Annotated in this window: 59 protein-coding genes (2 of these 59 only partly in view); 27 read left to right on the top strand and 32 right to left on the bottom strand. The window is 59.9% G+C overall.

The features are described 5' to 3' along the window. Positions 1-105, bottom strand: the beginning of a protein-coding gene (locus AC1Q6Y_RS25260; RefSeq protein ID WP_218498448.1) for a hypothetical protein. 225 nt of this gene lie to the left of the window's left edge; only the first 105 of its 330 coding nucleotides appear in the window; the start codon lies at positions 103-105; its stop codon lies off the left edge, out of view. Positions 106-287: 182 nt separating this feature from the next. On the opposite strand from AC1Q6Y_RS25260, the gene potE reads away from it, so the two are divergent. The 6 genes from potE (at position 288) to AC1Q6Y_RS25230 (ending at position 7,460) form a co-directional block, all read left to right on the top strand. Beyond that, positions 288-1,673, top strand: coding sequence for a putrescine-ornithine antiporter (potE, locus tag AC1Q6Y_RS25255; RefSeq protein WP_057715429.1), 1,386 nt, complete (start codon positions 288-290; stop codon positions 1,671-1,673). A 16-nt stretch (positions 1,674-1,689) separates the two neighbouring features. Next, the gene (locus AC1Q6Y_RS25250; protein ID WP_057715430.1) at positions 1,690-3,975 is read left to right on the top strand and encodes an Orn/Lys/Arg family decarboxylase; all 2,286 of its coding nucleotides are present in this window, start codon (positions 1,690-1,692) and stop codon (positions 3,973-3,975) included. A gap of 173 nt (positions 3,976-4,148) precedes the next feature. Continuing rightward, positions 4,149-4,550 (top strand): hypothetical protein, encoded by a 402-nt coding sequence (locus AC1Q6Y_RS25245; protein WP_008050481.1) that lies wholly within the window; start codon positions 4,149-4,151, stop codon positions 4,548-4,550. Next, on the top strand, positions 4,550-5,089 hold the full coding sequence (locus tag AC1Q6Y_RS25240) for a hypothetical protein (protein ID WP_057715431.1): 540 nt from the start codon (positions 4,550-4,552) through the stop codon (positions 5,087-5,089). The genes AC1Q6Y_RS25245 and AC1Q6Y_RS25240 overlap by 1 nt, the downstream gene beginning before the upstream one ends. A gap of 377 nt (positions 5,090-5,466) precedes the next feature. Continuing rightward, positions 5,467-6,735, top strand: a complete 1,269-nt coding sequence (locus tag AC1Q6Y_RS25235) for an OmpP1/FadL family transporter (protein ID WP_492625393.1) — start codon at positions 5,467-5,469, stop codon at positions 6,733-6,735. A gap of 50 nt (positions 6,736-6,785) precedes the next feature. Then, entirely contained in the window at positions 6,786-7,460 is a 675-nt protein-coding gene (locus AC1Q6Y_RS25230; RefSeq protein WP_057715435.1) for a DUF3313 domain-containing protein, read from the top strand. 106 nt (positions 7,461-7,566) lie between these two features. On the opposite strand, the gene ligD is transcribed toward AC1Q6Y_RS25230, so the two are convergent. Next, the gene (gene ligD, locus AC1Q6Y_RS25225) at positions 7,567-9,597 is read right to left on the bottom strand and encodes a DNA ligase D (RefSeq protein ID WP_492625392.1); all 2,031 of its coding nucleotides are present in this window, start codon (positions 9,595-9,597) and stop codon (positions 7,567-7,569) included. A 787-nt stretch (positions 9,598-10,384) separates the two neighbouring features. Next, positions 10,385-11,113, bottom strand: a complete 729-nt coding sequence (locus AC1Q6Y_RS25220; RefSeq protein ID WP_492625391.1) for a tellurite resistance TerB family protein — start codon at positions 11,111-11,113, stop codon at positions 10,385-10,387. A gap of 257 nt (positions 11,114-11,370) precedes the next feature. On the opposite strand from AC1Q6Y_RS25220, the gene pcsA reads away from it, so the two are divergent. Continuing rightward, entirely contained in the window at positions 11,371-12,093 is a 723-nt protein-coding gene (pcsA, locus tag AC1Q6Y_RS25215; protein WP_492625390.1) for a phosphatidylcholine synthase, read from the top strand. Between the two features lie 2 nt (positions 12,094-12,095). Then, a complete protein-coding gene (locus AC1Q6Y_RS25210) occupies positions 12,096-12,482 on the top strand; it encodes a DUF488 domain-containing protein (RefSeq protein ID WP_429522043.1) in 387 nt (128 codons plus the stop codon). Positions 12,483-12,615: 133 nt separating this feature from the next. On the opposite strand, the gene AC1Q6Y_RS25205 is transcribed toward AC1Q6Y_RS25210, so the two are convergent. Together AC1Q6Y_RS25205 and AC1Q6Y_RS25200 are read right to left on the bottom strand one after the other, a co-directional pair. Next, entirely contained in the window at positions 12,616-13,428 is an 813-nt protein-coding gene (locus tag AC1Q6Y_RS25205; RefSeq protein WP_407516093.1) for a class I SAM-dependent methyltransferase, read from the bottom strand. A gap of 45 nt (positions 13,429-13,473) precedes the next feature. Next, positions 13,474-13,743 (bottom strand): DUF4242 domain-containing protein, encoded by a 270-nt coding sequence (locus tag AC1Q6Y_RS25200; RefSeq protein ID WP_057715442.1) that lies wholly within the window; start codon positions 13,741-13,743, stop codon positions 13,474-13,476. A gap of 177 nt (positions 13,744-13,920) precedes the next feature. Here AC1Q6Y_RS25200 and AC1Q6Y_RS25195 point away from each other — a divergent pair, with 177 nt between their 5' ends. Then, the gene (locus AC1Q6Y_RS25195; RefSeq protein WP_223503080.1) at positions 13,921-14,913 is read left to right on the top strand and encodes an AraC family transcriptional regulator; all 993 of its coding nucleotides are present in this window, start codon (positions 13,921-13,923) and stop codon (positions 14,911-14,913) included. A gap of 9 nt (positions 14,914-14,922) precedes the next feature. Here the strand turns inward: AC1Q6Y_RS25195 and AC1Q6Y_RS25190 are convergent, their stop codons facing one another. The 3 genes from AC1Q6Y_RS25190 to AC1Q6Y_RS25180 all read right to left on the bottom strand — a co-directional run bounded on the left by AC1Q6Y_RS25190 (position 14,923) and on the right by AC1Q6Y_RS25180 (position 16,852). Next, complete coding sequence (locus AC1Q6Y_RS25190; protein ID WP_340315577.1) at positions 14,923-16,140, bottom strand: cytochrome c biogenesis protein DipZ; 1,218 nt, start codon at positions 16,138-16,140, stop codon at positions 14,923-14,925. Positions 16,141-16,285: 145 nt separating this feature from the next. After that, positions 16,286-16,540 carry a hypothetical protein gene (locus AC1Q6Y_RS25185; RefSeq protein ID WP_340315575.1) on the bottom strand — a complete coding sequence of 85 codons (255 nt, stop codon included), beginning with the start codon at positions 16,538-16,540 and terminating at the stop codon, positions 16,286-16,288. Between the two features lie 48 nt (positions 16,541-16,588). Then, positions 16,589-16,852: a DUF2790 domain-containing protein gene (locus AC1Q6Y_RS25180; RefSeq protein WP_057715446.1), complete on the bottom strand. Its 264-nt coding sequence runs from the start codon at positions 16,850-16,852 to the stop codon at positions 16,589-16,591. Between the two features lie 306 nt (positions 16,853-17,158). Between AC1Q6Y_RS25180 and AC1Q6Y_RS25175 the strand changes: the two genes are divergently transcribed. Both AC1Q6Y_RS25175 and AC1Q6Y_RS25170 read left to right on the top strand, forming a co-directional pair. Beyond that, the gene (locus tag AC1Q6Y_RS25175) at positions 17,159-17,899 is read left to right on the top strand and encodes a response regulator (protein WP_008023822.1); all 741 of its coding nucleotides are present in this window, start codon (positions 17,159-17,161) and stop codon (positions 17,897-17,899) included. After that, complete coding sequence (locus tag AC1Q6Y_RS25170) at positions 17,896-19,227, top strand: ATP-binding protein (protein ID WP_090454763.1); 1,332 nt, start codon at positions 17,896-17,898, stop codon at positions 19,225-19,227. The genes AC1Q6Y_RS25175 and AC1Q6Y_RS25170 overlap by 4 nt, the downstream gene beginning before the upstream one ends. Before the next feature lie 81 nt (positions 19,228-19,308). Here AC1Q6Y_RS25170 and AC1Q6Y_RS25165 read toward each other — a convergent pair whose 3' ends face one another. Further along, positions 19,309-20,634, bottom strand: a complete 1,326-nt coding sequence (locus tag AC1Q6Y_RS25165) for an OprD family porin (protein WP_492625389.1) — start codon at positions 20,632-20,634, stop codon at positions 19,309-19,311. A gap of 330 nt (positions 20,635-20,964) precedes the next feature. Between AC1Q6Y_RS25165 and AC1Q6Y_RS25160 the strand changes: the two genes are divergently transcribed. Continuing rightward, positions 20,965-21,585, top strand: coding sequence for a glutathione S-transferase family protein (locus AC1Q6Y_RS25160; protein ID WP_154947548.1), 621 nt, complete (start codon positions 20,965-20,967; stop codon positions 21,583-21,585). A gap of 69 nt (positions 21,586-21,654) precedes the next feature. On the opposite strand, the gene AC1Q6Y_RS25155 is transcribed toward AC1Q6Y_RS25160, so the two are convergent. Further along, positions 21,655-23,061, bottom strand: coding sequence for a purine-cytosine permease family protein (locus AC1Q6Y_RS25155; RefSeq protein ID WP_492625388.1), 1,407 nt, complete (start codon positions 23,059-23,061; stop codon positions 21,655-21,657). A 323-nt stretch (positions 23,062-23,384) separates the two neighbouring features. On the opposite strand from AC1Q6Y_RS25155, the gene AC1Q6Y_RS25150 reads away from it, so the two are divergent. The 5 genes from AC1Q6Y_RS25150 (at position 23,385) to AC1Q6Y_RS25130 (ending at position 27,578) form a co-directional block, all read left to right on the top strand. Beyond that, complete coding sequence (locus tag AC1Q6Y_RS25150) at positions 23,385-23,870, top strand: flavin reductase family protein (RefSeq protein ID WP_008000480.1); 486 nt, start codon at positions 23,385-23,387, stop codon at positions 23,868-23,870. 210 nt (positions 23,871-24,080) lie between these two features. Then, complete coding sequence (locus AC1Q6Y_RS25145; RefSeq protein WP_046043514.1) at positions 24,081-25,124, top strand: LLM class flavin-dependent oxidoreductase; 1,044 nt, start codon at positions 24,081-24,083, stop codon at positions 25,122-25,124. 166 nt (positions 25,125-25,290) lie between these two features. Beyond that, positions 25,291-25,440 carry a hypothetical protein gene (locus tag AC1Q6Y_RS25140; protein WP_162130443.1) on the top strand — a complete coding sequence of 50 codons (150 nt, stop codon included), beginning with the start codon at positions 25,291-25,293 and terminating at the stop codon, positions 25,438-25,440. A 90-nt stretch (positions 25,441-25,530) separates the two neighbouring features. Next, the gene (locus AC1Q6Y_RS25135) at positions 25,531-26,208 is read left to right on the top strand and encodes a cysteine hydrolase family protein (protein ID WP_223503070.1); all 678 of its coding nucleotides are present in this window, start codon (positions 25,531-25,533) and stop codon (positions 26,206-26,208) included. 5 nt (positions 26,209-26,213) lie between these two features. After that, positions 26,214-27,578 carry a purine-cytosine permease family protein gene (locus AC1Q6Y_RS25130; protein ID WP_492625387.1) on the top strand — a complete coding sequence of 455 codons (1,365 nt, stop codon included), beginning with the start codon at positions 26,214-26,216 and terminating at the stop codon, positions 27,576-27,578. A gap of 183 nt (positions 27,579-27,761) precedes the next feature. On the opposite strand, the gene AC1Q6Y_RS25125 is transcribed toward AC1Q6Y_RS25130, so the two are convergent. From AC1Q6Y_RS25125 to AC1Q6Y_RS25110, 4 genes are all read right to left on the bottom strand, one after another. Then, complete coding sequence (locus AC1Q6Y_RS25125) at positions 27,762-29,108, bottom strand: glutamine synthetase family protein (RefSeq protein WP_154910976.1); 1,347 nt, start codon at positions 29,106-29,108, stop codon at positions 27,762-27,764. 20 nt (positions 29,109-29,128) lie between these two features. Then, positions 29,129-29,683 (bottom strand): helix-turn-helix domain-containing protein, encoded by a 555-nt coding sequence (locus tag AC1Q6Y_RS25120; RefSeq protein ID WP_008000492.1) that lies wholly within the window; start codon positions 29,681-29,683, stop codon positions 29,129-29,131. A gap of 25 nt (positions 29,684-29,708) precedes the next feature. Continuing rightward, the gene (locus tag AC1Q6Y_RS25115; RefSeq protein ID WP_492625386.1) at positions 29,709-30,998 is read right to left on the bottom strand and encodes an NAD(P)/FAD-dependent oxidoreductase; all 1,290 of its coding nucleotides are present in this window, start codon (positions 30,996-30,998) and stop codon (positions 29,709-29,711) included. A 138-nt stretch (positions 30,999-31,136) separates the two neighbouring features. Next, positions 31,137-32,339, bottom strand: a complete 1,203-nt coding sequence (locus AC1Q6Y_RS25110) for an NAD(P)/FAD-dependent oxidoreductase (RefSeq protein WP_492625385.1) — start codon at positions 32,337-32,339, stop codon at positions 31,137-31,139. Between the two features lie 314 nt (positions 32,340-32,653). On the opposite strand from AC1Q6Y_RS25110, the gene AC1Q6Y_RS25105 reads away from it, so the two are divergent. Then, complete coding sequence (locus tag AC1Q6Y_RS25105) at positions 32,654-33,214, top strand: RrF2 family transcriptional regulator (RefSeq protein WP_090454745.1); 561 nt, start codon at positions 32,654-32,656, stop codon at positions 33,212-33,214. Between the two features lie 95 nt (positions 33,215-33,309). Here the strand turns inward: AC1Q6Y_RS25105 and AC1Q6Y_RS25100 are convergent, their stop codons facing one another. Together AC1Q6Y_RS25100 and AC1Q6Y_RS25095 are read right to left on the bottom strand one after the other, a co-directional pair. Next, positions 33,310-33,645, bottom strand: coding sequence for a hypothetical protein (locus AC1Q6Y_RS25100; protein WP_057715459.1), 336 nt, complete (start codon positions 33,643-33,645; stop codon positions 33,310-33,312). A 99-nt stretch (positions 33,646-33,744) separates the two neighbouring features. Then, the gene (locus AC1Q6Y_RS25095; protein ID WP_090454743.1) at positions 33,745-33,930 is read right to left on the bottom strand and encodes a hypothetical protein; all 186 of its coding nucleotides are present in this window, start codon (positions 33,928-33,930) and stop codon (positions 33,745-33,747) included. A 165-nt stretch (positions 33,931-34,095) separates the two neighbouring features. Here AC1Q6Y_RS25095 and AC1Q6Y_RS25090 point away from each other — a divergent pair, with 165 nt between their 5' ends. Then, the gene (locus tag AC1Q6Y_RS25090; protein ID WP_057715461.1) at positions 34,096-34,335 is read left to right on the top strand and encodes a hypothetical protein; all 240 of its coding nucleotides are present in this window, start codon (positions 34,096-34,098) and stop codon (positions 34,333-34,335) included. 13 nt (positions 34,336-34,348) lie between these two features. Next, a complete protein-coding gene (osmE, locus tag AC1Q6Y_RS25085; RefSeq protein ID WP_349736075.1) occupies positions 34,349-34,699 on the top strand; it encodes an osmotically-inducible lipoprotein OsmE in 351 nt (116 codons plus the stop codon). 130 nt (positions 34,700-34,829) lie between these two features. Here the strand turns inward: osmE and AC1Q6Y_RS25080 are convergent, their stop codons facing one another. Continuing rightward, the gene (locus tag AC1Q6Y_RS25080) at positions 34,830-35,018 is read right to left on the bottom strand and encodes an SPOR domain-containing protein (RefSeq protein ID WP_150814965.1); all 189 of its coding nucleotides are present in this window, start codon (positions 35,016-35,018) and stop codon (positions 34,830-34,832) included. Positions 35,019-35,235: 217 nt separating this feature from the next. Between AC1Q6Y_RS25080 and AC1Q6Y_RS25075 the strand changes: the two genes are divergently transcribed. Continuing rightward, complete coding sequence (locus tag AC1Q6Y_RS25075; protein WP_407516104.1) at positions 35,236-35,598, top strand: NUDIX hydrolase; 363 nt, start codon at positions 35,236-35,238, stop codon at positions 35,596-35,598. Between the two features lie 3 nt (positions 35,599-35,601). On the opposite strand, the gene AC1Q6Y_RS25070 is transcribed toward AC1Q6Y_RS25075, so the two are convergent. From AC1Q6Y_RS25070 to AC1Q6Y_RS25030, 9 genes are all read right to left on the bottom strand, one after another. Beyond that, positions 35,602-36,300: an alpha/beta hydrolase gene (locus AC1Q6Y_RS25070; protein WP_218498326.1), complete on the bottom strand. Its 699-nt coding sequence runs from the start codon at positions 36,298-36,300 to the stop codon at positions 35,602-35,604. Between the two features lie 42 nt (positions 36,301-36,342). After that, positions 36,343-37,116 carry a 1,6-dihydroxycyclohexa-2,4-diene-1-carboxylate dehydrogenase gene (locus AC1Q6Y_RS25065; RefSeq protein ID WP_090454739.1) on the bottom strand — a complete coding sequence of 258 codons (774 nt, stop codon included), beginning with the start codon at positions 37,114-37,116 and terminating at the stop codon, positions 36,343-36,345. A 157-nt stretch (positions 37,117-37,273) separates the two neighbouring features. Next, positions 37,274-38,287 (bottom strand): benzoate 1,2-dioxygenase electron transfer component BenC, encoded by a 1,014-nt coding sequence (benC, locus tag AC1Q6Y_RS25060; RefSeq protein ID WP_154910972.1) that lies wholly within the window; start codon positions 38,285-38,287, stop codon positions 37,274-37,276. Between the two features lie 10 nt (positions 38,288-38,297). Then, the gene (gene benB / locus AC1Q6Y_RS25055; protein ID WP_057715468.1) at positions 38,298-38,786 is read right to left on the bottom strand and encodes a benzoate 1,2-dioxygenase small subunit; all 489 of its coding nucleotides are present in this window, start codon (positions 38,784-38,786) and stop codon (positions 38,298-38,300) included. After that, positions 38,786-40,147, bottom strand: a complete 1,362-nt coding sequence (gene benA, locus AC1Q6Y_RS25050) for a benzoate 1,2-dioxygenase large subunit (RefSeq protein ID WP_407516106.1) — start codon at positions 40,145-40,147, stop codon at positions 38,786-38,788. The genes benB and benA overlap by 1 nt, the downstream gene beginning before the upstream one ends. 268 nt (positions 40,148-40,415) lie before the next feature. Beyond that, positions 40,416-41,375, bottom strand: a complete 960-nt coding sequence (locus AC1Q6Y_RS25045) for an AraC family transcriptional regulator (protein WP_057715470.1) — start codon at positions 41,373-41,375, stop codon at positions 40,416-40,418. Between the two features lie 211 nt (positions 41,376-41,586). Further along, positions 41,587-42,516: a catechol 1,2-dioxygenase gene (gene catA, locus AC1Q6Y_RS25040; RefSeq protein ID WP_102672559.1), complete on the bottom strand. Its 930-nt coding sequence runs from the start codon at positions 42,514-42,516 to the stop codon at positions 41,587-41,589. Positions 42,517-42,569: 53 nt separating this feature from the next. Further along, the gene (gene catC, locus AC1Q6Y_RS25035) at positions 42,570-42,860 is read right to left on the bottom strand and encodes a muconolactone Delta-isomerase (RefSeq protein WP_218432980.1); all 291 of its coding nucleotides are present in this window, start codon (positions 42,858-42,860) and stop codon (positions 42,570-42,572) included. A 10-nt stretch (positions 42,861-42,870) separates the two neighbouring features. Next, complete coding sequence (locus tag AC1Q6Y_RS25030) at positions 42,871-44,019, bottom strand: muconate cycloisomerase family protein (RefSeq protein WP_174245512.1); 1,149 nt, start codon at positions 44,017-44,019, stop codon at positions 42,871-42,873. 124 nt (positions 44,020-44,143) lie between these two features. Between AC1Q6Y_RS25030 and AC1Q6Y_RS25025 the strand changes: the two genes are divergently transcribed. Further along, positions 44,144-45,031 carry a LysR family transcriptional regulator gene (locus AC1Q6Y_RS25025; RefSeq protein ID WP_057715474.1) on the top strand — a complete coding sequence of 296 codons (888 nt, stop codon included), beginning with the start codon at positions 44,144-44,146 and terminating at the stop codon, positions 45,029-45,031. Between the two features lie 232 nt (positions 45,032-45,263). Here the strand turns inward: AC1Q6Y_RS25025 and AC1Q6Y_RS25020 are convergent, their stop codons facing one another. Next, positions 45,264-46,163, bottom strand: a complete 900-nt coding sequence (locus tag AC1Q6Y_RS25020; RefSeq protein WP_492625384.1) for a polysaccharide deacetylase family protein — start codon at positions 46,161-46,163, stop codon at positions 45,264-45,266. 207 nt (positions 46,164-46,370) lie between these two features. Here AC1Q6Y_RS25020 and AC1Q6Y_RS25015 point away from each other — a divergent pair, with 207 nt between their 5' ends. After that, positions 46,371-47,051: an SOS response-associated peptidase family protein gene (locus AC1Q6Y_RS25015; RefSeq protein ID WP_090454732.1), complete on the top strand. Its 681-nt coding sequence runs from the start codon at positions 46,371-46,373 to the stop codon at positions 47,049-47,051. A 159-nt stretch (positions 47,052-47,210) separates the two neighbouring features. On the opposite strand, the gene AC1Q6Y_RS25010 is transcribed toward AC1Q6Y_RS25015, so the two are convergent. The 3 genes from AC1Q6Y_RS25010 to AC1Q6Y_RS25000 form a co-directional block, all read right to left on the bottom strand. Further along, positions 47,211-47,357, bottom strand: coding sequence for a hypothetical protein (locus AC1Q6Y_RS25010; protein ID WP_167362858.1), 147 nt, complete (start codon positions 47,355-47,357; stop codon positions 47,211-47,213). A gap of 64 nt (positions 47,358-47,421) precedes the next feature. Next, the gene (locus tag AC1Q6Y_RS25005; protein WP_167362889.1) at positions 47,422-47,733 is read right to left on the bottom strand and encodes an AzlD domain-containing protein; all 312 of its coding nucleotides are present in this window, start codon (positions 47,731-47,733) and stop codon (positions 47,422-47,424) included. Further along, positions 47,733-48,431, bottom strand: coding sequence for an AzlC family ABC transporter permease (locus tag AC1Q6Y_RS25000; protein WP_007978998.1), 699 nt, complete (start codon positions 48,429-48,431; stop codon positions 47,733-47,735). Before AC1Q6Y_RS25000 ends, AC1Q6Y_RS25005 begins: the two co-directional genes overlap by 1 nt. Positions 48,432-48,598: 167 nt before the next feature. Between AC1Q6Y_RS25000 and AC1Q6Y_RS24995 the strand changes: the two genes are divergently transcribed. The 4 genes from AC1Q6Y_RS24995 to AC1Q6Y_RS24980 all read left to right on the top strand — a co-directional run bounded on the left by AC1Q6Y_RS24995 (position 48,599) and on the right by AC1Q6Y_RS24980 (position 52,013). After that, a complete protein-coding gene (locus AC1Q6Y_RS24995; RefSeq protein WP_492625383.1) occupies positions 48,599-49,534 on the top strand; it encodes a diguanylate cyclase in 936 nt (311 codons plus the stop codon). Between the two features lie 285 nt (positions 49,535-49,819). Continuing rightward, on the top strand, positions 49,820-50,695 hold the full coding sequence (gene dapA / locus AC1Q6Y_RS24990) for a 4-hydroxy-tetrahydrodipicolinate synthase (RefSeq protein WP_492625382.1): 876 nt from the start codon (positions 49,820-49,822) through the stop codon (positions 50,693-50,695). A gap of 60 nt (positions 50,696-50,755) precedes the next feature. Beyond that, positions 50,756-51,121: a DUF2784 domain-containing protein gene (locus AC1Q6Y_RS24985; RefSeq protein ID WP_492625381.1), complete on the top strand. Its 366-nt coding sequence runs from the start codon at positions 50,756-50,758 to the stop codon at positions 51,119-51,121. 190 nt (positions 51,122-51,311) lie between these two features. Continuing rightward, the gene (locus AC1Q6Y_RS24980; protein WP_492625380.1) at positions 51,312-52,013 is read left to right on the top strand and encodes a LuxR C-terminal-related transcriptional regulator; all 702 of its coding nucleotides are present in this window, start codon (positions 51,312-51,314) and stop codon (positions 52,011-52,013) included. A gap of 64 nt (positions 52,014-52,077) precedes the next feature. Here the strand turns inward: AC1Q6Y_RS24980 and AC1Q6Y_RS24975 are convergent, their stop codons facing one another. After that, positions 52,078-52,806 (bottom strand): SDR family NAD(P)-dependent oxidoreductase, encoded by a 729-nt coding sequence (locus AC1Q6Y_RS24975; RefSeq protein WP_492625379.1) that lies wholly within the window; start codon positions 52,804-52,806, stop codon positions 52,078-52,080. Then, a protein-coding gene (locus AC1Q6Y_RS24970) for an FAD/NAD(P)-binding protein (protein WP_492625378.1) crosses the window boundary here: on the bottom strand, positions 52,787-53,529 show its final stretch. It continues 946 nt past the right edge of the window; 743 of the gene's 1,689 nt are visible here — the last part of the coding sequence; its start codon lies off the right edge, out of view; its stop codon occupies positions 52,787-52,789. Before AC1Q6Y_RS24970 ends, AC1Q6Y_RS24975 begins: the two co-directional genes overlap by 20 nt.

Raw genomic sequence — 53,529 nt, 5'->3', positions numbered from 1 at the left:
CCAACTGCACATGTATTGATCATGGGTGGCCAGTTCTTTGGCTTGAGCCGAATGGGCTACACCCGCGATAACTAACGGCATTAACGCGATCCATGTCTTGCGCATCTTGACCTGTTTAACTAGCTGAAAATGAACTAATTTTGCTGAGGATTTTTAAACTTGGGGGCCAGCATCGTGCCTTTTTTGCAAATTAGTGCGAAAACGAGATGTGTGACGTTATTTCTTGCGAGTTTTCAATCCTTTGCTATAGCTAAGACTCTCAATCGCCAACTAAGTGAGGCAACGGAATGTCAGTCGCAAAGAAAATGAGTGTGGGGCAACTGACAATGTTGACCGCGGTCAACATGTTGGGCTCAGGCATTGTGCTGCTACCGACGAAACTCGCGGAAGTCGGTGCAATTTCGATCCTCTCCTGGCTGATAACGGCCACCGGCTCCCTCGCTCTGGCGTACGCCTTTGCGCGATGCGGGATGCTCAGCCGCAAGACCGGCGGCATGGGCGGTTATGCCGAATACACCTTCGGTAAAGCAGGTAACTACATCACCAACTACACCTACGGCCTCTCGCTGTTGATAGCCAACGTGGCGATCAGTATTACAGCGGTCGGTTATATCCAGGTGTTGTTCGGGATAGAACTCGACTCACTGCAAGTAGGCCTGGCCACTATTGCCCTGTTGTGGATCACCACCTTCGCCAACTTTGGCGGCGCCAGCATTACCGGCCGTATCGGCGCGGTGACGGTCTGGGGTGTGATTGCACCGGTGGTGCTGGTCTCAACGGTGGGCTGGTTCTGGTTCGACAGCAGCGTATACGCCGCTGGCTGGAACCCCCACGACAAAGGCTGGTTCGAAGCGGCAGGCGCCTCGGTGGCAATTACCCTGTGGGCCTTCCTTGGCCTTGAATCGGCTTGCGCCAACACCGACGCGGTGGAAAACCCTGAGCGCAACGTACCGATTGCCGTGCTGGGCGGCACCCTGGGTGCAGCGGTGATCTACATCGTCTCCACCAACGTCATCTTCGGTATCGTCGGCAACGAAGAACTGGCCGCGTCCACTGCGCCGTTCGGCCTGGTGTTCGCCAAGATGTTCACCCCGATGGTCGGCGACATCGTGATGGCGGCCATGGTGCTCGCCTGCATCGGTTCGCTGCTGGGTTGGCAGTTCACCATCGCCCAGGTGTACAAAAGCTCGGCGGACACCGGTTACTTCTTGCCGATCTTTGCCAAGGGCAACAAAGCGGGAACGCCGATTGTCGGCATGCTGGTGCTGCTGGCGGCACAGACCGCGCTGGCCCTGCTCACCATCAGCCCCGACTTGAGCAAGCAGTTCGACACCCTGGTCAACCTCGCGGTGGTCACTAACCTTGTGCCGTACATCCTGTCCATGGCCGCGCTGATGACCATGCAGAAAGTCTCCAACGTGCCGGAAGGCAAGGCACTGGCGACCAACGTCATCGCCCTGATCGCGGCGGCCTACAGCTACCTGGCGTTGTACAGCTCCGGTGAACAGGCGCTGATGCTGGGCGGCGTGGCCACGATCGTTGGTTACACCCTGTTCGGCTTCGTCAACAACCGCCTGATCCGCCTCGAAGCGCTCAACAACAGCGTACCGACACAAACCGTCAGCGCGCAGCACCTCACTGCCGAGCCAGTGCCGGTCAACAACCTGAATTAACTCTGGAGGATCAATCATGACGGAATATAAACACTCGCTGGGCATGCTGGCGCTACTGGTCAGCAGTCCGCCGGACAAGCGAACGGTGTTTGGCCGCGCCCTGGATCAACTGGTCCACGACGTAGAGGGACGTGGCGTCAGCGTACTGGCCTCGGAAAGCCTCACCGATGCCGCCTCGATCCTGCGCTCGGACCCTGCCATTCAATGCGTGCTCATCCGGTGGGAAATGGACACCAGCGAAGGCCACGCCGACTGCACCAAATTGCTGGTCAAGCTGCGCGAGCGCAACACGCGAGTGCCGGTGTTCCTGATCAGCGACCGCACCACCGCGTCGAGCATTCCGTTGCTGGTCATGCAACACGCCGACGACTTCATCTGGCTGCCCGAGGACACCTCCCGTTTCCTCAGCGGGCGCATCCTGGCCGCCATCGAACGCTATCGTCAGGCCGCTCTGCCGCCGATGTTCGGCGCGCTGGTGAAGTTTGCCCGCAACTATGAATACTCGTGGCACACCCCAGGCCATGCCGGCGGCACGGCTTTCCTGAAGAGCACCGCAGGCCGGGCCTTCTACGAGTTCTTCGGGGAGAACCTGCTGCGTTCCGACCTGTCGATCTCGGTTGGCGAACTCGGTTCGCTGCTCGATCACAGTGGCCCTATCGGCCAGGGTGAACGCTATGCCGCCAAGGTCTTCGGCGCCCACCGCACGTATTACGTGACCAACGGCTCGTCGATGTCCAACCGCGTCATCCTCATGGCCAGCGTCACGCGCAACCAGATCGCCCTGTGCGACCGCAATTGCCACAAGTCCGCCGAGCACGCGATGACCCTGTCCGGGGCGATTCCGACCTACCTGGTGCCGACCCGCAACCGCTACGGCATCATCGGCCCGATCCTGCCGCAGACCCTGAGCGCCGAAGGCGTGAAAGCCGCCATCGCCAACAACCCGCTGGTCAAGCAAGGCATCGACCCGACGCCAGTGCACGCCATCGTCACCAACTCCACCTACGACGGCCTGACCTACAACGTCACCCGGGTCGAAGAGCTGCTGGGCGAAAGCGTGGACCGTCTGCACTTCGACGAAGCCTGGTACGGTTATGCGCGCTTCAACCCGCTGTACAGCGGACGCCATGCCATGCACGGCAACCCGGCCGATCACGACAAGTCCAAGCCGACCGTGTTCGCCACCCAGTCGACCCACAAATTGCTGGCTGCCCTGTCCCAGGCCTCGATGATCCACGTGCGTGACGGGCGTAACCCGATCGAACATGCGCGCTTCAACGAGTCGTACATGATGCACGCCTCGACCTCGCCAAATTACGCGATCATGGCGTCCTGCGACGTCAGCTCGGCGATGATGGAAGCACCGAGCGGGCAGATCCTCACCAACGAGTCGATTGAAGAAGCCATCAGCTTCCGCCAGGTTCTCTCGCGCATGCACAACGAGATGGTGGGCAAGAACGACTGGTTCTTCACCTGCTGGCAGCCGCCGACCGTACAGGTTGGCGCAGCGGCCGTGCCGTTCCATGAGGTCGACCCGGCTACGCTGAAAACCGATCCGAACTGCTGGGTCCTGCACCCGAACGCGGTATGGCACGGCTTCGGCGACATCGAAGACGGCTACTGCATGCTCGACCCGATCAAGGTCTCTGTGCTCAGCCCGGGCATGGGCGACGACGGCAGCCTGCTCGCCTCCGGTATCCCCGCTTGCGTGGTCACGGCGTACTTGGGCCGTCAGGGTATCGTGGTCGAGAAAACCACCGATTTCACCATCCTGTTCCTGTTCTCCATCGGCATCACCAAAGGCAAGTGGGGCACGCTGCTCAACGCCCTGCTCGACTTCAAGCGTGACTACGACGACAACGCCGAGCTCGAGCTGTGCCTGCCCGACCTGTACAACGCCAACCAGCATCGCTATGCCGGCATGGGCCTGAAGGATCTGGCCGACGAAATCTTCGCCGCCATGAAGAAACACAAGACCACCGCCAACATGTCCCAGGCCTTCGGCACCCTGCCAAAAGCCGAGTTCAGCCCGGTGGAGGCCTACGAAAAACTGGTGCGTAACGACATCGAGCTGGTGACGCTCAACGAGGCCGCCGGACGCCTTGCCGCGACCGGTATCGTCCCGTATCCACCAGGCATCCCGCTGCTCATGCCGGGTGAGAACGCAGGGCCTGCGGACGGTCCGTTGCTGGCGTATCTCAAGGCACTGGAAGCCTTCGACAAATCCTTCCCCGGCTTCACCCATGACACCCACGGGATCGAAGTCGAAGATGGCGTTTACCGGATGCTGGTACTGAAATGAGTTAGCCAGGTTCACCGCAACCCCTGTAAGAGCGAGCTTGCTCGCGATGGAGTGTCAGCTACGTTGATGTCGACTGACACACCTTCGCGAGCAAGCTCGCTCCTACATTGCATTGTAAAACCCCGGAAATCCCTATGGGCAAACTCGATCACAGCGCTCTATGATTGATCCCCATGACCACCACCGCTGCGATCCGCTCACCCTGCCCGCCCGGCGCCTGCGACTGCGGGCGTGACCCGTTGCTGGAAACACCAGGGGCGGACCTGCGCATTCTGTTTCTGACCCGCAATGAAGAAAAACGCCTGATCGAACGCCTGGAGAACCTGCAGAGCCTGAGCGATCTGGAGCACCTGCAACGGCGCATGCTCGAACAATTGGGCATCCGCGTGGACATCGCACCCGGTTTCAACGAAGTGCGCACCATGCGCGGCATCGGTATCCAGATTGGCGAACTGCCGGGGCTGTGCCGCAAGACCCGCGCCAACATCCCCGCCGCCATTCGCCGGGCCATGGAAAAGCGCCCGGAGATCGCCTACGAACTGCTCAATGCCAACGACCTGTTGCGTGACGCCTGATGAAGCTTCTTCTCGAACTCCCCCTCACCGACGAGATTCTCACCTCGTTCGCCCTGGCCATCGGGGCCGACCTGCAGGGCTACCGCAACCACATTTACCGGGTGCTGAATTTCCATGGAGCCCTCAGCGGTGCCGATGGCCTGCCCCCGGCCGCCGTCCAAATCGCGGCGGCGTTTCATGACCTGGGCATCTGGACCGATGACACCCTCGACTACCTGCCGCCGTCCATTGCCCTGGCCACCGAGTACCTCGACAACCAGCAACGAGCGGAACTGAAGGATGAAGTCAGCGCATTGATACTTGAGCATCACAAACTGCGCCGGTATCGCGGCGCCTATGCTGCCAGCGTCGAACCCTTCCGCCAGGCCGATCTGGTGGATGTGTCCCTGGGCCTGGTGCGTTTCGGCCTGCCCCGCAGCTTCATCAAAACCGTGCAGGCGACCTTTCCCGATCACGGCTTTCACTCGATGCTGATGAAGCTTTCAGCCCGTCAATTCATTCGCTCGCCGCTGCGCCCGCTGCCCATGTTTCGCTGGTGAAACAGGATCGGTGGTCACTCATGAATCCCGGGACACTGCTATGCCTTCCTTGGGAGATTTTGCGATTTCGGTGCAACTCGCCTGAAACACCAACTTTCTGATTATCCAGTACTGGATATTCCGCCATTCAAACCTACGCTCTTGGCGGGGGTAACGAAATTCAATGACGGTTGGGGGCTCGTCTCGATGTACTCACGCAAGAACGCAGGAGCTCGACAGGAACCGGACAACCTTCTCCTCGAAGTTTGCGATTTGCTGTCTGCGATGGCGTCACCTGGCCTGACCCTGGCCGCTGACAAGGCCAAATAACAACCGAATCCACGGGTAGCCGGTGCAGTCCACCCGTATTCGAAATGGACAATTGCCGAGGGGTTCCAATGCCGATAAAAACAGCAGCCCTGCCCACCTCTGCGCTACTTGCCCTGTGCTGCCAGCAAGCCTGGGCCGGCGGCATCATGCTCTATGAAATCGGCACCGATAACGCCGGTCTGGCCAACGCCGGTGCCGCCGCCCGTGCCCAAGGCCCCTCGACCATCGCCAGCAACCCTGCGGGCATGAGCTATCTGCCAGGCACGCAAATCACCGCCGGCTTGCAGGTTCTGTACGGCGACCTGAGCTTTGACCGCGATTCCGGCACCAACACCCCGGGCAGCGGCAGTGGCAACGCCCTCGATCCGATTCCCGGTGGCAGCTTCTTCATCAGCCATGAACTCGACGAGCACTGGAGCGTCGGGTTCGGCCAGTACGGCGATTTTGGCCTGGCGGTCAATTACGACAACGACTGGTCCGGCCGCTACTTTGCGCAGAACTCAAGCCTGCTCGGCCTGTCGCTGGTACCGAGCGTGGCTTATCGCTTCAATGAGCAGTGGTCGGTCGGCCTGGGCATCAAGGCCATGTACGGCATGTTAAAGGCAGACACCGCCATCGACCGCTCCCCTTTCGGCTTCACTGACCGCTCTGACGGCCAATACAAGTACCGGGACAACACCTGGGGCTATGGCGCCAACGTGGGCGTGATCTACGCCCCGCAACCCGGCACGCGCATCGGCCTGACCTACACCAGCCAGGTCGACCTGGACTTCAAAGACCGGCTGGACGTCAAGGGCGATGGCCGCCTGCTCGAGCGCGTCAACAACACCGATACCGAACTGGACATGAAGGTGCCGCAAACCGTCACCCTGAGCCTTTTCCAGCAACTGGACCGGCAATGGGCGTTGCTCGCCTCGGCCAACTGGCAGGACTGGTCCGAGTTCGGCGACATCGCCGTAGAGGTCGACACCACGGCGTTTGGAGCGCAATCGACAACAGTCGACGCCGGCTTCAAGGACACCTGGCACCTCTCCCTTGGCGCGCAATACCAGGCCACCGAGCAGTGGTTGTGGAACGTCGGTGTGGCCTACGACAGCAGCGCCGTCTCGGACAGCAACCGCAGCGTGGTCGTGCCGATGAGTGAATCCTGGCGCATTGCGACAGGAGCCACCTATGCTCTGAACGAGAACACCGATGTCAACGTCAGTTGGGCCATGGTCTGGCTCGGCGACATGCCGGTGGACCAGGCGAAGGCCGTATCGGGCAATCGAATCTCCGGTCAATTCGACAATGCCTGGATTCAGGCTATAAACGGAAACATGACCTGGCGATTCTGATGTCTTGTAAACGAAAGAATGACGATTTAAACCAAGGAGTAAACACCACTATGAATCTGTCCCGAAAACTGCTCGTCGGCGCTACGCTGGCCAGTCTGTTGCTAGGCGGCTGCACCTCGAAAGTGACTGAGAAGGAGCAATATTCAGGCTTCCTGTCCAACTACAACAACCTGCAGGAAGTCGAAACGCCGAGCGGCGGCACCGCGATGCGTTGGGTCAGCCCTGCGTGGAACCCGAATGCCTATGACACCGTGGTGTTCAACAAACTGGAGCTCTACCCGGCCCCCAAACCCGATGAGCGTGTCAACCAGCAGACACTGACCGACATTCAGAACTACATGACCAGCAAGGCCAAGGCTACGCTGGGCCAGAAATACCGCGTAGTGACCAACACCTCTTCCGCACCGGCGGGTTCGCGCCCCCTGATCATGCGCGCGGCGATTACCGGGGTGAACGCCGAGAACGAAGGCATGAAGTGGTATGAAGTGGTGCCCATCGCGGCCGTAGTCGGGGCAACCCAGGCAGCCACCGGTCACCGTGACCAGGAAACCACCCTGTTCATCGAAGCCGAGTTCGTCGACGCCAAGAGCAACCAGACCGTAGCCAAAGTGGTGCGCAAGGTGTTCGGCACCGAACTGAAAAACGAAAGCCAGAAGATTACCGCCAAGGACTTCAAGGCGGCGATCGACAAACTGGGTACCGACTTCCAGGCATTCCTCAAGTAAGAACAGGTTGCTCGCGTAGGAGCTGCCGCGGGCTGCGATCCTTTGATCTTCAGGTTATTGAAACCATGCAAAGGTCGCAGCCTTCAGCAGCTCCTATCGGCACAGTTCACTTTTTCATCCCCACCCGCCGGCGCATCTCGGCAGTGATCGCTTGCCGGGTTTTGGGCATGTCCACCCAGGGCTCATCCCCGACTTCGGCCAGACGTTCATGCGCGTTTTGCAGGTTCCATTGATTGGCGCCCTTGAGTTCGGCCACCTCTTCGCGCCAGATCGGCATCGACACCGGCAACCCCTCGCGGGTACGTACGGCGTAGGCGCAAATGGTGGTCGCCCCCAGACCGTTGCGCAGGTAATCGATGAAAATCCGTCCGACCCGGTTCTTCGGTCCCGACACCGCGGAAAAACGCTCGGGCAACAGCCTGGCCATGTGACTGACAATGGCATGGCTGAAATCCTTGACCTCATCCCAACCGAGCTTGCGGGTCAACGGCACCACCACGTGAATTCCCTTGCCGCCGCTGGTTTTCAGAAACGCCTTGAGCCCCAGTTCATCCAGCACCGACAGCGTCAGCTGCGTGGCCTCGACCATGCGTTTCCATGGCAGCGCCGGGTCCGGATCAAGGTCGAGGATAAAACGATCCGGCTTGTCGAGTTTGTCAGACGTCGCATTCCAGGTATGCAGTTCCACAGTGTTCATCTGCACCGCGCCAACCAGCGCCTCGACGTTGTTGATGAGCATCATCGGCTGGCCGGTAAGCTGCTTATCCAGCAGGGTGATGCCGGGGATCGCCAGGTGCTCGGCATTCTTCTGGAAAAACAGCTCGCCAGCGATACCGTCCGGCGCACGCACCAGCGCCACCGGACGATCCTTGAGTTCGGGCAGGATCCACTCGGCGACGCTGGCGTAGTACTGAGCCAGTTGCAGTTTGGTGGTGCCGGGGTCGATCATCCGGTCCGGGTGGGTGATGCGTACCTTGCCCTCCTCCAGACCGAGTTGTGAGGGGGCGGGTGCGGTTTTCTTTCCCGTGGCAGCGGGCTTCGCCGTGCCAGCCTTTTTCGCAGTGGAGGTTTTCACGGTTTTCGCGCGCTCCTCGGTGATGGCTCGTGCCGGTTTGTCATTGCGCAGGCCATGAAACACGGCATGGCGCACCGAACCGTCCCTGGTCATTTCAGCGAAGGCCACTTCCGCCAGCAGCCAGGGTTTGAGCCAGTGCACGTCCCTGGCCTGCGAACCGCCGGGTGGATTGACCACCGGCGGCTTTTTCACCTGCAGGGGCTTGAGCTGATCATTGAGGCTGCGCAGGGTCGCCTCGTTGAACCCGGTGCCGACTTTGCCGGCATAACGCAACTGGCCGCCATCGTGATCATGCAGTCCCAGCAGCAACGCCCCGAAGGCATGGCGCGAGCCTTTCGGCTCGGTGAAACCGACGATGACGAATTCCTGTCGATGCTGGCATTTGAGCTTGATCCAATCGCTGCTGCGCCGGGATACATAGGACGACCCCTGGCGCTTGCCGATCAACCCTTCCATGTGCATCTGGCAGGCGCTGTCGAGCAAGGCGCGGGGCTCCTCGCCAAACGACTTGGAGAAACGCAGCAACGGCTCCTCACTGGTATTGAGCACCGTCGCCAGCGCAGCTCGACGCTCTTCGACCGGCACCTCGCGCAAGTCCATGCCATTGAGGTACGGCAGGTCGAACAGGTAGTAGAGAATGTCGTCGCTGCGATCCGCTTCGAAGGCGTTTTGCAGCGCCTGAAAGTCAGGGACACCCTGTTCGTCCATCACCACCATTTCACCGTCGAGCCATGCCGATTCCAGGCCCAGCGCGGTCAGGGCCATGGCCTGCCCTGGCAGTTTGTGGGTCCAGTCGTGACCATTGCGAGTGATCAGCTTCACCTCGCCATGATCGATGCGGGCCATGATCCGGTAGCCGTCGAATTTGATTTCGTAGCGCCACGGTCCGTCGGGGATTTTTTCCACCAGCGTCGCCAACTCCGGCTTTAGCAGGTCCGGCAGCCTGGCTTTGCGCGCGCCGGTCAGTGGCGATGATTTTCCCGGGCGTGAAAGTTTGGCGGCGGGCTTGGTGGTCGCCGAAAAATCACGCACGCGGTTGTAGTCATCGAGGTTGCGGGGCATGGCTCACCTGCTTCGCGCCCGGACGTTGAATGCAAACGTCTCCTAACCAAGCAGAGCCAGCGAACGGAGCAATAATTCAATCGGCGTTGAAAAGGCCCGGACGGACGGGCTTGTGGCGCGGGGTACAGCTGGTGTTTCGGCAGGTTGACCGAGTCATCGTTCTTCGCGAGCAAGCTCGCTCCCACAGTGATTTTCAGCGCACACGGAATCTGCGCTCGGCGGCGATCAAAATGTGGGAGCGAGCCTGCTCGCGATGGCGGTGTGTCAGGCGCCAGGGATGTTGACTGGGTCGACCGCATCGCGAGCAAGCTCGCTCCCACAGTGTTTTTCAGCGCACACGGAATCTGCGCTCGGCGGCGATCAAAATGTGGGAGCGAGCTTGCTCGCGATGGCGGTGTGTCAGGCTCCAGGGATATTGACTGGGTCGACCGCATCGCGAGCAGGCTCGCTCCCACAGTGATTTTCAGCGCACACGGCATCGGCGCTCGGCGGCGATCAAAATGTGGGAGCGAGCTTGCTCGCGATGGCGGTGTGTCAGGCTCCTGGGATGTTGACTGGGTCGACCGCATCGCGAGCGAGCTCGCTCCCACAGTGATTTTCAGCGCACAGGGAATCTGCGCTCGACGGCGATCAAAATGTGGGAGCGAGCCTGCTCGCGATGGCGGTGTGTCAGGCTCCTGGGATGTTGACTGGGTCGACCGCATCGCGAGCAGGCTCACTCCCACAGTATTTTTTCAGCGCACACGGCATCGGCGCTCGGCGGCGATCAAAATGTGGGAGCACCCCGTCAGGCAGTGCCCTTGGCCTGCTGCTCCAGGTGGACTTGCAACTGCGGGTCGATCTGCAACGCCGCGGCCAGTTCATCCAGATAATTGCGCTCGGCGTCCTGCTGGTCGTCCACCAGCATGACGCTGGCCAGGTACATCTCCGAGGCCATGCCCGGGTCCGTGGCCGACTGCGCGACGTCATAGGCATCCAGTGGCTTGGCGACCTCGTCGTCCAGCCATTGCTGCAATTGCGGATCGTCGGTGTGACGGCCGATTTCAGTGCTGATCATCTGTTTCTCGGCGGCATCGATGCGGCCATCGGCCTTGGCCGCGGCAATCAATGCCCGCAGGATCGCATGGCTGTGTTCCTCGGCCTCCGGGCCGGCCAGCAAGTCCACGGTCCGTGGCGCCTCCTGCGGCGCCGAGGCCTGACTGCGCTGCCAGGCCTGGTACGCCTGGAACGCCATCATGCCCAGGGACGCCAGCGCGGCATAATTGGTGCCGCCAGCGGAGCGACTTTGCGGAGCACCGCCCATCGGCGAACCGCCGCCAAGCAAACCACCGAGCAAACCGCCCAACCCTGCGCCACCGCCGCCAGCACTGGTACCGGCACCCCCGCCCAACAAACCGCCGAGCAATCCACCCAGGTCGCCGAGCCCACCCTGGGCCGATGCGCCACCGCCACCCTGTCGCGCCATCGAGCCCTGGCCGGCGCGCAGTAATTGTTCGAGCAGATCGCTGGTGTTCATGACGTTTGTCCTCTTGAAGGGCGTTTATCCAGTCAGGCAACGATAGCCCCCGCAGGCGAATGTGCCAGCACCGTTGGGCTGACCCGCCCGCGCTTTCCCGGATTCGTCCGGGGTATTTTCTTGCGGCGCAGCTAAGATTCATGAGTGGTGAACCTTATTCCCGGATACCCGGTCGATACCTGCAACCCGACCCGGTTTGCCACCACCCCGTACACGAGGTGACAACTGGCTTGCTTCATTCACTGGAGAACGCCCCTGTGATTTCAACCCTGTACATCGCCAGGCTCAAAGCATGGGGCGCCCATGGTTTTACCGCCACTGGCGTGGTCACCGCTTTCCTCGCCACCCTGTCCCTGCTGGAAAACCAGCCGACCCATTGCCTGCTTTGGCTGGGTGTCGCCCTGATCGTTGACGGTCTGGACGGTGCGCTGGCACGCAAGGTCAACGTGCAGTCGGTGTTGCCGAGCTTCGATGGCTCGATCCTCGACCTGGTGATCGACTACCTGACGTACGTGTTTATCCCGGCACTGTTCATCTATCGCTATATCCCGTTGCCGGACTACACCTTGCTGCTGAGCGTGTCGCTGATTCTGGTGTCGTCGCTGTTCTGCTTCTGCAACGTCAACATGAAGAGCAAGGACAACTACTTCCAGGGCTTCCCCGCCGCCTGGAACGTGGTTGCCCTGTGCCTTTACATCATCGCCCCCTCGCCGTGGATCACCTTCATTACAGTCGTTGGCCTGGCCCTGCTGACCGTGACCCGGATGAAATTCCTGCACCCGTTTCGCGTGCGCCGGTTCATGCCGATCAACATTGCGGTGACGGCCATCTGGTTGCTGTGCAGCCTGTCACTGGTGCTCAACCATCCGCTGATCAACCCGTGGGTGATGGGGCTGTGGCTGCTGATGTCGGCGTACTTCATGGGCATCTGCTTGTGGCGCACGGCGCTGGAGTGGTTCGACGAATCGAGGCTCAAGTAGCCATGGCGGTCCATATCGTTCAACTCGGCTCACCCCGTCGACCCGATGAAGGATTGCGCCTGGGCACGGTACGCCGCCCTCCCCGTGGCGTACCGAAAGCCGAATTCGCCCGTCGGGACTTTTATGATGTCTGGCAGCCGCTGCTGTCGCCCAGTACGCAGTTGGTGGCCGAGGCCAAGGCCGCGCAAGATGCCAAGGCCTGGGAGGTGTTCCGGCGCAAGTTCAAGGCCGAGATGAGCCAGCCCGCTGCCAGTCAGTTACTGGATCTGCTGGCCGCGTTGTCCCATCAGACGTCCCTGGCCGTGGGCTGTTATTGCGAGGATGAAGCGCATTGCCATCGGTCGGTGTTGCGCGAGTTGCTGGAGGCGCGTGGGGCCGTAGTGATTTAGATGCCATGACCACCACACAACCCCTGTGGGAGCGGGCTTGCTCGCGAAAGCGGTGGGTCAGCCACAGCATCTGTGACTGGAAGACCGCTATCGCGAGCAAGCTCGCTCCCACAGTTTTTTACAGGGTTGTCATTCAACGCCGCGTGATCACCACCTCCAGGTATTCACTCGGCACCACCAGCGACTTGTCGCCCGCCCGGTTCAACCGGTTGATCAGCTCGGTCAAGTCGGTCTCCAGGGCCTTGGCGCCATCCTCGGGCAGCGCGGCGAAGGCCTTGTGCACCGGCCCGTACCACTGGCGGAAGGTGTCGATGAAATGCGCCGCCGAGCGATAGCGGAAATTGAACGTGCGACGCGTCACCTGGAGCAGGAATTCACGTTCGTCGAAATGCTCGTGCAGCCAGGCTTCGGTGCCCCAGCGTGAGGGCGGATTGGCACCCGGAGGGGGTGGCAGGTGCTGGCCAAGGGTCTTGAACATCTGGCCGACGAAACCTTCCGGCGTCCAGTTGGCCAAGCCTATCCGCCCGCCCGGGCGACAAACCCGTGCCAGTTCCGCGGCGGCTTTGGGCTGGTCCGGCGTGAACATCACACCGAAGGTCGACAGCACGGCATCAAAGCTGCCGTCGGCAAAGGGCAAGGCTTCGGCATCGGCGACCTGGAAGGAGACATTCAGCCGTTCTGCCCGGGCCCGTTCTTCGCCGCGTTCGAGCAAGGCGGCGACATAGTCGGTGGACGTCACCTGGCAGCCACGGCGCGCAGCCGCGAGGGTTGCGTTGCCGTTACCGGCGGCAACGTCGAGCACGCGCTCATCGCACAACAGGTCACAGGCTTCGGCCAGTTGCTCGCCGACGATCTGCAGGGTGGTGCCGATCACGGCGTAGTCGCCGCTGGCCCAGGAGGCCATCTGGCGGTTTTTCAAGGCAGTCAGATCAATAGGTGTACTCATGGAGAAGGTCTCTGGGTTGAAACACGAGTCGGGCCTGGCGGGCATTCACTCCGCCGTTGTCGGATCGATGATGTTCATGACCTGGGAAATGCGATTGGCGGGAAACCCGCTCACCCGAGCGTGCTCCCTGATCTGCTCTTCGTTCGGCGAGATGTACACGCAGTAGAGCTTGTCACCGGTGACATAGCTCTGCAGCCACTGCACCTCAGGCAACTCACGCAACGCCCGGCAGGACTTTTGCGAAGCGGCTTTCAAATCCCTATCCGATAATGCTCCGGCGCCCTGGATCTCACGTTCAATGACGAACTTAGGCATGGCAACCTCTCTTTATTGTTCTTGATGGCAGGGCGGCACTCACCCTGTGATCAAACTATCGCCCTGACGGGCGCTGGCGTCCTGTCCGATCGTCGCCCAACCCTGCCCGATCGTCCGGAGATTCCACGTTGCGCGCCGAGGCGCTCACAATCAGAAATCCTTCCACGGGAAACCCCAATGGACGCTCTGTCGCAGACCCTGCGCGTCGTGCATCTGGTCGGCGCGATCTTTATCAACGCCCGGTTCACCGCGCCCTGGTGCTACCAGTCGCCCAGCGCCGACACCGCCGCGCCGTTTCTGGAGCCCGATGCGGAACGGGTAGTGATCTTTCACCTGATAACCGAAGGTGAGTGCTACGTTGAACTGGGCGATGACCCGCCGCTGCATCTGAGTGCGGGCGACGTGGTGATCTTCCCCCAGGGCGACGCCCATCGCATGTGCTCACGTCCCGGATTGCCCCCGGCCACGGGTGCGCGACTGGATGCCGTGCTGGCGCGCCGGCCCCGGCAGTTGAGTTATGGCGGAGGTGGCGCGGTCACCCGGTTGGTGTGCGGTTACCTGGCGTGCGACACGCGCCTGGCGGGCATATTGCTCAAGGGCTTGCCGGCGGTGGTGCGGGTCAATGTGCGCGGTTCGGATGCCGGTATCTGGCTGGAATCCTCCGTGCGCTATGCCCTCGCCGAAGCCCGCTCGCCCCGCCCTGGCGGCGAAGGGGTATTGGCCAAACTGGCCGAAGTGCTGTTCATCGAAGTGTTGCGCCTGTACATGAACGAACAAGGCGAAGGCCGCACCGGCTGGCTGGCCGGTGTGCGCGACCGCATCGTCGGCGCAGCCCTCAACGCCTTGCACAAAAAACCCTGCCACGCCTGGACACTGGAAGAACTGGCGCGCACCGCCAACACCTCAAGATCGGTGTTGGCCGAACGCTTCCAGCAACTGATGGGGGTGTCGCCGATGCAGTACCTGACGCAATGGCGCATGTTGCTCGCCGCTAACCTGTTACGCAGCAGCAACAGCTCATTGACGCGCATCGCCGAAGAAGTCGGTTACCAGACCGATACCGCTTTCAGCCGCGCCTTCCGTCGCGAGTTCGGTGCGCCACCGGCGGCGTGGCGGCGCGGTCAGGAGAAAAAAACCATGGCCCACGGGGCAAGACCCGTGAGCCATTGATCGAACAAGTTACGCCGCTGGCGCGCCGGCCTTGGCCTCCTCCAGCAACTGCTGAATCATTTTTTCCTGAGTGTCGTAGCTGCCTTCACCGAAGTGGGTGTAACGCACCTGCCCCTTGGCATCGATCAGGTAGTGCGCCGGCCAGTACTGGTTGTCGAAGTTGCGCCAGATCGCGTAGTTGTTGTCGATCGCCACCGGGTAGGTGATGCCGTATTCCTTCACCTTGGCCCTGACGTTGTCGATGATGCGCTCAAAGCCGTATTCAGGCGTGTGCACGCCGATCACCACCAGTCCGTCCTTTTCGTATTTCTTCGCCCACTCCTTCACGTATGGCAGGGTGTGCTTGCAGTTGATGCAGTCGAAGGTCCAGAAGTCCACCAGCACAACCTTGCCTTTCAGGGCTTCGTTGCTCAGTGCCGGCGAGTTGAGCCATTCCACCGCGCCGGACAGCGAGGGCATGGCGCCTTGGGCATCGCCCATGGTGCTGTCTGCCTTGACCTTGCTGACCAGGTAATCGACGACTTTCGGCACGGCTTCCAGCACGCCTTTCTCCACACTGTTGACACCTTCCGATGAGGTGTTGGCCAACAACAGGTCATTGGCCCCCGTTGCAATCACCGCCGCACCGGCGAGCACCGCAACCCCGGCGCCACGGCGCAACCAGCCGGTGACCGGAATCGACGGTTTCAAGCGATTGACCAGGCCGCGCCCGGCAAAGATCAAGATGCCCAGGGACAGCGCACTGCCCGCGCCATAGGCCACCAGCAACAGACTGGTGCCGGCGTTCGCACCTTGCAGCATGGCGCTGGTGAGAATCACCCCGAGGATCGGCCCCGCGCAGGGTGCCCAGAGCAGCCCGGTGGCGACACCGATCATGATCGAAGCCAGCGGCCCGGACATCTTGCGCGAGTCTGGGTCGATGCGATTGCCCAGCAGCACGAAGGGACGGGCCAGCCAGTCACCGACCCGGGCGGAGATCAGCGACAGGGCGAACAGCACCATCACCGCCAGCGCCACGTGGCGGCCGGTGTTGCTGGCCTGTATCACCCACTCACTGCTGACCACGGCCAGGCTGGAGACCAGGGCAAAGGTCAGGACCATGCCGCCGAGGGTCAGCAGGATCGAGGAGCGTGTACGGTCGGCCCCGGCAAACAGGAATGGAACGACCGGCAGGATGCAAGGGCTGAGGACGGTCAATATGCCGCCCAGGAAAGCGATGAGTAACATGGGATCACCTAATGCAAATTAGAGGGCAACACATCACCACTGTAGGAGCGAGCCAGCTCGCGATGGCGTCCGGTCAGGCGACACATCGTTGACTGAACCATCGCTATCGCGAGCAAGCTCGCTCCCACAGTGGATCGGGGTGTTCTCAAGCCGTCTGCTCATCCAGCAACTGCCCCTGAGGCGTGCGGCTGGAACCGTTCTCGGCGAGCATCTGCCCCTGCGGCGTGCGGCTGGAGCCGTCTTGCGCCAGGAAGCCCTGGGTGCCCTTCTCTGCAACCGGCGTGAGCTGGAAGCAGGTGTTGCTGGCGCAGGCGCTTTGCTCGACAGCGGCGTTGGCATGGGCCGCCACACCGGCGACGGAAAAGACGATGGCGGTCAAGTAGCGGGTAACGTTGTTCATGATGTCCTTCCAGTTGCAAATGGATTTGGCGGGGGTTGATCGCGACACTCAGTTTTCCGAATTGCAGTTGTCGGCGAATTTGCTGTAATCCAGCACCTGGGTTTTTGACTGGGAGTCGAGGTACGTCAGCCGCGCATTCACCACGCCGCAGGAAGGCGTAGTGTCCTCGGTCAGCGACACCACTTTCCTGATATCCAGTTGGGTGCCATAGGTGTAGGTTCTGGGAGCGACATCGGCTTCGGCACGGGCCGACAAGGTGCAGATGTTCAGTGCGGCAAACAGGCAGGCTGCGTAGATGGCTTTGGTGTTCATGGCGGACTCCTCAAGGTTTCAACAGGTCAACTGTTCGTTGGGCCGAGGCGCTCTGGTTTGCCTCGATGGAACCTATTAAAAGCCTGCGAGGTATCTCGTCTGTGTCGGGAATCGGCGAGAATCAATCGGTACGTATCAGAACGGTGCCTGGATACAAAGCAATACAAAACCGCTGGAAATCGGCTTTTTTGCCTTCGTGTGTATCCGCAGGCAAGCCGGATACACTGCAATACAAAGGGCGGCAGGCGAGCCCGCCCAGGCTCGATAGACTGTGTGGCATTCCCCATTCACCAGAGGTTTGGCCCAATGGATCACGTTGATCACATCCTCATCGTTGACGATGACCGCGAAATCCGCGAACTGGTTGGCAACTACCTGAAGAAGAACGGCCTGCGCACCACGGTCGTGGCGGATGGACGGCAGATGCGCGCCTTTCTGGAAACCACCCCGGTGGACCTGATCGTGCTGGACATCATGATGCCGGGTGACGATGGCCTGCTGCTCTGCCGCGAACTGCGCGCCGGCAAGCACAAGGCCACGCCAGTGCTGATGCTCACCGCCCGCAACGATGAAACCGATCGCATCCTCGGCCTGGAAATGGGTGCCGACGACTATCTGGTCAAGCCATTCGCTGCCCGTGAACTGCTGGCGCGGATCAACGCGGTGCTGCGACGCACCCGCATGCTGCCACCGAACCTGGTGGTGACCGAAGCCAGCCGCCTGTTGGCCTTTGGGCGCTGGCGCCTGGACACCTCGGCCCGTCACCTGCTCGATGCAGACGGCACCATGGTGGCCCTGAGCGGTGCTGAATATCGATTGCTGCGGGTGTTTCTCGACCATCCACAACGGGTGCTCAACCGCGATCAATTGCTCAATCTGACCCAGGGCCGCGACGCCGACCTGTTCGACCGTTCCATCGATCTTTTGGTCAGTCGTCTGCGCCAGCGCTTGCTCGACGACGCTCGCGAACCGGCCTACATCAAGACCGTGCGCAGCGAAGGCTATGTGTTTTCCCTGCCGGTGGAAATCCTGGGCGATCAATCATGACCCTGGCGCTGCATTGGCCGCGGACCCTGGCCTCGCGGCTGTCGCTGATATTCCTGATCGGGCTGATCCTCGCCCAGGCGCTGTCCTTCGGCGCGCAGTACTACGAACGCTACGAGTCCTCGAAAAACACCATGCTCGGCAACCTGGAAACCGACGTTTCCACGTCCGTTGCCATCCTCGACCGCTTGCCCGCCGATGAGCGAGCCGCCTGGCTCAAACAACTGGAGCGGCGCAATTACAGTTACATGCTCAATGAGGGGTCGCCGGGCACGCCCATCCGCACCGACATGCCCGATGCGCCCATTGCCATTGCCTCGATCAAAGACGCCATCGGCCACGATTACCCGATGACCTTTACCGACATCCCCGGGCCGAAAAAACATTTCCAGGTGCACTTGAACCTGGCCGATGGCAGCCCGCTGACCATCGACGTCCGCCCGGCGATGGTGCCGTTGTCGCCCTGGCTGCCCGTCGTGTTGCTCGGGCAACTGGCGCTGATGCTGGCCTGCTCCTGGCTGGCGGTCAGAATCGCCATCCGCCCCCTCACCCGCCTCGCCGGTGCCGTCGAAACCCTGGACCCCAACGCCCATCCCGTACTCCTGGACGAAAAAGGCCCGACCGAAGTCGCCCACGCCGCCAAGGCCTTCAACGCGATGCAGGCACGCATCGCGGCGTACCTGAAGGAACGCATGCAATTGCTCGCGGCAATCTCCCACGATCTGCAAACCCCGATCACCCGCATGAAACTGCGCGCCGAGTTCATGGACGACTCCAGCGAAAAAGACAAACTGTGGAACGACCTGGGCGAAATGGAACACCTGGTGCGCGAAGGCGTGGCCTACGCCCGCAGCATCCACGGCGCCACCGAAGAAAGCCGCCGCACCGATCTCGACTCGTTTCTCGACAGCCTGGTGTTCGACTATCAGGACGTGGGCAAGGATGTTCAGCTCAGCGGCAAGAGTGCCGCCGTCATCGACACACGCCCCCACGCCTTGCGCCGGGTGCTGGTCAACCTGACGGACAACGCATTGAAGTTTGCCGGTGCCGCCGAGTTGCGGGTGCAAAAGCAGGCCGATGGCAACCTCTCGATCAAGATCCTCGACCGTGGTCCGGGGATCGCCGAGGAAGAACTCAAGCAAGTGATGGAACCGTTCTACCGCGTTGAGAATTCCCGCAACCGCAGCACCGGCGGCACCGGGCTGGGGCTGGCGATCGCCCAGCAACTGGCGGTCGCGATTGGAGGCTCCTTGACCTTGAGCAATCGCGAAGGGGGCGGGTTGTGTGCGGAGTTGCGATTGCCGGGGCAGAAGGGTTTGGCTCAGGGGTGAGAATGCCGGACCAACCGTAGAAAATGGTCGGCTGTCAGGCCGCCTTCGCGGGCAAGCCCGCACACAGGGGGTGCGCCGTGATTACAACAACGACAAGGTGTAATTGATGATGAACCGGTTCTGATCCACGTTGCGCCCGGCATCGGTATTGGACCTGGCGTTACGCAGTGTGAACCCCACCCCCTTGAACGTACCCGATTGCAACACGTAGTCCAGGGTCATGTCGCGCTCCCACTCGGACTGGTCACTGGCGTTTTGCGCCTTGATGTCCGTGCCCTTCAGATACACGATCGAGGCTTTCAGGCCCGGCACGCCCAAGGGCGCGAAGTCGTAGGTGTATTGGCCGAAATTCGTCTGTTCGCCGGCCCGGGCAAAGTTCTGGATCATCTTGTCGGTGGGCAGGTAGACACTGCCGCCGCCCGCCCCCTTGTCCACCAGGCTGCCCTGGTTGGGCTGGACGAAGTTGCTGCCATCGCCCACACGTTGATGCCCCACCGACACTGCGTGACCACCGTGGCTGTAGGTGACCATCGCGGCCCAGGTGCTGTTGTCGATTTCACCATCGTTGTCGTCGGTGTAGCCCGATACCCGATAGCCTTGCGCGCGGCCGGAGGCAGAGCTGTTGGCACCGCTCGATGTGGTACGGAAGTAACGCAGGTCGGTGGTGAGCGAGCTTGCGCTGTCGATGAACAGGATGTGCGTCAGGCCGAGGAAGTTCTGGTTGTAGAAGTCTTCCAGCTGCGCGAAGTAATACTGGGTCTTCAGGTTCCTGGCGAGGTTGTAGTCACCGCCGGCGTAGTAGAACTTGTTACTGTCCTGCGTGCTGCCGGCGACCGACAAACCTGTGCGGTCCGTCGAGGCGCGCCCTACCGCGTGCTCCAGCACCCCGCCGGTCAACGTCAGGCCATCGATGTCGTTCGAGGTGACCTGCGCGCCGGTAAACGATTGCGGCAACACACGGGCATCGTTCGCCAGAAGGATCGGCAATTTCGGCAGCAAGGTGCCGTAGCGAAATTCAGTCTTGGCCACGCGCATTTTCGCCGTAGGGCCGAAGCTGCTCCAGGCATCGGCCGCGCCGTCGCCATCAGAGGGAATCATGCCGCTACCGACGTGGCGCCCTGCTCCGCTGTCCAGCGTGATGCCGAGCAACGCCTGGGCGTCGAGCCCGAACCCCACCGCGCCCTGCGTAAACCCGGACTCATAGCGCAACACGAAACCCTGGGCCGCCTCTTCGGTTTTCGAGGGGGCAGCACTGCCATCGCGATTGTCGCTGTTGAAGTACAGAGTGCGAATCGACAGGCTGGCCTTGCTGTCTTCCAGAAAGCCATGGCCTGCGGTATCGGCAGCCTGTGCGCACACCGAACTGGTGGCCAGCAGGACTGCGGTGGGAATCGCTCGTTTGAACATAGGGGGCTCCTGGGTGTTTCTTATCGTTATTTGAAGGTTTTCACCGCCAGACAGGACCCGATTACCGCCCACGCATCAGCGCTCGATGAGTGACATGAGTCATCGGACGTTCGAGGTGAGGGTTGACTGACTGGCTTGTGAAACTCTTAAAACACTTCGAGAGGCTATTATCAAACGCGGTGAAAGTAGTTTTCGTACAGGGATAAGCCTTGTCGCACAGGGGTATGGACGATCACTGTTTTTGAATATCGGTGCGGCGGATTTTCATCATACTGACTTCATCGGCAGCGATCGGTGACTGCTGGTATGTCACTACAAGAGCAATGCCCCATGAACGATCAAATCGAACTTTACGGCGCGAACACCGGCAACAGCCTGAGGGCCGCGATTGCCCTGGAAGAGTCGGGCATCGCCTATACGGCACGCAGGCTCGACCTGTATGCACAGGAACACCGTGGCCCGGCCTTCCTGGCGCTTAACCCGGCTGGGAAAGTGCCGACCCTGATCGATCACGGGACAACTCCGGTGCTGGTCATCAACCAGTCCAACGCCATCATCCAGTACGCCGATTCCATTGCGCCCGGAAGGCTGGCACCGGCGCAGCCAGGACCTGATCGCACCCGGGTGATCGACCGCTATTTCTTTTTCGTGACCGATGTCATCGCCCCCAGCCACGCCGCCTTTTTTCTGCACCAGGCGGGGCAGACCAAGGCGGCGGCGATCATCGATCTGCGGGTGATTGAACAGCTCACCTACTCGGAAAGCTTTCTGACGGACGACTTCATGGCCGGAGCGCAGTTCTCCATGGCCGACATTTCGGCCTTCACCATTGCCACGGCGTTCCGTGATCGGCTGGACTGGAAGCAACTGCCTCAGCTATCACGCTGGTTCGACACAGTCGAAGCCAGGCCGGCAGTTCAACGCGGCCTGAATGTGTTCAACCATTCCTGAGCGTTCACCGAAAACAAAAATGCCCCCATGTCGCCGGGCATTTTCTGACGAACACGAAACGACTTTGCCTCAGTCGGTGTAGCCGAACTTCGCCGAACGGGTTTCCTGCGACTGGCTTCGCGTAGCGAGGCAGTAATACAACGGGCACGTCACCACCAGCCCCACCAGCCACGACAGGTCCGCGCCCTCCACCAGATTGGCATACGGTCCGACGTACAGTGAAGTATTGGCGAATGGCAGTTGCACGATGATGCCGATGAAGTAGGCAATGATCGCATGCAGGTTGAAGCGACCGTAGATGCCGCCGTCGGCCCGGAAGATCGAGGCGATGTCATAGCGACGACGCTTGATCAGGTAAAAGTCGATCAGGTTGATCGAGGCCCACGGCACCAGCACCAGCAAAAGCGCCAGAATCAGGCCGATGAATTGCGAAATGAAATTCGCCGAGGCCCCCAGCGCCACCACGCAGCAACCCGCCAGCACGATGCCCGACAACACCACGCGCACCTTGATGCTGGGCGTCCATTGGCTGGCGAAGGTCTGGATCGAGGTGATGATCGACAGCACTGCGCCATACAGATTCAAGGCGTTGTGGCTGATGATGTTGAGCAGGAACAACACCATCAGGATCGGCCCCAGCCAACCGGTGGACTGCTTGACCGCCGCCATCGCCTCGGTGCCTTCCGGGGTCGCCAGTACCGCCACGGCGCCGAAGGTGAACGACAGGATCGTGCCCAGGGTCGCCCCCAGATACGTGGCCCAGAATGGCTTGGCGATCCCAATATCCGCAGGCAGGTAACGCGAGTAGTCCGACACATACGGCGAGAAGCTGATCTGCCAGATGATGCCCAGCGACACCGTGGCCAGCCAGCCGGACAGGTTGAACCCGCCGCGAGTGAAGAAGTCCGCCGGCAGATCATGGGCGAAGATATAGAGGAAACCGGCGAGCAAGGCACCGCCCATCACCCAGGTGCCGATGCGGTTCAGGGTATGGATGAAGCGATAACCGATCACCCCGATGGCCGTGGCGCTTAAGGCGCCGATGAGAATGCTGGCCGGCACCGGAACCGACGGCGCAATGCCGACAATCGATTTGCCTGCCAGCACGATGTTGGAAATGAAGAAACCGATGTAGATCAATGCCGCGAAGAACACGATCAGCAGCGCGCCATAGCGGCCGAACTGACCACGGCTCTGCACCATCTGCGGGATGCCCATGCACGGTCCCTGGGCCGACGCCAGCGCAATCACTACGCCGCCGACCATGTGCCCGAGGGCAATCGCCAGCAACCCCCAGAACAGATTGAGGTGGAACACCTGGACCACCATGGCGCCGGTGACGATGGGCAGTGGCGCGATATTGGTGCTGAACCACAGGGTGAAAAGATCGCGGGCCTTCCCGTGGCGCTCTGCGAGTGGAACGTAGTCGACCGTGTGATTCTCGATCAACGGGTCTTGCCGGGACATCTGGGACATGTGCATGAACTCGAGTTTGTCTGTTCTTATCTTTGTATGAAGCCAAACCGGGGGGACTCTATGGCCGCCCCTCAGATGCGGACCATATTATGGTATTCCAAACTTTAAACAAGACTGATCCGGTCTTTGAACAAGCATCTGAGCCGGCATCCTGCCCGATCCACGCCAGCGTTTGCTAGCTTAAAGCCCAGCAATCATTGGGTTCCAGACGAAAGCCTTACGTTTATCGGTTCACCTAAAAAGACCTTGCAATCGATGTATTACGGTATACCATCAGACCTATAAACACATAAAAACGCGTCACACCACCCGAGGACCGTCCAATGATCGATGCCGCCATCTACAAACAAGTCATGGGTTCGTTCCCGTCCGGAGTGACCGTGATCACCACCCTGGATGACGACGGGCAAATCGTCGGCCTGACCGCCAGCGCCTTCAGCTCGCTGTCGATGGACCCGGCTCTGGTGCTGTTCTGCCCCAACTACAGCTCCGATTCCTACCCGGTCCTGATCAAGAACAAACGTTTTGCCATCCACGTGCTTTCCGGCGGCCAGCAAAACGAAGCCTATGCCTTCGCGCGCAAAGGCAAGGACAAGGCCCAGGGGATCGAGTGGACGCTCAGCGAGCTGGGCAACCCGATTCTGGCCAATGCAACGGCGGTCATCGAATGTGAGCTGTGGCGCGAATATGAAGGCGGTGACCACGCCATCATGGTCGGCGCGGTGAAAAACCTGATCGTGCCCCGCCAGAGCAGCGGGCCACTGGTGTATTGCCACGGCAAGATGGGCGCCCTGCCCGTTCTGGCCTGATCTCCGCCTTGTGGGAGCGAGCCTGCTCGCGAAGACGGTTTGTCAGTCACATCCACATGGCCCGGCAGACCGCTTTCGCGAGCAAGCTCGCTCCCACAGGTTGCTCACTGACCAGTGAGAAACATTTGCACAGATTTCGTATTATGGTATACCAATAATCAACAGGCCCGCGATCGACTGGCCGACAACAATAGATCCGAGGTAAGCGTCATGAAGTTTTCCCTGTTCGTACACATGGAACGTTGGGACGAGAGCGTCAGCCACCGCCAGTTGTTCGAAGACCTGACCGAACTGACGCTGATGGCCGAGGCCGGTGGTTTCAGCACCGTGTGGATCGGTGAACACCACTCCATGGAATACACCATCTCGCCAAGCCCGATGCCGCTGCTGGCTTACCTGGCGGGCAAGACCACCACCATTCACCTGGGCGCCGGCACCATCATCGCGCCGTTCTGGCATCCGCTGCGTGTGGCCGGTGAATGCGCGTTGCTCGATGTGATCAGCAACGGACGCATGGAAGTCGGCCTGGCCCGTGGCGCCTACCAGATCGAGTTCGACCGTATGGCCGGCGGCATGCCGGCCTCCTCTGGCGGCCAGGCGTTGCGGGAAATGGTTCCGGTGGTGCGGGCTTTGTGGAACGGCGACTACGCCCATGACGGCGACATCTGGAAATTCCCGACCTCCACCAGCGTACCCAAGCCGATCCAGCAGCCGAACCCGCCGATGTGGATCGCCGCCCGCGACCCGGACTCGCACAACTTCGCCGTAGCCAACGGTTGCAACGTCATGGTCACGCCGTTGATGAAAGGCGACGAGGAAGTCCTCGACCTGAAGAACAAATTCCAGGCCGCGCTCGACAACAACCCCGGCGTGCCGCGACCGCAACTGATGGTACTGCGTCACACCCACGTGCACACCGCCGACGATCCTCAAGGCTGGGAAGTCGGGGCCAAGGCAATCTCCAGGTTCTATCGCACCTTCGATGCCTGGTTCGGCAACAAGACCACCCCGGTCAATGGCTTCCTCGCGCCGAGCCCGGAAGAGAAATTCGCCGGTCGCCCTGAGTTCGAACTGGAAAGCCTGCACAAGACCGCCATGATCGGTACCCCGGAAGAAATCATTCCGCGCATCAAGTACTACCAGGAACTGGGGGTCGACGAATTCAGCTTCTGGTGCGATAACAGCCTGCCCCACGCGGAAAAGAAAAAATCCCTGGAGCTGTTCATCAAGCATGTGGTGCCAGCGTTCCGCTGATTGCGCCGCCCTGCTCCCCGGACGCGAAGCCGGGGGTCAGCACACCTCAACTGTGGGAGCGAGCTTGCTCGCGATGGACGCCAACGATAACGCGGGCCATCTGAATGACCGCGTTGTCCAGAGTTTTTCGCGAGCAGGCTCGCTCCTACGAGGGTCGATTCCAATGATGACTGGTCGCCTCCCATCACTCGCCCTTCCCTCCGGCGCCGCGCGGGCTTACCTGCGCGGTGAATGGACCGCTTCGCACCTGCATTTCAAGCGCCTGCGCGCCAGCGTTTCGGCCAAGCAGAACGGTTTCTGGCAAATAGTTCACTGAGCCCACCCGAACAGCCAATCACGCACCCCGCGTCTCGCCATTGCATGGCGCGTACGGTGCATCGTGTTTCGTCTTGATCAGGTTTGCCCAATGAACAATAACAACGCGCTGTTGATCATCGACATGCAGCAGGAGGACGGCTTCGTCCTGGAAAACTTCGACACAGTGGCTACCAATACCGCCACCCTGCTCGATACCGCCCGCCATCAGCGGATGCCTGTCATCTATACCCGCCACATCAATCAGGCCGACGGCAGTGACCTGCCCCACGGCGAACCTCTGGCCGCCGACGGTGGCCCCGGCAGTTACCGCGCCGGCACCCGCCAAGTGGAAATCATCGAGTCACTGACGCCTCAGCCCGGTGAGTTGATCATCGACAAGGGCCGTTACAGTGCCTTCCACCGCACCGACCTCGATGCCCGACTCAAGGCAATGGAGGTCGACACGCTGATCGTCTGCGGCGTGTTGACCGACGTCTGCGTGCTGACCAGCGTGTTCGATGCCTTCGCCCTGGGTTATCGCGTGCGCCTGGTCAGCGATGCCTGCACCACGACCACCGAGGCCGGGCATTACTCTGCCCTGCTGATCATGGCCAACTGGGTCTACGCGCTGGAAATCCTCACCACGACCGAGTGCCAGCGCGCCCTGCAACAGCTCGATCACATCAGCCTGATCCCCGAGCAGCCGGACCTGTTTGCCCACCAGCCCCATGAGCTGCAAAGCACCATCGCCCGTCTGCAATCCCACCTCGTCCGGACTCAGGAGTGATCGCCATGCAAGTCGAAAAAAGAAGCATCGATTTCATCCCCGAAACCGAACGTCACGGCAAACCGGGTTCGCTGTTCTACATCTGGTTCGGCGCCAACATGAACATCACCACCATTGCATCCGGCGTGTTGCCGGTGGTGATGGGACTCAACCTGTTCTGGAGTGCGCTGGCGATCATCATCGGCTCGTTGCTGGGGGCGATTTTCATGGCCTCCCACTCGGCCCAGGGACCAAAGCTGGGCATTCCGCAAATGATCCAGAGCCGGGCACAATTCGGCGTGTTGGGGGCGGTGTTGCCGCTGCTGTTCGTGATGCTGATCTACCTGGGTTTCTTCGTCAGCAACACCTTGCTCGCGGCCCAGGCGCTGGAGTCCGTCAGCCCACTGCCGATGTCCGGCAATATCTACCTGATCGGCGCGTTGTGCTTCGTCGTCGCGCTCTATGGCTATCGGTTGATTCACCGCTTGCAGAAGCTGCTGTCGATTCTGTCGCTGGTGGTGTTCGTGGCCGCCACGGTGCTCGCCTTGCAGTTGCCGATCCCGGCCGAACAATGGCTGCCAACAGGCTTCTCGCTGTCGAAGTTCCTGGTGGCGGTGAGCATTGCCGTGACCTGGCAACTGTCCTATGCACCTTATGTCGCCGACTATTCGCGCTACCTGCCGAGCAACACGCCCACCGCCCAGGTGTTCTGGTACAGCTACGCCGGCACGGTCAGCGGCGGCGCGTGGATGATGATTCTCGGGGCGATCCTGAGCGTCGGCATCGGCGACTTTTCCAGCAACGTCGGCGGGCATGTCGCCGGTCTGTTCGGCGCTGGCGCGGTGCTGCTGTTCGCCTTCATCGTCTACGGCCAGGTGTCGATCAATGTGTTCAACCTGTACGGCGCGTTCATGTCGACCATCACCGTGATCGAACCTTTCGCCCGGCTCAAGGTGACCCCGCGGGTACGCGGTGTGTTCATGCTGCTGATCAGCCTGCTGGCCACGGCCCTGTGCACCATCAGTCAGGACGACTTCATCAGCTTCTTCCTCAACTTCATCTTCTTCATGAGCTACTTCCTGATCCCGTGGACGGCGATCAATCTGGTGGACTACTACTGCCTGCGCAAAGGCCAATACCGGATTGACGACATCTTCGACTTGAACGGGATCTACGGGCGGGTCAACCGGATTGCCTGCGGCAGTTTCCTGCTGGCGATTGCCCTGGAAATTCCGTTCATGAACACCACGCTGTATGTCGGCCCGGTGGCCACGGCGCTGGAGGGAGTGGACCTGGCGTGGATCGTCGGGTTGCTGGTGCCGGCGCTGAGTTATTACTGGCTGATGAAGCTCGGCAAGCGAGCGCCGATGATGGAGTCAGCGGCCGACTAAATTTCAGGCAAAAAAAATCCCAGGCAGCTGATGGACGCCTGGGATTTAAAAATGCATAAACCGTGGTGGTGAACGCGGCGCGGATATTACGGAATATTTCGGCCTGTAACAAGATATTTTTATTCACTATCCAGTTACTAAACGCTCTAACCCATTAAATATCCACATATTTTCTAAGGGCGACTACAGGAACCAGCGATACTCCCGCGCGCTGATGTCATGCAGAAATGCCAGATGATCCTGACGCTTGTTTTCGCAGTAGACGTCCACGAACTCCGCCCCCAAGCCTTCGCGCAGCACTGCATGATTTTGCATGGACTGCACCGCTTCGAGCATTTCCAATGGAAAATCGATGCCACTGCCGCGGTCTTCGTTGAGCGGTGCAATTGGCTCGCGCTCCCCTTCCAGACCTTGCTCCAACCCCACCAGAATCGCCGCCAACGCCAGATAAGGATTGGCATCGGCGCCGGCCAGACGATGTTCAATGCGCAGGTTCTTGATGTCCGACTCCGGAATCCGCAAGCAGGCATCGCGATCCTCGAAGCCCCAACTGGCGCGGGACGCGACGTTCACCGTGCCGCTCAGGCGGCGCATGGCATTGTGGTTCGGGGCAAAAATCGGCATGCAGTGCGGCAACACATCCAGGCAACCGGCCACCGCATGGCGCAACGCCCGCTGGCCGTTCGCCGCCAGCAGGTTGTTGCCGGCCTGGTCATACAGGCTGACATGCACGTGCATGCCGCTGCCGGGGTGTTGCAAGTAAGGTTTGGCCATGAAGCTGGCGCGCAGGTTGTGCTTGAGCGCCACGCCCCGGGTGCTGCGGCAGAACAGAGCCGCCCAGTCGGCGGCGCGCAGGCCGTCATCGCAATGGCCGAAGTTGATTTCGAACTGGCCCGGGCCGAGCTCGGCGGTGATCACCGTGGCATCGACGCCCTGGGCTCGTGCCGTCTCGACCATTTCATCGAGCACCGGGGCGAAGCGCGACAAGCGCTCGATGTGCATGTTCGGCTGATCGTCGGCATCGCCGGTCAACTCATCACGGGGAAATTGCGGCAAGCCGTCCTTCAAGCGGCTGTCGAACAGGTAAAATTCCAGCTCGAAGGCCACCACCGGGAAAATGCCTTTGCGGTGCAGACGGTCCAGCACCCGCGCCAGCACTTCACGGGGTTCGAATTCGATGGGTTTTTCGGTGCCGTCGGAGGTGATCAGCATCTGGCCCAAGGGCTGCTTTTCCCAGCTCACCAGTTTTAGCGTGCCGGGCACCAAACGGCGCAGCGCGTCCGGATCACCATCGTTGAAGCAGTAATCGCCGATCTTGAACAGCCCACCCTGGGTGCCGAGCAGCACGCAGTTCTGCGGCAGCTTCAATGCACTGCCGGCAGCGACTTTTTCCAGCATCTCGATCGGGTAGCGCTTGCCGTAGAAATGCCCCGGAATGTCCAGGGAGATCAAGTCGACGTAACGCACTTCGGGGTTGCAGTGGCGGAAGTTGCGAACCTCGGCCAGCAGTTCAGAGCACACAGCATCCATCGTTTTGTTCCTTGTTGTTATCAGGTGTAAACCCAAAGCACGCGGGTCAGTTGGTCGGACAGGTTGCCGTAGCGGCAGTGCGCATGGCTGGCCAGTTGAAAGCTGTCGCCGGGGTGCAGGGTCACCGGCTCGTTGTCGTCGAGCCACAGGGTCAGTTCCCCTTCCAGGACATAACCGCCCTGCTCGGAGCTGTCCTTCATGTGCCGGTCACCGCTGCTGGCACCGGGTTCGAGCTGGCTTTCGAGCATCGAGAACGACGCGCGCATTTTCGGCGAAACGAGGATGTCGGTGATGCCGTCGGCGTAATACAGCGTGCGGCGCTCGTCCGGGCGAGTGACCCAGGACAAGGCCATGGGTTTGGGCAGGCTGTAGAAATAGGTGGTCGGCACCCCTAGGGTTTCGCTGATGGCGGTCAGGTCCGCCACCGTCGGGCGCGACAGGCCGCGCTCGACCTGGGACAGAAAACCCACGGAGCGGCCGATTTTGTCCGCCAGTTCCTTCAGGGTGTACTTCTTGTGTTTGCGCAGGTCCTGGATCAGGATCGCCAGCGCCGAGATCTCTTCTTGCATGTCCATCTAGAGGCTTCCAGAAAGTGTCGCTTCAAATGCTGTCGCGCAGTCGATACCAGGCCTTGCCGATGGCTTCCAGCGGCGCGGCCAGGTATTTGCCGCCGGGAAAACTGCCGTTGTTCAGGCCCTGGTACAGGGACAACTCGTCGGGCTGACCGAGTACCGCGTCGGACACCGCCCTCGCCGCGGCCAGTGTTGGCAGCACGCCATGCCCGGAATACCCCTGCATCCAGTACAGATCGCCACGGCGGCCGATATCCGGTGTGCGCTTGAGGGTCAGGTCGATGTGGCCGCCCCAGGCAAACTCCAGATCGACGCCGGTGAGTTGCGGGAACACGCGCTCCAGGAACGGCCGGGTCGCAGCAGCGATGTCCTTGGGCATGCCGCCCAGGTAAGTGCAACCGCCGCCGAACAGCAGGCGGTTATCCGGGGTGCGGCGGAAATAATCGAGTACGAACTGGTTGTCGGTCACGCACACATTGCTCGGCAACAGCGCGGTGGCTAACTCCTTCGTCAGCGGCGCGGTCGCGACCTGATACGTCCCGACCGGCAACACGCAACTGGCCAGTTGCGGGTCGAGTCGATCGAGGTAAGCGTTGCACGCCAGCACCAGCACATCGGTGCGAATACGACCGCGCTCGGTGGTCACCACAAACCCGTCGCCCTCCTCGCGATAGCTCAGCGCCTTGCTTTGCTCGTGGATGCGGCCACCGGACCGCTCGATCGCATCCGCAAGGCCCAGGGCCAGTTTCAGCGGATTCAAATGCCCGCCCTCGGGATCGAACAGGCCGGCCTGATAACGCTCGCTGGCAACCCACTGCGGCAAATCGCTGCGCTCGATAAATTGCAGTTTGTCGTGGCCCCACTTGTGGCTCGCCTCGTGTTGCCACTCGGTCAGCAGGCCTACCCGACGGGGCATCACCGAGGTCCAGAGATGACCGGCGCGGTAGTCGCAATCGAACTCATGGCGGCCGGGCAAGTCACGCAGCTCGCGCGCGGCCCAGCGCATGCCGTCCCACAAGCGCCGCGCCCGTTCGTAACCCAGCGCCGCTTCCAGCGGTGGCATGTCGCACGACCAGCCGAGAATCGCCTGACCGCCATTACGCCCGGACGCGGCCCAGGCCACCCGGCTGGCTTCGAGCAAGGTCACGCGCTTGCCGGCCAGCGCCAGACGCAAAGCCGTGTGCAATCCACTGAACCCGGCCCCGATGATCAGCACTTCGGTGTCTTGTTCACCTTCCAGTACGGCTCGATTGACCAGACGATCGGCGCAGGTATGGGCGTAGTAACTGGCGACATGCCGGGTGGATTGCTGAAACATACGGCCTCGTGAAATTTTGTATTTTTAATTTCATGAAAAAATACACGGTAAATTTCACACAAGCAATCAACGCGTAAAAAATCCCGCTCAGGCGAACCCGAGCGGGATGTTTTTATTCAGACGTGATGTTCGAATCTATCAGGCCACGGGAATCATCGGATCCGCCGAAGCCAGCGCCGAGGCGCGATCAGCCGCCGGTGGGTAGATCCACTGGGTGTTGATCTGAGTCTTCAATGCCTTGGCTTCGTGCTTGACCAATTTGACCTGACGATCCCAACCCTCGGTGTACACCGCGCCCCAAGCGCCCAGATCGAGGCAGGTCACGTATTTCGGCTGGCTGTACGGCGTCGGGTCAACACCGAGAAGCAGCGCGGCGACATTGTTGCCGGCATGGCGGCCCAGCGAAATAGCATGCTGACAGGTCATCAAGGCGTAGTTGCCGATCTCGTCACTGGCCGCATAGGCGACGTCGCCGGTAGCGAAGATGTCGTTCTGGCCAATGACTTTCAGGTGCGCGTCGACATGCAGACGGCCCAGGTGATCACGTTCGGCAGGAATCTGCTCGGTCAGGGAGCTGGCGCGAACGCCGGTGGTCCAGACCACGGTTTTTGCATCGATGCGAGCACCGTCGGACAGGGTGACACCGTCGGCATCGACCGACACAACCGAAGCTTTCAAGTGCCATTGCACGCCGGTCGCCACGCTGGCCTCAACGATCGATTCGGCGATTTGCTCACCCATCGAGCCGCCCACTTTATCGCCGCGGTCCACGATGATCACATTGATGTCGGCACGGTCGCCGAAGATGGCCCGCAGGCGAGTCGGCATTTCAGTCGCCGTTTCGATCCCGGTGAAACCGCCACCGGCCACCACCACCGTGTTGCGCGCCTTGCTTTCGGGCTGGCTGGCCAGCGCCTTGAGGTGGTTTTCCAGGCGAACGGCCTGCTCGATCTGATCGACATCGAAGGCATGTTCGGCCACGCCCGGAGTGCTCGACGAAGCCAAGCGACTGCCGGTAGCCAGAACGAGTTTGTCGTAGCTGCAGACTTGTCGGGTCCCTGCGGCATCGACATAGCCGACCTGCTTTTGCTCGACGTTGATGGTCTGCGCCGCGCCCTTGATGAACCTGACCCCTACAGCATCAAACAGATCGCCAATCGGCGCGGCCAGTTGATGGGCATTCGGTTCGTAGAAGCGCGGACGCACACGGAGTTCGGCCTGAGGCGCCAGCACGGTCACTTCAACATCGTTGTGGCCGTGAATGTCGAACAGGCGCGTGGCACTCAATGCGGTCCACATGCCACCGAAACCTGCGCCGATCACCAGAATGTGCTGTTTCATTTTTTGACTCCTGGGGGGGAATGACCAAGTGTTGAAAATCGTTGAGCGGTTTAAGGACCGACGCGGGCTTGTACCCAGATAAGCGTCTGCCACTGCGACCGAGCAACTACGACTGTATTGATCCTAGTTAAATCCCGCAACAGGTTTTTATCGAGGGCTGCCACCGAAAAACGTGAGCCATGACCTGACCCCCATGTATTCAGCGCATCACAGGAGTGTTTTGCTGTCATGAAAAAAGATCCAACGAGAAGGGATTCGTTGCCTTGCTTGCTCTCGGCTGTTAGAATTTGCGACTAATTCAGTCGGAGATTTGCATGTCTCTTTACAGCGCGGGTGTCGAATACGGCATCCACTGCCTGCTTTTTCTGGTGGGTAATGGCGGCGACTCGCGCGAAGCGAGCGTGCGCGACCTTGCCGATCTGCAAGGCGTCCCTCAGGACTATCTGGCGAAAATCTTCACCAAGCTGGCCAAGGCCAGACTGGTGGTCGCCACCGAAGGCGTGCGCGGTGGCTTCAAGCTGGCCCGGCCCGCTGACGAAATCACCTTGCTGGATATCGTCAATGCCATCGACGGCCGCAAGTCGATTTTCGATTGTCGGGAGATCCGTGGTCGTTGCGCCGTGTTTGACGGTGCCCCGCCTGAATGGGCACTGGAGGGTCTGTGCGCGATCAATGGCGCGATGATGGTTGCGCAAAAACGCATGGAAGAGGCCCTCGCGCAACAAACCATCCTCGACATCGCCAGGAAATTCGGGCGCAAGGCCCCGCCAGAGTTCGGCGTCAAAGTGGAAAGCTGGATGAACGAGCGCCGGGAACGCAAAAGTGCCGCCCAGGCCAGTGAGCAAATCATTCCGACGACCAACCTTTCAGACTGATCCACACAAAAAAAAACCGGATGCGCGCCAGGCATCCGGTTTTTTTCTGGATTCAGGCGAACATCGGTCGCTGACCGATTTTCAGCCTCCCGCGCTTACAAACAGTCGCGCACGATTTTGCGCAGGTCGCCGGACTTGGCCCAAGGTGGCCCCTGATACAGCGAAACCCGGCTGCCTTCCTTGTACTTCACGATATCCAGCACTTCGTCGGCCGTGATCACGCTGGGCGCGGTGATGCGGAATCCGTTGGATATCGAAACCTGGGTCGTATTCGATACTTCCTTTTGCCAGGCAGGCAACACGCACGCCGCATACTCTTTTGGCGTCTTCTCGCTGTGCTTGCTGACATTCGGCTCACCCGGTACCAACGAAGCCGGCAACGAGCACCCGCCCAGCAATGCCAACACGACTCCCCCCATCAACATCCGCATGCTGTTTCCTTTAATTTGAAATAAGAAAATGTAGCTCGCCGTCGTCCCTACAGCCATCCCCAACGATTCAGCGACTGTCATTGATATCGCTTGCCCCGGTTAGTTCCTTGAATTCAGATAATCCATCCATCTTTCGCAGGCGTCATGCTGGCGTTGTGTGACTTGCTCCCATTGCGGCTCGCTGAGTTGATGCGCCGATATCAATTGCATCGTCTCGTTGGTCGCCGCCTCCAGGTCAGCGATCAATTCCTGGGCCATGGCCCTGAAATCATCGATTGTGGTCATTTTACGTCGCCCCCGCAGGAACAATCAGCACTTGAGTAGGACAGCTTATTTTTTCGTTCACTGTAGTTTTCCCGACCAAAGGAGACCTCGCTGACTCAGACGAACACAACATACGGCGCGGTAAACAGGTCTAAAATTTTGGTGTGCAAAGTTCAGGAGGTCATCATGTGGCTTAACAAATCGGAACAGGAACTTCGGCGCGATCTGCAAGGGCTTGCGTCAGATTTGCGCTGGTCGGCCGTCGAGCTGTTGCGCATCGAGCAGCAATTGCGCCTGCTCGGGAGCGAAGTCGACGCGCAAGCCGTTCAAAGACTGTGTTCTTTATTTCAGGGCGATGAAGAAAAACTGTCCGGCTACGCCGAGGAAGTGAAGGCCAAGGTCATTAGCCGCAACAAGGCTCAATAGCGGGAGCGCTGCCATGAACAGACCTCTATTCACGCTGGTCGTCGTACTGACCGCGTTGGCAGGCTGCAGCACCAACTCGATCTACAAGGATCAGCCGCTGGTCGCGAAAGTCGACACCGGCATGACCCAGGAGCAAGTCCGGCAAATCGGCGGCCAGCCACTGGCGGTCAGCGATCGTAGCGTCGAACCCGGTACGTGCTTTGACTACAAACTGACTCATGCCGACCATCAACAGCCGTACAACGTCAGTTTCGATAGCCGCGGCATGGTCGACCACAAGAGCTTCATGACCTGCGCGGAATGGAGCCACACGCAGCAAAAGGCCCGGGAACCCTCCCGCCCCAGCGGAGGCGGCGGCTACTAGCGCCCTTAAGGATTTTGCAGGCTGTAGGAGCGAGCTTGCTCGCGATGGACTCAAACGCGGCGGGTTTAGCCAGGAAACCCGCGTTATCGTTAGCGACCATCGCGAGCAAGCTCGCTCCTACAGGGGGGCTTCATTTTCCCGCTGGCCTGCCGGCACGTGCCCTGTAGCCGGGCAGCGATGCGGCAAATGCCAGCGCTTCTTCCCGACTGGCAAACGAGCCAAGTCGGTCACCCTGGGTACATACCCGCCAGGGGCCGTTGTTCACGCTGAGTACGTCATAACCATTCATGTGCATCTTGTTCAACATCGGAACGCTCATAGTCACCTCCTCTCGGGCAGTGATCTCAGGTTGACTTGCCTACCTTACACCCACCCTTGTCCAAAATACCGACCAGACGTCGCCATGGAAATTCCCGAAATCGATTGCACTTTTCCTCGCATTGCCCCCTCGAATTACTCGTAAAGTGCTCAATCGGCCCTGGCCCGAATGCTGCGTTTCAATGCCTGCACCATCTCAACCGGCCATTAGGTAATCAATGAAAGTACGCGCAACGATCATCTTCGAGCAGGAAAGGCATGTACTGCTGGTACGCAAGCGAGGAGGACGCTGGACGCTGCCCGGCGGCAAGCTTGAACAGGGTGAAAGCGCAGCCGATGCCGCCGTTCGTGAGCTGCTGGAGGAAACCGGCCTGCGGGTCGACGAGTTGATATACGTGCTGGAACTGGAATCGGGCGGCACCCGACACCACGTATTCGAGGTGTCGGTGCTGAATCTGGAGCAATTGCGGCCGCTGAACGAAATCACCGATTGCATCTGGCACCCGCTTGATGCGCTACACAACCTGAACATCAGCGACACCATGCGCAGTATTGTCAGCACCTTTGTGCGCCGCTTGTAGGCTCTAGCCTTTGGCCAACGCCGTCGCAGCCCTGTCGATCAAGGCCGCCACTTCGGCGGGCATCGACGCCAATGACGCGTGGCTGGCATTCAAGGTCAGGATCTCCCTGGCGTTGAGCCGCTCCGCCATCCATTGCTGGTTCTGTGGCGCGATCATCCGGTCTGCGGTCGAAATCTGATACCACGATGGCTTTTTCTTCCAGGCCACCGTGCCAATAGTGTCACCGAAGGTACTCGCCAGCGGCGCTTTCTGGGTGATACCCATGACCAACCCTTCGGTCGCCGGCAGGTCCTGACAGAAGCTTTCGTGGTAGAGCTCAGGCTTGACCCACAAGTATCCGTCGCTGTCGGGAGCCAGGTTGGCCGCCGCCGCTGGTAGATGCCGTTGCGTGATGCCACCGGGGCTTTCACCGGCGTCCGGTGCGAACGCGGCGATGTACACCAGGCCCACCACATTCGGTAAATCACCCGCTTCGGTGATCACCGCGCCGCCATAGGAATGCCCCACCAGCAGCACCGGACCGGGCACCTGGGCGACCATCTTGCGCGTACGCTCGGCATCATCGGCCAGCGAAGTCAGCGGCAACTCGACGGCACGAATGCGCGTGTCACCACGGCTGACCAATTTAACGATGACCTTGTTCCAGTGGGCAGCGCCGCCCCAAAAACCATGGACCAGCACGATCGTGGGTTTATCACTCATCACCATGACTCCGTTTGCCGATGGGGTTGTCTGTCGTTCGCCTCAGCCCTGATCGCCGCCGCCCACGGGCATGACCATGCCGGTGATATAGGACGCGTCGTCGCTGGCCAGAAACAGAATAGCCCCCGCCTGCTCATCCAGGGTGCCGTAGCGTTTCATCAAACTGCTGTCGAGGGTCTGGTCGACAATCTGCTGGTACCAGAGTTTTTCCTGCTCACTCTGCTCGGCACCATTGCGGGGTATGCGTCGCGGCGGTGCTTCGGTGCCACCAGGCGCCGTCGCATTGACTCGCACGCCGCGACCGGCGGTTTCGAATGCCAGACAAGCGGTCAAGGCATTGACCCCACCCTTTGCCGCACCGTAGGGCACGCGGTTGAGGCTGCGGGTGGCGATGGAGGAAACGTTGACGATCGCACCGCTGCCCTGCTGCAACATGAACGGCAGCGCGGCATGGCAACACCACAAGGTCGGGAACAGCGAACGGCGAACCTCGGCCTCGATCTGTGACGCTTCATAGTGCTCGAACGGCTTGGCCCAGATCGTCCCGCCGACGTTATTGACCAGCACATCGAGGCGACTGAAGCGCTCGACGGCGGTTTGCATCACCCGACTGCATTCCTCGTATTGCTCAAGGTCGGCGGTCAGGGCCAGTACCTGGGTGGTTGGCGCCAACTGTTGCTGGACTTCGAACACCAGGTCGGAGCGATCCACCAGGATCAGCTTCGCCCCTTCGGCGGCCATACGCTCGGCCACCCGCCGCCCGATACCTTGGGCGGCACCGGTGATCAGGGCGACTTTTTCGTGAAATCTGTTCATGTGTACCTCATGAAGAAGGTTGCCGTTCAACTGTGGGAGCGAGCTTGCTCGCGAAGAGGTCCTTCCAGTCGACATATCTGGTGACTGTCAGACCGCTATCGCGAGCAAGCCCGCTCCCACAGGGGGTATTTACCAAGCAAGGGAAATCGCCTGCGACTCACGCCGCGCTGGCAGCAAATTTTTCGTAGTAGAAATTTGCTGGCTTGATGCCTTGCTCGCCAATGTACCGGCTGACGGCTTCGACCATCGGCGGCGGGCCGCACAGGTAGACGTCGACGTCGCCATCGTTCAAATGCCTGGGCTCGATGTGCTGGGTCACATAGCCCTTGAGCGGGTGTTGGCTCTCGGGGCTGGCGACGCAGGCGCTGAAGGTGAAGTTGGGGATGCGCGCGGCAAAGGCTTCGAGGCGGTCGAGTTCCACCAGGTCGAAATCGTGGGTCACGCCGTAGATCAGATGCAGCGGGTGATCGCTGCCCTGCTCGGCGATCTTCTCCAGCATCGCGGTGAACGGCGCCAGCCCGGTGCCACCGGCCAGCAGCAACAACGGCCGACGGATGTCGCGCAGGTAGAAGCTGCCCAAGGGACCGGCCAGGCTCATGCAGTCGCCGGCCTTGGCCATGCCGGTGAGGAAGCTGCTCATCAGGCCACCCGGCACGTTGCGGATCAGGAAACTGACCTCACCGTCGCGTTGCAACGAGCTGAACGAATAGGCACGGGTCTGCTCGCTGCCGGGAATCCCCAGGTTCACGTATTGCCCCGGCAGGAACGCCAGTTTGCTCAGGGATTCGCCCTTGATCGACAGCGCGATAGTGCTGTCGGACAGTTGGCGCACGGCACTGATGGTCGCGTCATAACTGGCCTGACGGGTGCGGCAAACCTGCGAGGACGTCGGTACGCGCACCACGCAATCGCTCTGCGCACGCATCTGGCAGGTCAGGACAAAACCCTGCTCGGCCTCTTCAGGGCTGAGGGCGTCTTCGATGTACTCCTCGCCCAGATCGTAGGTGCCGGCTTCGGCAAAACACTTGCAGGTACCGCAAGCACCGTCGCGGCAGTCCAGCGGGATGTTGATGCCCTGGCGGTACGCGGCATCGGCCACGGTTTCGCCGACGTTGGCGTCGATGAACCGGGTGACGCCGTCTTCAAAATTGAACGCAATGGAATGGGTCATGACGGCAGTCTCACAAGTGGTAGACATCGATGACCTGGCGAACGTAATCGTTCTTCAGAATCACTTTCTTGGCCTTGATCAGCGGATTTTCACCGCGCACGTCGAGGGTGTAGAAACTGCTGCCGAAATAGCTGTCGACGGTCTTGTAGCGAAAACTCAGGGTGTGCCAGTTGAAGCGCACCTTGCACAGTCCGTCGGCCTGTTCGAGCAGCTCGATGTTGCTGATGTTGTGGGAGGTGCGGGTGTCCGGCACGCTGGCGCTGGAGCGCTCGGTCTTGATGCGGAAGACGCGGTCTTCAAGGCCCGTGCGGTTGCCGTACCAGATCAGCGAGATTTCCCGCTGCGGGTCTTCGGTCAATTCGTCGTTGTCGTCCCAGGACGGCATCCAGAATGTCGCGTCGGGGGCGTACAGCTCCAGCCACTCGTCCCACTGGCGGTCGTCGAGGTAGCGCGCTTCGCGGTAGAGGAAATCGCGCACGGCATCGTAAGAAATGGTCATTACACGTCCTCCACGGCGATCAGTTTCGACTGCTCGGCCGCCAGGGCCTTGAGCATGGTCTGCTGCCAGTATTTGTGTTGCAGCACGAACAGGCCTTCGTCCTCGGTGCGCACGCCGCTGAGCAGCGGATGCAGGTCGATTTCTTTTGCAGCCTCGTCAGCACCTTCAATCCAGTGCTCGGCGCCACGGGACATGTCGTTCCAGGTGGTGACGCTGCCCTGGTAGCTGGTCTGGCAGGAGCGGAACTCTTCCAGATCGTCGGGCGTTGCCATGCCGCTGACGTTGAAGAAATCCTCGTACTGGCGAATCCGGCTCGAACGGGCATGGTCGCTCTCGCCTTTGGGGGCGATGCAGTAGATGGTGATTTCCGTGCGGTTGACCGAGATCGGCCGGGCAATGCGGATCTGCGAGCTGAACTGGTCCATCAGGTACACGTTCGGGTACAGGCACAGGTTGCGCGAGTTCTCGATCATCCAGTCGGCGCGGGCCTTGCCGAAGTCTTGCGCCAGCTCATCGCGGCGCTCGTACAGTGGACGGTCCTCGGGGTTGGCCCAACGGGTCCAGAGCAGCATGTGGCCCTTGTCGAAGGAATAGAAACCACCGCCCTGCTTGGCCCAGCTGCCGGCGCTCATGGTCGGGTTGGTGTCGCCGGCTTCGCGCTGCTTGCGCTGGTTCTGGGTGGCCGCGTAGTTCCAGTGCACGGAGCTGACGTGGTAGCCATCGGCGCCGTTCTCGGCGGTGAGTTTCCAGTTGCCTTCGTAGATGTAGCTGGAGGAGCCACGCAGCACCTCCAGGCCATCGGCGGACTGGTCGACGATCATGTCGATGATCTTCGCCGACTCGCCCAGGTGTTCGACCAGTGGCAGCACATCGGCTTTCAGGCTGCCGAACAGGAAGCCGCGATAGGACTCGAACCGCGCAACCTTGGTCAGGTCGTGGGAGCCTTCGCAGTTGAAACTCGACGGGTATCCGGCGTTGGCCGGGTCCTTGACCTTGAGCAGCTTGCCGGAGTTGTTGAAAGTCCAGCCGTGGAACGGGCAGGTGTAGGAGCTCTTGTTGCCGGACTTGTGCCGGCACAGGGTCGCGCCGCGATGGCTGCAGGCGTTGATAAAGGCGTTGAGCACACCGTCCTTGTTGCGCGCGATGAAGATCGACTGGCGCCCCATGGTGGTGGTGTAGAAATCGTTGATGTTGGGGATCTGGCTTTCGTGGGCCAGATACAGCCAGTTGCCTTCGAAGATGTGTTCCATCTCCAGATCGAACAACCGGGGGTCGGTGAACATCTCGCGCTTGCAGCGATAGAGGCCTTGCTCGGGATCGTCTTCAAGCAGGGAATGCAAATATTCGGGTCGCAGGGTCATGGCCGCCGCCTCCATTGTTATTGTTCAGGCAGGGGTCATGCTAGGACGGGGGGTCAGGCTGGAATATCCGCGCAGTGCAGATCTTTATCCGTTTTGTGCAGTGTGTTTTTTGTAGGAGCGAGCTTGCTCGCGAAAAACCTGAGAGCACTGCGGGGTGTCAGGTTCCCCGCGTCATCGTTGACCTCCATCGCGAGCAGGCTCGCTCCTACAGTAGATCGGGTACATCCGCGAGCGACTGGTCGACTACAAGGCCGCCATTGCTGGCGCCTCAATGCCGGCGCTTGAGGGTATCGGACGGCAATTCGCCGAACTGCTTGCGGTAGCTGTCGGAGAACCGGCCCAGGTGCAGGAAGCCGTAATCCATTGCCACTTCGGTGACGTTGCGCACGTTGCAGGTCGGATCGCTGAGGCAGGCGTTGATGCGTTCCAGGCGTTTCTGGCGTAGATAGTTTTTCGGCGTGAGGCCGGCATTTCGCTCGAACAATCCGTACAACGAGCGCAGGCTCATGTGGGCCTGGCGCGCCAGTTCTTCGCTGTCGATGTCCTGCTTGAGGTTATTGGCGATGTAGTCGGCAATCGCCTCGAACGTGGCCGTCTGCGAGCCCAGTTCGAGGCGGCTGACGTTGGTTTTCATCAAGCTGAGCATCTTGCTGACGATGATCTGCGTGTAATGCTCCTGGACCCTGGGGATCTGCTCGGTGGATTCGGCCTCCTGGCAGATCATCGCCAACAGGTTGACGAAGCCTTCCAGTTCATCGAGCTGATAACGGTTTTCCAGAAACCGCACGCCCTGCCCCGGATAGCGCCAGCGCTGCTCATCGCAGACCGATTCAAACAAGCGGGTCGGGACTTTGAGGATGAATTTTTCGCAATCGGCGGAGTACGTCAGGTCCACCGGATCGTCAGGATTGATCAGCAGCAATTCGCCGGGAGCGAAGTAATGTTCCTGGCCGTGGCCACGCCACAGGCAATTGCCGCGCAGCAGCACTTGCAGGTGATAGATGCTGTCCAGCGCACCGGACGTCACCCGCACACTGGCACCGTAGCTGATGCGGCACAGGTCGAGGCTGGCGAACTTGCGATGGTCAAGGCTGGCCAGCGGGCTGCCGGCACGGGGCATGAGAATGCAGTGATTACCGACGTGCTGATTGACGTAGCCCGACACCGCATAGGGGTCGGCATGGTCGAAAACTCTGCTGCGCTGACTCAACAGTTGAGCTTGCATCATCGGGTCACTCTCGTTGTTGTTATAGGTTGCGTCGGGCCATTCTAGAACACTGCATCAGTCCCTTGAGATTTTCCAGACAGTTAGCCGAAACCCTTGTGGGAGCGAGCTTGCTCGCGATGACGGAGTGCCAGTCAACAGGGATGTTGAATGTAAAACCGCTATCGCGAGCAAGCTCGCTCCCACAGAGTGGTGATCCCACAGGGTCGTGCTATCAGTCTTCCAGTGCGCGAACCCGCTCGTGGCGCTGCTGTTCTTCAGGCTGAGCCGAGGACTGCAGGGTGAAATCGAAGTCGATTTCGGCAAAGCGACCGCTCACACCATGGGCCGCCGCGCGCTGCTGATCGTCGCTGAAGGTGATTTTGGCGATCAGTTCGTCACGGGTGGCGTAGGCGAAATCGTCGTGCAGGTATTGATCGCCGTCAAGGTTGATCTGGGTGGTCAGGTGGCGATGATCCGGCGCGGAAATGAAGAAGTGCACGTGCGCTGGACGCTGGCCATGACGACCCAGTTGATCGAGCAGTTGCTGGGTCGGACCGTCCGGTGGGCAGCCATAGCCCGACGGCACGATGCTGCGGAAACGATAGCGGCCTTCGGCGTCGGTCACGATACGGCGACGCAGGTTGAATTCCGATTGCGTGGTGTCGAAGTACGAGTAGGTGCCACCGGTATTGGCGTGCCAGACATCCACCACGGCGCCGGCCAGGGGTTCGCCAGCGGTGTTGAACACGCGGCCTTGCATGAACAGGGTCACACCCGGATCGACGCCGTCGTCCAGACGCGCTTCGCCAACCGACAGCGGCGCACCCGCCACGTACAGCGGGCCTTCGATGGTGCGCGGCGTGCCACCGGATTTGCCGGCCTGCTCGTCTTCGGCGTCCATCAGCAGGTCGAGGTAGTGCTCCAGACCGAGACCGGCCACCACCAGCCCGGCTTCCTGGCGAGCGCCCAGCACGTTGAGGTAGTTGACGGCTTTCCAGAACTCTTCCGGGGTCACGGCCAGGTCTTCGATGATGTTCACCGAATCACGCAGGATGCGATAGACCAATGCCTTGGTCCGTGGGTTGCCGGCATCGTTGAGCAGGCCGCTGGCCTCTTCGAGAAATTTCTGGACTTCGGCAGTGTGGGAAATCTTGACGTTCATTTTGAAGGGTTCCTCATCTTGTAATTATTAGCGTAGCGCTGAACAGGCTGGGCTCAGCGGTCATCGTCACGAATGGAAGAAGGATGCCGGCACATCGCGTCGATTTCGATGGCCATGTACGGGAACAGTGGTAATTGCATCAGCAGGTCATGCAGTTCCTGAACGCTGTCGACATCGAACACGCTGTAGTTGGCGTAGTGCCCGGCGATGCGCCACAGGTGGCGCCACTTGCCCTGCTCTTGCAGGCGCTGGGCCAGGGCTTTCTCGTCAGCCTTGAGTTTGGCTGCCGCTTGCGGATTCATGTCGACCGGCAGATTCACGGTCATTTTTACGTGGAACAGCATAATGCTCTCCTCAGGCTTGATGAATGGCGGTGGATGTCTTGTCGCGGCGGAAGAACGCCAGGCGCTCTTCATCCAGGCTCAGGCCCAGGCCCGGCGTTTTCGGCACGTGCAGTTCAAAATCGCGATACACCAGCGGTTCGCTGAGAATGTCTTCGGTCAGCAGCAACGGGCCGAACAGTTCGGTGTCCCACGCCAGCTTGTTCAGGGTGACGAAGGCATGGGCCGAGGCCATGGTGCCCAGGCCACCTTCAAGCATGGTGCCGCCGTACAGGGCAATACCGGCCGCTTCAGCGATGGAGGCGGTGCGCAATACGGCACGTGGGCCACCATTCTTGGCAATTTTCAGGGCGAACACCGAAGCTGCGCCTTCGCGGGCCAGGTTGAACGCATCTTCCACGCATTCGATGGATTCGTCGGCCATGATCGGCGCCGGGCTCATCGCGTTGAGGCGAGCCATGCCGGCGCGGTTGTTGCGCGAGATCGGCTGTTCGATCAGGTCGATGCCGTTGGTGCCGAGGATCCGGCAGGCCCGCAGCGCCACCGCTTCGTCCCAGGCCTGATTGACGTCGACCCGCACGCTGGCGCGGTCGCCCAAGGCCTTCTTGATAGCGATGACGTGGGCCAGGTCGCGGTTGACCTCCCCGGCGCCGATCTTCAGTTTGAAGATGCGGTGGCGACGCAGGTCGAGCATTTTTTCCGCTTCGGCGATGTCCTTCTCGGTGTCGCCGCTGGCCAGGGTCCAGGCCACCGGCAGCGCATCGCGAACACGGCCGCCAAGCAATTCGCTGACCGGCAGGCCGAGGCGTTTGCCCAAGGCGTCGAGCAGTGCGGTTTCAATACCGGATTTGGCGAAGGTGTTGCCACGAATGCTGCGCTCCAGGCGCAACATGGCAGCGTTGACGTTGTTGCTGTCCTGGCCGATCAACAGTGGCGCGAAGTGCGTGTCGATGTTGGTCTTGATGCTGTCCGGGCTTTCATTGCCGTAAGCCAGACCACCGATGGTGGTGGATTCGCCGATGCCTTCGATGCCGTCGGCGCAACGCACGCGGATGATCACCAGGGTCTGGTTCTGCATGGTGTGCATCGCCAGCTTGTGCGGGCGGATGGTCGGCAGATCGACGATGATCGTCTCGATCGACTCAATGGCTGTTGCAAGCATTTCGATACCCGTCAGGTTCTTGAAGTTCTGGAATCGATTCTCGTACGGCTTTTTTCCTGAAGCCAATATAGAATTGGTCTGACTTGATACCTTAAAGGTATGCAACTGATTGACTGGAGGCCCCATGGAACTGCGGCACCTGCGTTACTTCCAGGTATTGGCTCAAACCCTCAACTTCACCCGCGCGGCCGAGTTGCTGCACATCGCCCAGCCGCCCTTGAGTCGGCAAATCCAGCAACTGGAGGACGAACTGGGGGTGATGCTGCTCGAGCGCGGCCGACCGCTGAAGTTGACCGACGCCGGGCGTTTTTTCCACGAGCACTCCACCGCCCTGCTCGAACAACTGAACAAGGTCTGCGACAATACCCGGCGCATCGGGTTGGGTGAGAAAACCTGGCTGGGTATCGGCTTTGCGCCGTCGACACTGTATGGCGTGCTGCCGGAACTGATCCGCCGGTTACGCAGTGGCGAGCCGCTGGAGCTGGAGCTGGGGCTTTCTGAAATGACCACCCTGCAACAGGTGCAGGCGTTGAAGGCCGGGCGCATCGATATCGGTTTCGGCCGAATCCGTATCGACGACCCGGCCATCGTCCAGACCGTGCTCACCGAAGACCGCCTGGTCGCCGCCCTGCCCGCCGGGCATCCGTTGCTCGCAGGGCCCATCAGTTTGCGGGAACTGGCCAAGGAACCCTTTGTGCTGTACCCCGGCAATCCAAGGCCGAGTTACGCCGACCATGTGATTGCCCTGTTCGAGTCCTACGGCGTGAGCATCCACGTCGCGCAATGGACCAACGAGCTGCAAACGGCGATCGGGTTGGTGGGGGCGGGAATCGGCGTCACGCTGGTACCGGCCTCGGTGCAGTTGCTGCACCGCGACGACATCGGCTTCACCCCGCTGCTGGAAGACAACGCCACCTCGCCGATCATTCTCAGCCGACGGGTGGGCGATGTATCGCCGGGGTTGAACCATTGTTTGCGGATGATTGATGAGCTGCTGCCACCAGCAGCGTAAGGCAATAGAACAGGCGATAATCACCTGTGGCGAGGGGGCTTGTCGGATCGCCGCACCGCCCCGTTCGGCGGCGCAGCCGTCGCAAGCTGAGATGGTTTTAGGGCCGCTGCGCGCCCCAACGGGGGCAAGCCCCCTCGCCACAGGTCAGTGTTCACTGGGAACCTGGGTCAGCCCGCAACCCGCCCGGTGAAATTCGCAATGAGTGCGATCCAGTTCTCATTTCTGCAAGCGTCTAACGGGTGTTCCCGCCCCAGATCCAGTTCCAGAACCCCGGCAATTCGACTGGCTGCGAACCGTCACGCACGGTGCGCGCCATGGCCGCCCGCTGTAACGCAGCCTGATCGTCGTAAAACGGCTTGTCGGCGGTTTTCACTCCGGTCTCCCGGGCGCTGTCGAGCAGAATCTGCAGGTATTCGCGGGTATGCCGGGCGGTATAGCGGTTGAGGTCGTGGAAGGTCACCACCACCGGAATCACGCCATCGACCACCGGCAACTCGCTGCGGGCAATGCGTTCGCGAACTTCGGACATCGAGCGCAGCATGTGCGACCGGCGCCGGGGGCTGGCGTTGAAGCCCCAGATCTTGCCGTCATTGGCGCTCAAGTCGGTGAGCAGTACATGCAGGCCATGCTGCTGATAAGCGGCGAAGGTGCGTTTGTCGTAGTTCCAGAATGGCGGGCGCAACAGGGTTGGCGCAGCGCCGGTAATCGTAGCGATGTCGGCGCTGCCATCGGTGAGGGCCTGCTCCAACACCGGTGGGTCAAGGGAGCGATGATTGGTGTGCCGGGGTGTTGCCGTGTGAAAGCCCAGGATATGACCTTCGGCATGTTCACGACGCATGATGTCCCGGCCCAATTCGCTGCCACCGGCTCGCGGAGCGCGGGTTTGCACGAAGAACACGGCCTTGATGTCCGATTGCAGCGGGTTTTGCGCCAGGCTCTCCAATACAGTGACGGTCGGATTCCACCAGCTCGATGCACTGGGGCCGTCATCGAAGGTCAGCAGAAACCGGATGGGGGGTTGCGCCTGCAAACGCTGCTCGGTTCGCGGAGTCATTTCGATGGGTGCGGCGATACAGCCGAACAAACCCACTGCCAGGGCGCACACCGTTAAACACTTGAACAATCGTTTCATCTTTTGCCTTGGGCCAGACCATCACGGTCGATACTTCAATGGGCAAGGATCCTTCGCCCGCTCATCCGTCGTCGGCCCGCATCGAGACGACGGGCCGAGGTTGGATAGGGTACACAGGGTTTGGTTCCGGTGCTTGCCAGGCCCGTTTCGCCACGAGCAACTAAACTCAAAGCTTCGGTCGGAGCGTCTTAACCGGAGTGTCAGGCCATGTGCGGACGACTGTCGCAATACCGTGGAATCCACGACTTCGTAGCGGTGCTGAGCATCCCCGACGCGCTGATCAATCGCGTCGGCAACGAACCCCTGGGGCACTATAACGCCGCCCCCACCACGCAACTCGCCCTACTGCACCTGGAGAACGAGCGGCTGCACGCCGATGCCGTGCGTTGGGGTTGGCGACCGCACTGGGCGACGGATCGCGTGGAGCCGGTCAATGCCCGGGTCGAGAAAGTCGCCCACGGCCCGTACTTTCGGGCGATCTGGCCCCATCGCGCGATCTGCCCGATTGATAACTGGTTCGAATGGGTCGACACCGGCGAGGCCAACAAACAACCGTGGCTGATTCGGCGACGGGACCGCGCCCCGGTTTTCTGCGCGGCCATCGGCCAGTACCCCATCGGTGGAGCGCCCCACAGGGAGCACGACGGTTTCGTCATTCTGACGGCCGACAGCGCGGGCGGCATGCTTGACGTGCATGACCGCCGACCGGTGGTGTTCTCACCCGAACTGGCGCGGGAATGGCTGGACCCGGCCACGCCCAAGGAGCGAGCCGAAGAAATGGCGTTATCCCAGGGTGAGGCCAGCGATGTATTCGAGTGGTACAAGGTCGACAGGGCCGTTGGCAACGTCAGGAACCAGGGCGCCACGCTGATCAAGGAAGTCCCATGAACTGATCAACAGCTGTAGGAGCGAGCTTGCTCGCGATGGAGCCAAGAGCGCTGCGTTTAACCAGTAAACACGCGTTATCGTTGACGACCATCGCGAGCAAGCTCGCTCCTACAGCTGCATTACGCTCAAGGGCGGGGCTTCGTTGTATTCCCGTGCTGCTCAGAACTTGCGGTCAGGCTCTGACAGTTCCTTACCGTCGTCAGGATGCTTCCAGTCCGGTACCGAACGTTTCTGCTGCTCAATCTCTTCTTCCGTGGGTTCGTCTTCATCTTCTTCCGGGTCCGGTTGCTTGGGTTCATTGGCCATGTTCACCTCTCTTCCTGAAGGGATCGGTCATCAACTTAAGCTTAGATCAGTTCCCCTGCCCCGCTCAGAGCCACCAGCGCAGCAAAAAGAAGAAACCCATGCTCAACAGCATGCTGAGCAACGTATTGCGCGTGTAGAGCACCAGCCCGACCGCCACCAGCGAGCTGATCAGATAGGGATTGTCCCAGTGCAGATTCAGCTGTTTTTCCGGCATAAATACAATCGGCCCGCAGATGGCGGTCAACATGCCCGGTACGGCAAACCCGAGGAACTGCCGGGCATTGCTGCTCAAGCGTAGCGGCAGTCGCGGTTCCAGAAAAACATAGCGGTTGAGGAACACCAGCACGCCCATTCCGATAATCACTGCCCAGACCATCATGTGCGTCCACCGTAGAATTTATTGCAGACAAACCCGGCGGTCATGCCCGCCAGCCCCGACAGCACCAGCGCCGAGCCCCATTGCCAGTAGCTGAACAGCACCGAGCAGAACAGCGACACCGCCACGCACACCACGGTCGGCACATTGCGCACCACCGGGGTGATCAGGGCGATGAAGGTCGCCGCGATGGAGAAATCCAGGCCCAGGTGTTCAAGACCGGGAATGCTGCTGCCGAGCACAATGCCCGCCAGGGTGAACAGGTTCCAGGCGATGTAGAACGTCAGGCCCACGCCCAGGGCGTACCAGCGGTTGAACTGCTGTTTGTCGTGCTGGCTGGTCAGGGCGAACAACTCATCGGTGAGCAAGAACCCCAGGCCCGCACGCCAGCGCCCCGGCAATGGCGAAATCACCGAGCGCATGCTCATCCCGTAGAGCAAATGCTGGGAGGTCAGCAGCAGTGTGGTCAGCAAGATCGAAAAAATCCCGGCACCGCCCTTGAGCATGCCGATGGCCACCAGTTGCGCGGCACCGGCAAACACAATGCTCGACAGGCCCTGGCCTTGCAGGGGCGTGAGGTTGGCTTCGATGGCCATGGAACCGGCCAGCAAGCCCCAGGGCGCGGTGGCCAGGGACAACGGCATGATCGCCGCTGCGCCGCGCAAAAAGGCACTGCGCGGCATGATTGAGTTGGACATAACGTTCTACAGACAGGGATAGACCCCAGACTGTGCCAGCAGTCGCGGCCGAAGGCTTGAACAATCTTGCTCACTGATACGTGGCGTGCCATTCATCGGCTGCCCGCTTGATTCGCCAAAGTGCTAGCAACATGATGGCCCTGCATTTTCATCGAGGCAGGCCCTTCATGAGTTCAGTGGAAACCGACAGCGACGTTTATAAAACCCTGCTTGAATCGACCCGGGCGATTCCCTGGCGCATCGACTGGAAAACCATGACGTTCAGCTACATCGGGCCACAGATCGAAGAACTGCTGGGCTGGAAACAGCACAGCTGGGCGTCGGTCAATGACTGGGTCGAGCGCATGCATCCGGATGACCGCGACTACGTGATGGACTTCTGCGTCTCGCAATCGCGCGCCGGTATCGATCACGAGGCCGACTATCGCGCACTCACCGAAAGCGGTGAGTACGTCTGGATCCGCGATGTGGTGCATGTGGTGCGCAAGGACGGCGAAGTCGAGGCGCTGGTAGGTTTCATGTTCGATATCAGCGAGCGCAAGAAAACCGAAGAGCACCTGATCCGCCTGCAAAAGCAGCTTGAAGAGTATTCCTTCCAGGACGGCCTGACCTGCATCGCCAACCGGCGCATGTTCGACACCGTGCTGGAGCGCGAGTGGAACAATGCCCAGCGCACCGGCTTGCCATTGTCGGTGATCGTGCTGGATATCGACTACTTCAAGCAGTACAACGACCATTACGGCCACATCAAGGGTGACGAATGCCTGCGCCGCGTCGCGCAAACCTTGTCCCTGGCGGCGAACCGGCCACGGGATTTCATTGCGCGGATCGGCGGTGAAGAGTTTGTCTGGCTGCTGCCGGAAACCGATGCCGAGTCAGCGCGGCTGGTGGCGCACAAGTGCCTGCACCTGATTCGCCAGCAGCAGATCCCCCATGAATTCTCGAACGTGTCGAAGCTGCTGAGTATCAGCCTCGGCGTCGGCACCACCCTGGCGTCGATGCACGCGACGGCCCTGGAATTCGTCGAACAGGTCGATCATTTGCTGTACAAGGCCAAGCACAATGGCCGAATGCGCGCCGAGTACGCTGATTTTCGTGATTGACAAACGGCGCGCCGGCTTTTAAAACTGAGCGCCTCACTCAGGGTGTAAGCAAGTATGTCCGCAACCTTCAATCTCGACTCTTCCGTCATTGGCTTGATTGCCAAGGCGCAAGGTTGCGTTGCGCACGCCCTCAAATCGAAGAAACAGTCGCTCATGTGACCGGGGCGCGCTGTCCCGTCAGATGAGCTGACAGGACATTGAGCGCGACGGACCACCCTCCCCTTGCTTACTCTCCTTCCATGCCCCTGACGGTGACGAAATCGGTCAACCATCAGGAGAAAGTGCATGTCAGCGTTTCAAGGTATCTGGGTTCCACTGGTCACACCATTCCACAACGGCGCCATCGATTTTGTCGGCTTGCGCCGGCTGGTCAGCCATCTGCTGGAAAAAGGTGTCGACGGACTCATCGTTTGCGGCACCACCGGCGAACCGGCGGCGATGGGCAAGCATGAGCAACTGGCGGTGCTCGATGCGGTGCTGGAACTGGTGCCGGCGCAACAGGTGGTCATGGGCCTGGCCGGTAACAACCTGACCGAGTTGTTGCAGTTCCAGAGCGAGATCCTCAAGCGCCCGGTGGCTGGCCTGCTGGTGCCGGCACCGTATTACATCCGCCCTTCCCAGGCCGGCCTCGAAGCGTTTTTCCGCACGGTCGCCGATGCCTCCAGCGTACCGCTGATTCTCTACGACATCCCATACCGTACCGGCGTGGCCTTCGAACAGGCGATCCTGCTCAACATCGTCGCCCACGAGCGGATCGTCGCCATCAAGGATTGCGGCGGTAATTTTTCCAACACCCTCGCCTTGCTCAACAGCGGCCTTGTCGACGTGCTGTGCGGCGAAGACAACCAGATCTTCAATGCCCTGTGCCTGGGCGCCAAAGGTGCGATTGCCGCGTCGGCGCATGTCCATCCCGAACTGTTCGTACAATTACACCGACAGATCCGCGACAACCAATTGGCCGAGGGCCGCGCTACGTTTTTCCGTTTGCTGCCACTGATCAACAGCCTGTTCCTGGAGCCCAACCCGGCCCCGGTGAAAACCGCACTGGCCCTGCAAGGCTTGATCGGTGACGAACTGCGCGCGCCCATGCAACGCAGCAGTGAACCGATGACCGAGCGTTTGAAGGGTGTGCTCAGCGCATTGGGCCGCGACAATCGATAGAGCAACGGCCAGCGGCCCGAGTAACATGGAGCAATTCGTTCAGCCTTCAGGGGCACCGACATGCTGTACCGAATCGCCGCCGACGGGCTGATGCTGTTTCACTTGCTGTTCATCGTGTTTGTGTTGTTCGGCGGGTTGCTGGTGCTCAAATGGCGCCACCTGATCTGGTGGCACCCGCCGGCCGCGCTGTGGGGTATGGCGGTGGAGTTCTTCCACCTGCCCTGCCCGCTGACCGACTGGGAAAACCTCATGCGTCATGGGGCCGGGCAAAGCGGCTATGGCGCGAGTTTCATCGAGCATTATGTGTGGCTGGTCATCTACCCGGCCGGGCTGACCCCGGCTATTCAACTGTGGCTTGCCGCTGTGGTACTGGTACTCAACGTGCTGGTTTATCTTCGAGTGATCAGGAAGTGGAAGCGCCCCTGAAAGATCGCAGCCTGCGGCAGCTCCTTTTCCAGAGCAAAGAGTTGAATCGGGCGACTAATTTGTAGGAACTGACTCACTCGATAAATGGAAAAGGAGCTGAAAACGCAGGAACAATCCGACTTAACAACCCATCTACAATCGTCAATAGTACCCCCCTATTACGGAAAATTTAAACTGCAAAGGGGGCATCATGAATCGTACGGATCTACTCTCCCTAAAAAATCATATTCACGCGGTCATATCGCAGAGCGAAACAGTCGAAAGTTTATGGGCTACATGCTTTAAAATAATAAAAGAAATGAATTTTGACTATTTCTCCTATCACATCCAGCATCCGACTCCTTTTACAAACCCTAAAGTGCATACTTATGGAAACTACCCACTTGACGCATCAAGCTTCCTTACTAGGAAAAGCTCTCATATAAGCACAGGACATTTTAAGATCACGCCAGAACAGTTAACAATTTTCAATCAAGCACAAAACCATGAAACTTTACACACGATAAAAATAAATGATTCGATTTTCTTTATAACTCAATCCACTCAAAAACCCGAAGGAATAGTAGAACATTTTTTATTAGCAAGAACACATTATGAAATCGACCACCATGAGCTAAAAATATCACGCGCATTAATGAAAACCATTGCAGAAGAAACTTACAGAAAACTACTCAATTTAAACAACACCACTTCACAGACAATATTTTTATCGCCCAGAGAGAAAGAAATACTGCTCTGGGGCGCAGACGGAAAAACCTCAGAAGAAATCGCAATAATTCTCGGCCTATCGCAAGACGCAATAAATTTTCACCACAAGAAAATACAAAAAAAGTTAAATACGACCAACCGCGCACAAGCCATTGCCCATGCAATAGTTAAAGGCTACATATAGAACACAACACACCGGACAAATATCACAGCAAAAAACATCAAATAAGGACCGAATTGTCAGATTATCAATGAATGGTTGCTCCGGCACTCAGGTTCAATATCGTTCCAGTCATTGCGGTGCATTGCTCAAGAAAAAACACGGCCTGTGCAACCTCTTCAGGCTTTACCCAGCGCTTGAGTGCCGTGTTTTTTGCGGTTAGGGCGATCAACTCTGTCACATCAGTGCCCGTTTGGGTCGATCTTGTTTGCAGGCTCTTTTCTTCCCCGGGTGTCATGACATCACCAGGAGCAATGCAGTTGACCCTGATCGTCTGGCCACACTCCCAAGCCAAGGGCCCAATAATGGCGTGCAATGCGCCTTTGGCGGCAGTGTAAAGGGTGTTGCCTGTGTGCTTTGCACCTGGCAAAGCCGCCTGTGAGCCGATGAAAATGATATGTCCTTCCCTTTGCTCCTCCTGCCAACGGCGTATTGCCAGTCGTGCCAATAAGATAGGACTGAATACATTCAGCGCAAAGATCGCCTGCAGCCCGGGTAACCGAGAGTTGACGAACTCATCATCAACACAGGCCCCTGCATTTAAAACGAGCAAATCGGGTATGCCTTTGATTCTTTCAGCCGTTTGCCAAACCTGTTCGATTTTTTTTGTTTGATAAAGATCGCAGACAACATCACCGCCACCCCGCTGCAAGGTAACAACTGCATATCCTGCCTCCCTGAGCGAGTCAGCAATAGCCCGACCAATGCCGTAGCAGGCGCCCGTCACCCATGCTGTTTTACTCTCCAGCGCCTTCATCGAGGGTCTCCATGTCATACCCTAATACAGCAGAAGCGATTCTCTGCGCTTCAACGAAAGGTGTGGACTTGCCATCTATCGTAGGGACATACCAGTTGTAGTAGGTGCTGCCTTCGGTCAGGACCCCTGTAATGAACAAATGCTCTTGTGCCACGCCATACAACGATACTGCTTTTGATTCAGCATTCACGGCAATTCCTGGTGTCGCGAGCCAATCAGTGTGACGTGCATGAATACGCCCGCCGTCAACCAGTGCGCCCAACAACACAGATGTGTTGTTCTTCAGCGTCGGTTGAGAGGTATAGCCTTGCAGAAGTTGGTCGAGATCAAAGGATACCGGGGTGTCAAATACGGTTGACTGCACATTCCAGCAGTGTTTCTTTGGCGCCCATTGCAACTCGGGAGCGGGACCGAGCGGCGTTGAAACAATTCCCGCGTCGATCAACATCAACAACTCGTCCTGGCGGTCATGCTGCGGGCCTATTGCATTACGGTTAATTGCAGAAGCAAAGTGGTTGTAGAACCAACTATGGGAGGATGGCGTCAGCCCCCCGTAATTCACAACAGTCCTGATGGCATCCCGTGCATTCATCAAGACTTCAACTGCACGCTTCACGGCGCTTCCGGATAGCCCCAAATGAGCCTCACAAAGGTCCTGTTTTACGAACTCAACGACCGCAGCACTGTATTCCTGACTGTTTTTTTGCGACATCTCAGGCCAAA

The organism is Pseudomonas sp. GW823-FHT06E10, assembly GCF_058794995.1.
The sequence above is the reverse complement of the archived record's forward strand: the minus strand, read 5'-3'. Positions and strand labels throughout refer to the sequence as shown.

What these genes read in the sequence shown, in the direction of transcription:
- potE (WP_057715429.1), top strand. Translation starts at nt 288, where the DNA reads ATGTCAGTCGCAAAGAAAATGAGTGTGGGGCAACTGACAATGTTGACC.
- AC1Q6Y_RS25250 (WP_057715430.1), top strand. Translation starts at nt 1,690, where the DNA reads ATGACGGAATATAAACACTCGCTGGGCATGCTGGCGCTACTGGTCAGC.
- AC1Q6Y_RS25245 (WP_008050481.1), top strand. Translation starts at nt 4,149, where the DNA reads ATGACCACCACCGCTGCGATCCGCTCACCCTGCCCGCCCGGCGCCTGC.
- AC1Q6Y_RS25240 (WP_057715431.1), top strand. Translation starts at nt 4,550, where the DNA reads ATGAAGCTTCTTCTCGAACTCCCCCTCACCGACGAGATTCTCACCTCG.
- AC1Q6Y_RS25235 (WP_492625393.1), top strand. Translation starts at nt 5,467, where the DNA reads ATGCCGATAAAAACAGCAGCCCTGCCCACCTCTGCGCTACTTGCCCTG.
- AC1Q6Y_RS25230 (WP_057715435.1), top strand. Translation starts at nt 6,786, where the DNA reads ATGAATCTGTCCCGAAAACTGCTCGTCGGCGCTACGCTGGCCAGTCTG.
- ligD (WP_492625392.1), bottom strand. Translation starts at nt 9,597, where the DNA reads ATGCCCCGCAACCTCGATGACTACAACCGCGTGCGTGATTTTTCGGCG.
- AC1Q6Y_RS25220 (WP_492625391.1), bottom strand. Translation starts at nt 11,113, where the DNA reads ATGAACACCAGCGATCTGCTCGAACAATTACTGCGCGCCGGCCAGGGC.
- AC1Q6Y_RS25210 (WP_429522043.1), top strand. Translation starts at nt 12,096, where the DNA reads ATGGCGGTCCATATCGTTCAACTCGGCTCACCCCGTCGACCCGATGAA.
- AC1Q6Y_RS25205 (WP_407516093.1), bottom strand. Translation starts at nt 13,428, where the DNA reads ATGAGTACACCTATTGATCTGACTGCCTTGAAAAACCGCCAGATGGCC.
- AC1Q6Y_RS25200 (WP_057715442.1), bottom strand. Translation starts at nt 13,743, where the DNA reads ATGCCTAAGTTCGTCATTGAACGTGAGATCCAGGGCGCCGGAGCATTA.
- AC1Q6Y_RS25195 (WP_223503080.1), top strand. Translation starts at nt 13,921, where the DNA reads ATGGACGCTCTGTCGCAGACCCTGCGCGTCGTGCATCTGGTCGGCGCG.
- AC1Q6Y_RS25190 (WP_340315577.1), bottom strand. Translation starts at nt 16,140, where the DNA reads ATGTTACTCATCGCTTTCCTGGGCGGCATATTGACCGTCCTCAGCCCT.
- AC1Q6Y_RS25185 (WP_340315575.1), bottom strand. Translation starts at nt 16,540, where the DNA reads ATGAACAACGTTACCCGCTACTTGACCGCCATCGTCTTTTCCGTCGCC.
- AC1Q6Y_RS25180 (WP_057715446.1), bottom strand. Translation starts at nt 16,852, where the DNA reads ATGAACACCAAAGCCATCTACGCAGCCTGCCTGTTTGCCGCACTGAAC.
- AC1Q6Y_RS25175 (WP_008023822.1), top strand. Translation starts at nt 17,159, where the DNA reads ATGGATCACGTTGATCACATCCTCATCGTTGACGATGACCGCGAAATC.
- AC1Q6Y_RS25170 (WP_090454763.1), top strand. Translation starts at nt 17,896, where the DNA reads ATGACCCTGGCGCTGCATTGGCCGCGGACCCTGGCCTCGCGGCTGTCG.
- AC1Q6Y_RS25165 (WP_492625389.1), bottom strand. Translation starts at nt 20,634, where the DNA reads ATGTTCAAACGAGCGATTCCCACCGCAGTCCTGCTGGCCACCAGTTCG.
- AC1Q6Y_RS25160 (WP_154947548.1), top strand. Translation starts at nt 20,965, where the DNA reads ATGAACGATCAAATCGAACTTTACGGCGCGAACACCGGCAACAGCCTG.
- AC1Q6Y_RS25155 (WP_492625388.1), bottom strand. Translation starts at nt 23,061, where the DNA reads ATGTCCCAGATGTCCCGGCAAGACCCGTTGATCGAGAATCACACGGTC.
- AC1Q6Y_RS25150 (WP_008000480.1), top strand. Translation starts at nt 23,385, where the DNA reads ATGATCGATGCCGCCATCTACAAACAAGTCATGGGTTCGTTCCCGTCC.
- AC1Q6Y_RS25145 (WP_046043514.1), top strand. Translation starts at nt 24,081, where the DNA reads ATGAAGTTTTCCCTGTTCGTACACATGGAACGTTGGGACGAGAGCGTC.
- AC1Q6Y_RS25140 (WP_162130443.1), top strand. Translation starts at nt 25,291, where the DNA reads ATGACTGGTCGCCTCCCATCACTCGCCCTTCCCTCCGGCGCCGCGCGG.
- AC1Q6Y_RS25135 (WP_223503070.1), top strand. Translation starts at nt 25,531, where the DNA reads ATGAACAATAACAACGCGCTGTTGATCATCGACATGCAGCAGGAGGAC.
- AC1Q6Y_RS25130 (WP_492625387.1), top strand. Translation starts at nt 26,214, where the DNA reads ATGCAAGTCGAAAAAAGAAGCATCGATTTCATCCCCGAAACCGAACGT.
- AC1Q6Y_RS25125 (WP_154910976.1), bottom strand. Translation starts at nt 29,108, where the DNA reads ATGGATGCTGTGTGCTCTGAACTGCTGGCCGAGGTTCGCAACTTCCGC.
- AC1Q6Y_RS25120 (WP_008000492.1), bottom strand. Translation starts at nt 29,683, where the DNA reads ATGGACATGCAAGAAGAGATCTCGGCGCTGGCGATCCTGATCCAGGAC.
- AC1Q6Y_RS25115 (WP_492625386.1), bottom strand. Translation starts at nt 30,998, where the DNA reads ATGTTTCAGCAATCCACCCGGCATGTCGCCAGTTACTACGCCCATACC.
- AC1Q6Y_RS25110 (WP_492625385.1), bottom strand. Translation starts at nt 32,339, where the DNA reads ATGAAACAGCACATTCTGGTGATCGGCGCAGGTTTCGGTGGCATGTGG.
- AC1Q6Y_RS25105 (WP_090454745.1), top strand. Translation starts at nt 32,654, where the DNA reads ATGTCTCTTTACAGCGCGGGTGTCGAATACGGCATCCACTGCCTGCTT.
- AC1Q6Y_RS25100 (WP_057715459.1), bottom strand. Translation starts at nt 33,645, where the DNA reads ATGCGGATGTTGATGGGGGGAGTCGTGTTGGCATTGCTGGGCGGGTGC.
- AC1Q6Y_RS25095 (WP_090454743.1), bottom strand. Translation starts at nt 33,930, where the DNA reads ATGACCACAATCGATGATTTCAGGGCCATGGCCCAGGAATTGATCGCT.
- AC1Q6Y_RS25090 (WP_057715461.1), top strand. Translation starts at nt 34,096, where the DNA reads ATGTGGCTTAACAAATCGGAACAGGAACTTCGGCGCGATCTGCAAGGG.
- osmE (WP_349736075.1), top strand. Translation starts at nt 34,349, where the DNA reads ATGAACAGACCTCTATTCACGCTGGTCGTCGTACTGACCGCGTTGGCA.
- AC1Q6Y_RS25080 (WP_150814965.1), bottom strand. Translation starts at nt 35,018, where the DNA reads ATGAGCGTTCCGATGTTGAACAAGATGCACATGAATGGTTATGACGTA.
- AC1Q6Y_RS25075 (WP_407516104.1), top strand. Translation starts at nt 35,236, where the DNA reads ATGAAAGTACGCGCAACGATCATCTTCGAGCAGGAAAGGCATGTACTG.
- AC1Q6Y_RS25070 (WP_218498326.1), bottom strand. Translation starts at nt 36,300, where the DNA reads ATGAGTGATAAACCCACGATCGTGCTGGTCCATGGTTTTTGGGGCGGC.
- AC1Q6Y_RS25065 (WP_090454739.1), bottom strand. Translation starts at nt 37,116, where the DNA reads ATGAACAGATTTCACGAAAAAGTCGCCCTGATCACCGGTGCCGCCCAA.
- benC (WP_154910972.1), bottom strand. Translation starts at nt 38,287, where the DNA reads ATGACCCATTCCATTGCGTTCAATTTTGAAGACGGCGTCACCCGGTTC.
- benB (WP_057715468.1), bottom strand. Translation starts at nt 38,786, where the DNA reads ATGACCATTTCTTACGATGCCGTGCGCGATTTCCTCTACCGCGAAGCG.
- benA (WP_407516106.1), bottom strand. Translation starts at nt 40,147, where the DNA reads ATGACCCTGCGACCCGAATATTTGCATTCCCTGCTTGAAGACGATCCC.
- AC1Q6Y_RS25045 (WP_057715470.1), bottom strand. Translation starts at nt 41,375, where the DNA reads ATGATGCAAGCTCAACTGTTGAGTCAGCGCAGCAGAGTTTTCGACCAT.
- catA (WP_102672559.1), bottom strand. Translation starts at nt 42,516, where the DNA reads ATGAACGTCAAGATTTCCCACACTGCCGAAGTCCAGAAATTTCTCGAA.
- catC (WP_218432980.1), bottom strand. Translation starts at nt 42,860, where the DNA reads ATGCTGTTCCACGTAAAAATGACCGTGAATCTGCCGGTCGACATGAAT.
- AC1Q6Y_RS25030 (WP_174245512.1), bottom strand. Translation starts at nt 44,019, where the DNA reads ATGCTTGCAACAGCCATTGAGTCGATCGAGACGATCATCGTCGATCTG.
- AC1Q6Y_RS25025 (WP_057715474.1), top strand. Translation starts at nt 44,144, where the DNA reads ATGGAACTGCGGCACCTGCGTTACTTCCAGGTATTGGCTCAAACCCTC.
- AC1Q6Y_RS25020 (WP_492625384.1), bottom strand. Translation starts at nt 46,163, where the DNA reads ATGAAACGATTGTTCAAGTGTTTAACGGTGTGCGCCCTGGCAGTGGGT.
- AC1Q6Y_RS25015 (WP_090454732.1), top strand. Translation starts at nt 46,371, where the DNA reads ATGTGCGGACGACTGTCGCAATACCGTGGAATCCACGACTTCGTAGCG.
- AC1Q6Y_RS25010 (WP_167362858.1), bottom strand. Translation starts at nt 47,357, where the DNA reads ATGGCCAATGAACCCAAGCAACCGGACCCGGAAGAAGATGAAGACGAA.
- AC1Q6Y_RS25005 (WP_167362889.1), bottom strand. Translation starts at nt 47,733, where the DNA reads ATGGTCTGGGCAGTGATTATCGGAATGGGCGTGCTGGTGTTCCTCAAC.
- AC1Q6Y_RS25000 (WP_007978998.1), bottom strand. Translation starts at nt 48,431, where the DNA reads ATGTCCAACTCAATCATGCCGCGCAGTGCCTTTTTGCGCGGCGCAGCG.
- AC1Q6Y_RS24995 (WP_492625383.1), top strand. Translation starts at nt 48,599, where the DNA reads ATGAGTTCAGTGGAAACCGACAGCGACGTTTATAAAACCCTGCTTGAA.
- dapA (WP_492625382.1), top strand. Translation starts at nt 49,820, where the DNA reads ATGTCAGCGTTTCAAGGTATCTGGGTTCCACTGGTCACACCATTCCAC.
- AC1Q6Y_RS24985 (WP_492625381.1), top strand. Translation starts at nt 50,756, where the DNA reads ATGCTGTACCGAATCGCCGCCGACGGGCTGATGCTGTTTCACTTGCTG.
- AC1Q6Y_RS24980 (WP_492625380.1), top strand. Translation starts at nt 51,312, where the DNA reads ATGAATCGTACGGATCTACTCTCCCTAAAAAATCATATTCACGCGGTC.
- AC1Q6Y_RS24975 (WP_492625379.1), bottom strand. Translation starts at nt 52,806, where the DNA reads ATGAAGGCGCTGGAGAGTAAAACAGCATGGGTGACGGGCGCCTGCTAC.